The organism is Desulfocicer vacuolatum DSM 3385, assembly GCF_900176365.1.
GTDB lineage: Bacteria > Desulfobacterota > Desulfobacteria > Desulfobacterales > Desulfobacteraceae > Desulfocicer > Desulfocicer vacuolatum.
In genome coordinates, this window is record NZ_FWXY01000027.1 from 1 (window position 1) to 50,717 (window position 50,717).

The following is a 50,717-nucleotide window of genomic DNA, read 5'->3' on the forward strand; positions in this document are numbered from 1 at the left end:
AATCCCATAAAGATTTTGATTTGCTACAGGCTGAGGGAAAACATTTTGTATGCCGAATCAAAATCAAAACTACGCGAACTATCATCAAACAGAACTTTGTGCCGGAGGACACTCATATTTTTTATGATGCAGAAGTCCTACTTGGAACTCCAGGGGTAAATCAATCAGAGACACCAGTCCGAGTCGTTGGATATAAAATTGCAGGCTCAACATTTTACGTGGCAACTGATCGACATGATCTGACTGCCGAGCAAGTGGCAAAAATCTACAAGCTCAGGTGGGACATTGAGTCTTTTTTCAAATGGTGGAAAAAACATCTCAAAGTGTATCACTTAATTGCTCGCAGTGAGTATGGAGTCATGGTACAAATCCTTGGTGGGCTTATTTCATATCTACTCATGGCCATATATTGTCATGATAAATTCAATGAAAAAGTTTCCATCAAAAGAATCCGCCAACTGAGAAATGATATACAAAATGAGCTCAGATACCCTTTATCAGGCGATAGGGCTGTCAAAAAAAGGACCAAAAAAAAGAAAAAGAAGTCTGCAAAAACCTAACCGGACATCACTGTCAAAAAATGGGTCATTGTTGACCAGGAGGAACTTTCATGAAAAAAAATATCATACATTTATTTTTTATTCTTTTTATTTCATGCACTGTTTTTGCGATTTCCACGGTTTCACCCTGCCGGGCCACAGAAAATCTCAACTATCGCCTGAAATGGCTTTTCAATGCCAGCGTCACAGGGGATATCCTGGCCGAAGATCAGGGACTTTTTGCCAAAGAAGGACTCACTGTCAGTGTCAAGGCCGGCGGGCCGGAACGGGATGCCATCAGGGAACTTGAGATGGGTTATGCCGCTTTTGGAGTGGCATCGGCGGACCAGGTGATCCGGGCCCGGGCCAAGGGAGCCCCGGTGGTGGTCATAGCCCAGCTCTTCCAGATAAATCCCCTGCAATGGATCAGTAAAACAAACAAACCCGTCATTAACAAAGTGGAGGATCTCCGGGGCCGCATTGTGGGTATCACCTATGGCGGCAATGATGAAACCATCATGAAAACCTTGCTTGCCCGGGGAGGCATCAAGGAAAATGAGCTCACCCTGGCCAGTGTCAGATACGACTACACCCCTTTTTACATGGATAAAATTGAGGTGTGGCCGGTGTACAAAAATGCCCAGGGCATCATCATCGGTGAAAAACTGAAAAAAGCAGGAGAGGATATCCGTTTTTTCAACCCCGGGGATCACGGGGTACAATTTGTGGCCAACTCCGTGGTAACCTCGGAAAAAATGGTGAAACATCACCCGGACATTGTGGCCCGCTTTAAAAAAGCCTTGTTAAAGGGATGGCAAACGGCCATGGACCCTGCCAACCAGGATCTGGCCCTGGGCATCCTTCAAAAGTATGACAAAGACACCCCCGGAGTTCTCCAGGAAAAACAGCTCATATCCACCCGGAAACTGGTGTGGCCGGACCGCAGCAAAAAAATCGGACACATTAATGTAAAGGCGTGGCAGCAGACGGAACAGATCATGCTGGAGCAAGGGCTGATAAAATCCGGTGTGGATATTAAAACAGCATTGATCCTGCCCTGAATTTCAACCCCGGTGGGATGAATCTTCCATCTCATTCAACCGGGCCAGGGCCTTTTGGGTACAGTCTTTCACCAGGATCATCACACGTTGATCCATTAAGGGAACATGCCGAATCTCGAGATATTTTAATATATTCTTCCCATGGATGCGAAATTCCTTTACCACCGTATATTTACCTTCCAAAGCGTTCCCTTTACTTGAGGTAAGCGCTGCAAGGGTATCACTTGGAAGACGCAACTCACAATGTCGACAAGGTCCCTTACCCTCAAGATGATCTGTAGAACCATTATATTTACACCCAAGGATATGCCCCAGGCACCCGGGCGATGTTCCCCGGTCCATGGGCAGCTGTTTGGTCAACGGCGGATCAAATATTTCCTGGAATCGCGGATTCATGTATTGGACATTAAGGGCATGATCAATGACAACGATCCCCCATGGCAAGCGGTTCACAATCTCCCGGAGGAGAATAAAATCATCTGTGTCTGTTATTTGCTCAATATCCATTTTAAAATCCTGGCATACAATGCCTTTTGTTGAATGGGTTTGGTGGTAAAATCATCCATACCGGCCTGGATGGCTTCCTGCTGAATCTCATCAAAGGCACTGGCAGTAAGGGCGATGATGGGCAAATGGCCACGATACTCTTTTTTTTGTTCCCATTGCCGGATAATTCCGGCAGCTTCAACCCCTCCCATCACCGGCATTTGAATATCCATGAGCACCAGATCATAGACATTGTCAGCCACCATGTCCACAGCCTCCTGACCGGTGTTGGCAATGTCCACGTCAAGTCCCCAGTTTTTTAAAAACTTTGTGGCAACAAACTGATTGATTTTATTGTCTTCGGCCAGCAATATGCGCCGCCCCCGGAGTTGGGCATCCGGCATGATCGCTTTATTATCATGGGTAGTAACCGGAGCACGCCCCCGGCCAAAGGGAAGTTGAAAATAGAAATGCGCCCCCTTATTGCGCTCACTTTCAAGGAAAATACACCCCCCCTGCAACTCAATGAGCCGGCGGGTGATGGCAAGACCTAAACCGGTGCCGCCATATTTTCTCACAGTATCTTTCTCCGACTGGGTAAAACTTTGAAAAATGCGGTCATGGCGGGAGCGGGGGATACCGACACCGGAGTCTTTTACGGAAAATTGCAGCCAAAGCCCTTCAGTGTCTTGGTCTGATTGCGTAACCTGCACCCGGATATGCCCATGGGAGGTGAACTTAAAGGCGTTGCCCACCAGATTAATTAAAATCTGATTTAACTTCACCCGATCCCCCACAATCCACGCCGGTACGTCCGGTGACTTTTCCACAGTAAAAGAAAGATTTTTCTCCTCCCTGCGGAATCGAAAGGTCTGGCGCAGCCCTTCAAGCAGTGTATCAAGGGAAAAATCTATTTTTTCAAAGGTGATTTTACCTGCTTCAATTTTAGAAAAATCCAGGATATCATTGATAATGACAAGCAGATTATCTGCTGAATATTTCATGTTGGCCAGCATCTCTTCCAGACGTTTATCACCGTTGATTTTCATCATCAATTCAGTGATGCCGATGATGCCGTTCAGGGGCGTCCGGATCTCATGGCTCATGGTGGAGAGAAAAAGGGATTTGGCTTTGGTGGCTGCCTCGGCCTCTTCCTTGGCCAGCATCAGATCTTTTCTGGAGGCTTCGATCTCCCGGGTCCTTTCCCGGATACGCTGTTCAAGGCTCTGGTTCAATTGCTTCAATTCCCGGTTGGCCCGGTAAATTTCCAGGGATTTCTGCTCAATGATGCGTTCCGCCTCTTTTCTGGCTTTGCGCTCCCGATCCAGGGCTCTTTTTAAAATGTCAGGGTCCATGTCACACTTTCCTGATGATAAACCGGACGTGGCTTGCATCCTCCAGCATGTTTTCCATCTCAATTTCCATGACTTCACCAAAATAGGCGGCACATCCCTGTATTAATCCATGGGCCAGATGGGCCAATTTTCTGCGGGAACGATACATCAATTCCATGGTGTCATGGGAAATCATATGCGCATCAATGGCAGGTAACCGGGCATCGGGATACAGTTTTTTAACTTCCACGTGGATAAAATTTTCAATGCGCTGTAAAAGGTCAAATGTATCCTTTACATCCGTGAGCAAATGCTCATAAAGCTTGGAAAAACGATGAAATAAATGTTTTCCAAAATAACGCAGCAGCTCTGGAATCGATTGATTTATCTCCATTTGAAGCTGTGTCAACAAAGCCGCCATATCCCGGGAAGGATAGGTGCCCACCCCTGTAAAAACCCCCTTGCTTGAGGTGTCAGCATTTTCAATGATACGATCTGCCACCTCAAATCCAAAATCAGTTTCCACCATTTCTATGAACTCTGTGAACACCAAACCTTTCATATATCCCCCTCATGGAGCAGACATGATCCATGGATTTACATATATTTGGAAATTGCCATCTGACGAGACCTGACCCAGGTTTTTTTCAATCCCCGGAAAACCACCTTTGGCATACCCGTGGGCAAATCCACCAGGGAAAATTCCGGATGAATATCAATGGAACCGATGTATTTACTTTCAAGGCCGGCCTCATTGGCAATGGCCCCCACAATATCCTTGGGCTGGACCCCATGCTGCCGTCCCACCTCAATGCGAAATCGTTCCATTCCTCTTTCCAGGGGTGGCATACGTCTTTTTTCCCGGGATTTTCTTTCCCCTGCATGATCACGGCCCTTTTCCGTTTTTAACAAGGGTTCTTCCCGGACAGTCCTGGAATTTATTTTTCCTTTTTGTGCATTTCTTTCAAAAACCTCTTCTTTTTGGCGGGAGCCCCCCTTACCCGGGCTCAACTCTTGATCCCGGAGAGCTTTACCCCTTTCCCGGTGTCCCCTGCCCCGGCCGGTGGTGTCATTGTCCCGGAACGCTTCCCGGTCGGTGCGTGGTTTCCGCACCGAGGCACTTTTCCGTGCCCCATGGCCCGGTCCTTTTTTCCCATGGGACTCCCGGGCCGGCAGCAAAAAGGCAGCGCTGCCATGGGCACGTTTACCAAGGGCTGCCGCAACCTGCGCCACAGAAACATCATGCTCCAGGGCATAGGCTTCCACCAACTCCTGGAAAACGCTCAAATCTTCCGATGCCAGGGTCTGGGTAATGCCGTCTTTAAAATCCTTGATCCGTTTTTCATTGATATCCCGGTTGGAGGGCAGAAGCATCTGTTTTATTTTCTGTTTGGTGGCCCGTTCAATGTTTCGGATCATCCAGCGCTCATTGCGATTTAAAAACAAGATAGCCTCTCCGGTGCGTCCAGCCCTGCCGGTTCTGCCGATGCGATGGACATAGGGGTCCACCTTGGATGGCATGTCATAATTAATCACATGGGAAATGCGCTCCACATCCAGTCCCCGGGCCGCCACATCCGTTGCCACCAGAATATCGATGTGTCCATTTTTCAACCGGGCAATGGTACGCTCCCTGGCTGTCTGGGCCATATCCCCATTCAGGGCCTCGGCTTTAAAGCCTCTCTCTTCCAGGCTTTTTGCCACCTCCACCGTGGCCACCCTGGTTCTGGCAAAGACAATGACCCCGTCAAAGGTGGTGGCCTCCAGTATCCGGATCAAAGCATTGGATTTTTTTTCTCCCTTTACCAACCAGAATTGTTGATTAATGGTACTGATAACATCCACATCCGAACGCACCAGCACCTCTTTGGGGTCTGTTAAATATTTCTGGGCAATTTTGCGAATGGGCCCTGGCATGGTGGCAGAAAAAAGGGCGGTCTGGGCATTTTTGGGGGTTCGGTCCAATATCCACTGCACATCTTCAATAAACCCCATGTGAAGCATTTCATCTGCTTCATCCAAAACCACACAAAAAAGATCTGAGAAATTAAGGGTTTTTCTCTGGAGGTGATCCATAAGACGACCGGGGGTTCCCACCACCACATGAACACCGCGTTTAAGCGCTGTCAACTGAATGCCATAACTCTGGCCGCCATAGACAGAGAGTACGCTCAACCCCTTCATTCTGGCCCCATAGGTCTTAAAGGATTCAGTCACCTGTATGGCCAGCTCCCGGGTGGGGGCTAACACCAGAATCTGGGGTTTTCTATTGGCAAGATCAATGCGGGAGAGAAGCGGCAGGGCAAAGGCCGCGGTTTTTCCGGTACCGGTTCTTGCCTGGCCCAGCACATCCCGGCCCTGGAGCAAATGGGGAATGGTTAAAGATTGAATAGGGGTGGGGGTTTTATACCCCACATCCTGCAGTGCGTTACATAGCGAGGGGCTCAGGTTCATTTCGTCAAACCCGATCAAGGGTGGATCATTTTGGGACATGGTATTCCTTTTTTATATGAAACACTCTGCAAATTTGTGGAGTGTTTTTATCCTTAGTTGTGGGCAGAGCCGGGCCAGAATACAGTTCCGGGCCGGGACCATTTTCCCTCGGGGGTCGGCGGCACGATAATATTGTAATATTCATTGCGCCCGACAGGGCCTGGTTGTTGATTCATTAAGTAAGTAGAAAAAAAGGCCGGAATGCTCAGTCAATAAAATTTTAATAAGCCAAAAATTATATAATATTATTTTAAACTTTTCAAATAATATTTAAAAAAAAGAAAAAATACGTCTAATTATGGATGATTCACACCCAAAGAGATAAATTCCAGGCATTGCATGTTTATTTTGGTCTTGTCTTGAAACTTTATTTGCTCTATTCTGTCCTATGTATGCGGGGTTAAATGCCGGCTGTAAGGAAATTAGCAGTTTTCAATTTACCGTTTACCGTTTATCCAATGTGCTGGCCACAAAATATGGTGGTCTGAGTTTTGCAAATGGAAAAACAATAAGATCTGGCTCCCTAAGCGTAAATATTCGGGTTGGTTTTGTAAATGTTTGGCCAGTGCCCCATCTTCGCTTAGTTGGGACTGCGTAGCATACTATTGCTATGTGAGCAGGCCCAAATGAGTGAAGATGGGGTGCTGCCCGAATATTTACCCCTAAGCTGTATTTTGATAATGTATATCCATATATTGACAAATATCCAGGAGGGTCAGAACTAAAAAATGATAGGCAACACATGGCCTGCAACGCTAAATTCGCTGACATCCATTCAAGAGTTTGTCCAGAACCATATCACACCGGCAAGCCTTCAAACCGGTAAATTACCGGTCATCCATGTCATAGTTGAAGAAATTATCACAAACATCATCAATCATGCCTACAAAGATACAGATTCAGGAAATATCTCCATCGAATTTCAACAGCTTAATGATAAAGTAATCATTTCTTTTGCAGACACCGGTCCCCCCTTTGATCCGTTGACAGCAGATCCTCCGGATATCACAAAAGAGATTGATGAACGAGACATCGGCGGACTTGGCCTGTTCATGGTAACCCAGATGGCAGATGACATTGAATACAAGCGCAGTAATCACAAAAATATCATAACCGTTACCATCAATATGGCAAAGGAGAACTGACCATGTCCCAGCCCTTCCCACCGGAGACAAAGGCCAGCGTCATCCATAACTCAACTTTCGGGCTTCATTTCAAAGCCGGCATTTTTAAATATACCGATGGGCTCAGTGTGCCGACGGGGTCAGGCTTTTGTTATTGATGTTATCGACCAAGGCCTTTGCCAACGAAAAAAGCCTCGATAATGTCAATAACGAAAGCCTGACCCCACCACGAAATGCGAACACCGAAAGTTGAGATCCATAACAATCCTGACGGACGTAATCATAACACCGGCCACTTTGGGGAGATCATGAACATCATCCCCTAAGGAGAAGCAATGATGCACTCCCTGCAAACCAAAATTCTGCTTTTGATCAGTATTATTTTCATCGCCACCACTGCCAGCATTATCTTCCTTACGCAAACAGATGTGAAAAATGCCATTTTAAACTCGGAACATAAGAATATTGAAAATATTAAGCAAATCATCTTATTAAGCGTTGAAGGAAAATATAAAAACCTTCTTCTTGACAAGGTGGCGTTTATCAAAAGAAGGAAAAAACAATTACAGGGTGAAAGTGCACTCTTAATGAAGTCCATGGATCTATTATATCAGGTCAGCCCAAATGCCCATGAGGCCCTTGCAAAAAAGAACGTACTGGATTGGCTCAGCACACTGGAAATATCCTCGGAAATTTTTCTGGCCGATGCCTCCCATGATATTTTTTTCCACAGTGCCGGCATCCTGGATGGCAAAAACCTGACATCTGTGAAGGACATCAAATCCAAACCCGTTTCCCAGAGCATCAATACCCCAGACTCCCTGTTCCATAAATTTGCCGTTTTTTCATGTCAGAACGAAAAAAATAAAAAAATAGCCTACCTGATCCGTATTCCCCATTGGGAATGGACCCTTGGCATCACCAATGACATTTCTGAAATTGAAGCAGAAACCCGGGAAAAGATCAACGATATTATTGAGGTGTTGGAAGAAAACTTCAAGCAGATAAGAATTGCACAGACAGGTACTATTTTTCTTTTCAACCATGCTGGAGACCTCTTGATTCCTCCAGCTGACACATATCTTTCCACAGTAACAACAAATATAACCCAATCCTTTATGGCGCACGCCGACCAGGACGCACCCACCACTTTTTTTATGGGTAAAAAGAATATAAACGCATACACTTCCCACATCAAGGCCCTGGACTGGTATATCACAGCCCTTGTGCCGGTGGAAGAGATCAGGCAACCGGCCGGCCAGTTGGCTGCAAGATTGTCCACTGTCATTGCCATCATCTTTCTTGTGGGTTTTTTTGTATTAAGCCTGGCAGTGAAACGTTTTTCCAACCCCTTAAAATTATTGACACAAAAAATCAAGCACATTCCCCATGAAAACTTAACGGCCCCGGAATTCACCTTGAACCTGAAAAAAGATTTTTACACTGGCAGAAAAGACGAAGTAGGTGCCCTTGCAAGCTCTTTTTTATATATGTTTCAGGAATTACAGACGAGTATCACCCAGTTAATCGACACCACCACAGCAAAAGAACGCATTGAAAGCGAATTAAATGTTGCAAGGGATATTCAATTGGGGATTCTACCCAAGGTATTCCCTCCCTATCCGGAAAAAAAAGAATTTGATCTTCATGCCTACCTGGAACCTGCCCGGGAGGTCGGTGGTGATCTTTTTGATTTTTTTATGATGGATGATGAACATTTGTGCATTTCCATCGGCGATGTCTCAGACAAAGGAGTACCGGCTGCCCTGTTCATGGTCATCACCAAAACATTAATTAAAACCTATGCAGAAACCACTGATTCAACATCAATAATCATCACAAAAATCAATGAACTCCTGAGTAAAGACAACCCAAATTGTATGTTTGTCACCCTTCTTGTGGGCATTCTAAATATTAAAACCGGCCTATTGAGGTATAGCAATGCCGGGCATAATCCACCGATCATCAAATCTGGAAACAATACTTTTTTTCAAAAAGGATTAAGTGGGCCCATGGCCGGTGCCATGGAAGGTATGGCCTTTAAAGAACTTGCAGTCACATTAAAACCGGGAGATACTCTTTTTTTCTACACAGACGGAGTAACAGAAGCCATGAACTCAAATAAGGCACTGTATTCCGATGCAAAACTCCTTGAACTTATCGACAACACCAACGACTTGGATGCAAAGGCAATTATTGAAAGGGTGAACCACGATCTGAAAAATTTTTCAAAAGAGGCGCCCCAATCCGACGACATCACCATGCTAAGTTTAATTTTCAAAGGAACAAAACCCGGTGATCCCCCTCAACTGCAAAATTAATTTTTCTAAAATCCTAAGTCTGGACAAGGCAGAACCCCAAATTTTTTCTGATTCTCCCGGCAAAATAACACGAAAACAAAAGATAAGAATTTAATTTTTGACATTTAATAGAGAATAACCCATGAACTTTAATCTGAAAATTATTTTTGTAACCCTGACGATTCTCTTTTTCAGCCTGTTACTAAATTCTTTTTTAAGCATTGCTTCTTTTGAAAAAATTTATGTTAAATCATTGATTTCAACAACGGAAATAGCCGGCAGCAACCTGAAGGTAAAAATCGAGCAGTCCTTACGATTCGGAAAACCCCTGGACCGCTTCACAAACATGGATAATCTGATTGAAAAGCTTTTGGAAGATGACAATGAACTTTTATCGGCGGGCATTATCCTGGCTGATGGAAAAATTCTTTACCATTCGAACAAACATTTAATCGGAAAAACCATTGTGTTACCCCCTATCATATCCAATGAACACAAAGACGTGAACACCCAGCTGATCAAGGGAATTTACAATACCTTTGTCCCTCTTTATGGTCGCTCCAAAACGCTTGTGGGTTATATCAAACTTACCTTTCCAAGGGAAATTGTGTATTCCAAATTAAAAGCCATGGCATTTACCACCATCAATACCCTTTGGTTTTTTATCCCCCTGACCTTTGTGGGACTGTTTATGCTGGTTTCCATTTTTATTGCCCGCCCCATAAAAAAAGATTTGATAAAAATCAGCCGGGGACTGACCTGGACAGGGACAAACGGAAACGGCAATGATTTCCCAAATAACCGGAACACTTCAAAATCCAACAAGGACCTGCTCCTGTTGGAAACCCATATCCACCATTTTGTTACAGATACCACCGAAAAAATGAAGGAATTTGAGAAAATAAAAAGAAAACACACAAAAATACTCGAAAATGCACAGCAGTTGAATGCTCTGGAAGTAAAAATAAATAAAATGGTAAAAAATCTGGGCAAGGATCTGGATAAAGATCAAAAACATCTGATCCTTCTCATGCTGGAAAAACAAAAAAACATTCGCTCAATGCTGGATCTGAATGAAAATTTTTTTAATGAAATGCTGGGCACTGCTCCGGAAAATTAACTGACACTTTTTTAATATTGTGGAACTCTGAAAATAAAATGAACCTTCGTATCAAAGTTGCTCTTATATCCATCTGTGTTATTATTGTTTGCCAGATTTTCTATTCCCAGAAAAATATGGCATCTTTCCAGAAAAGCTATCTTGAGTCCATGCAGATCAAATCCATGAAACTGGGTCATTTTCTCAAAAATGATATTGAAGCGGTACTGGGTCTGAACATCCCGTTAACCAAGCTGATAAAACTGGAAAAAACCCTGAAAAAAGTATTGGACGCAGCCACTGAGATGGAATATATCGAAATAACTGATGATCAGGGCTTTGTCTTGTATTATGCCGACCATATGACCATGATAAAAAATAACCCCGGAGAAAAACCATCTGACATTTTCCAGAAAAAAAAAGACGGCTATATACCAGAAATACAGACAGATATCAGTCTACCTTTGTATGACGTAAAAAAAAGGACCAAGGTCGGATACATTAACCTGAGGCTGTCGTTGGACCCCATCAGGACCAAACTGCGGGAGGTCTTGTTTGACATTACCACTGTAATTATCGTATCCATCCTCATGACATTTGAATTTTTGTCCCTTTTTGTTACTTTCAGCATCACCAGTCCCATAGAAACCGTTGAAAAACAAATGAAACGGGCCACGAACAGTTTTTCTCTTCTACCCGGTAGAACCTACCTTTTAATGAATGAACTGAATCAGCTGATCAGCCGGTTTAACGACTTCATGATAAGGTATTTGAAACAAATATCCACATTCCAGCTCATGCAGAAATGGTCCCCCCGGATGAATCAAGATTTTTCAAAGGCCATTACCGATCAATGCGATCATATAGATCGCATCCTTGCTTCGGACCATTCCTGTACCCGGAAAATGCCTTCCAATTTCAAAGGTTCCATTGAGCAACTGAAACAAAACCTGGCCGGGATGAATAATCAGATGAGCAATTTCACAAAAACCCTGTCATTGCCCCATGCCGGGCCGGGGGATGCATCTGAAATGTCATCAGCAAGGCAAGTCTCTTTGTATCCCTATGTGCGCCCTTTGATTTTTTATTTCATCATGGCCCAGAGCTTTTCCATCTCTTTTTTACCCATGTTGGTGGATAGTTTATATGAACCCTTGTTTGGATTGTCAAGGGAACTGGTCCTGGGGCTCCCCATTTCAATTTTCATGTTTTTTTTCGCGATGAGCATGCCTCTGGCAGGTAGCTTTTGTGACTCCAAGGGCTGGTTTAAACCACTGATCACCGGGATAATACTGAATACGGCCGGTCTGATTCTAACCGCCCTGTCCCGGGATATCCTTCAACTGATCATCTTCCGGTCTGTGTCAGGTATTGGATTCGGCATCGTACTGGTTGCAAGCCAGCAGTTCGTTTATGAAAATACCACAACACACAACCGGACCGTCGGCATGGCAGCATTTGTTGCCGCATATTTCAGCGGTGATATTTGCGGAACAGTGATCGGTGGCATGCTGGCAAACCGAATTGGCTATGCCAATGTTTTTTTTGTCAGCGCTGTATTTTCAATCTTTGCATTGATTTACCTTCTGGCCATTTTCAATAAAGACACCATGATGGTCACCAATTGTCAAAAAAAAGAGCCGTTCAGTTTTGAGTATTTTTTTGCTGTTCTGAAGGACAAGGAGTTTGTAACCCTGACATTTTTCCAGGCAATCCCGGCCAAGATCATTTTAATTGGTGTCCTTTTTTATTATGTTCCCCTGTACCTGCGCAGTATCGATGTTGCCCAGGGAACCATCGGCCGGGTCATCATGGGGTACGGCATGGTTCTCATATTAATGGGGCCTGTGATCTCAAAATACAGGAAAAAAATTCAATATAGGAAATACAATATTTTTATCGGCGGGATGTTAACCGGATTATCCATGATATTTTTTTATTTTTATACCGGATTTACCCCGTTGGTGATCATCGTTTTGATGATAGGTCTGTCCCATGCGTTTTCCGTATCCTCCCAAACATCCCTGGTAACAGAACTGGCCATAATAAAGAAAATGGGCGTTGGCAGCGGCATGGGGCTTTTCAGATTCTGGGAACGGGTGGGTAATATTATGGGTCCCCTTTTAATGGGCGTTTTAATCATGAATACCGGCTATGAGCTGTCCCTTGTCATTATGGGGATTATTTCAGCCATATGCAGTCTTGTCTATCTTCTCCTCCATCATAAAAACATCCAGTCTCAGAACAACAGCGAAACAATAAAAAATTAATGTAAATAAGGTGAAATGACACGACCATGACAAAAAAAAATCGTTTCATTGTTCGAAGTGCAGAGGAAAAAGACCTTCAAGACCTATACGAACTGGCACAACAGGCATCTCTTGTCAGCCTGCCTCCGGACAAACCCGTGCTGAATCAGCTGATCCAATCCAGCATCCTTTCCTTTAAAGATCAAATGCCATTTGAAGACGCTGTTTTTGTTTTTGTACTTGAGGATTTGTCCCGTAAAAAAGTCATTGGAGAATCCCTGGTCCACTCAAGCTGTGCGTCTGAAGCACACCCCTACTACTACTTTAAACTCCGGGAAAAGGTCCAAAAATCTTCGGATCTGAAAATCAAAATCAACCATCAGGTATTGAGACTTTCCTCTGAAATCGGAGGCGTCAGCATGTGCGGCGGCCTGATTCTGGACAGAAAATTTCACTCTCACCCCGAAAAGCTGGGCTCGGTTATTGCTTTGACCCGCTTTCTCTATATGGGAATGTTCAAGGAAAAATTCAACCCCAAAGTACTGTCTGAAGTTGTGGCCCCGTTATCAAAAAACGGCCGTAATCCTTTCTGGGATGCTGTTGGTCAACCCTTTACCGGGATTGATTTTAACCGTTTTATGGAATTGAACCGCCAAGGTAATATGAATTTTACAGGCCAGTTGTTTCCCCGGGAGGACATCTATTTATGCCTGATGGATGAATCTGTTCGGCCTTCGGAAGAGCGGCTCCGTGAAACTGTGGGAAAATTAGCCAAACGTATCATAGAGAAAGTGGGATTCAGGTACCTAAACCGGATACACTTTCACGGTGGCCCTATTTTGGGGGTCAATCTGGACGAAATCCGTCTTATCAAAAATGGCAGTTACTTTCAGGCCATTGGGGATGACAATTTCCCTGCCTCAACCCAAATGGCATTTGTCGGCACATTCAAACACGACCGGTTTACAGGGGGGCATTTTCCGGTTATACTCCGGGGAAAAAATGCGTGGTTAGACAGATCGGTGCTAAGGGTATTGAATATTGAAGAAAAAGAATCCATATTTGTTTGCTTGGCGGATGCGTGTGAAAAAAACGACTGATACCATGATGATTATTCAATAATATTAAACAATTAAGGATAACAAAAATTGACATATATCTCCCAGGATTTTAAACACGGCAGTGGCTTGCAGATCGGGGAACAAACCATTATTGAACCGGAAGTGGTTGTCGGAAACAATGTAAAAATAGGTCACCGGGTGACCCTCAAATCCGGCACCATCATTAAAGACAACAGCATCATTGATGATCACTGCATTACAACAGGCGCCTGCATCATCGGCAGCCATGTCAATATCAGAACCGGGGCCATCATATCAAAATCCACCATTATTGAAGATTATTCATTTGTGGGACCGGGTGTGATCACCAACCATACCAAACATGTGAGCCATGGCCGGCATGATAACATAGAAGATATTCAATTACTTACCTATATCGGCTATGGGTCTGTCCTGGGTTCCCAGGCATCCATTGTGGCCGGAATAAAAATAGTTCCCCAGGTAATTCTGGGTGCCGGAACCATCGTAGTAAAAGATCTCCTTGAGCCGGGAATATATATCGGCTTTCCGGCAAAGAAAACTGTCGATCTTCCCCAAGAATACCGGATGGATGAACCGGAAAATTCCGGTTTCATTTACCTTCAAAAAAAAGTATTGAATCATCTAAAAACCTATATCCCCCATTTAAAGGTTGAAGATAAATATAAAATTTTATAATTGTTTTTAAGGTCCTTTAAATTACCCCAAAAGTACTTTACAATTTTTAAACAACCAGTACCGGAAAATGGGCAGGTCCCAGTGAAAGTGTAAATCAAAGGTGCCTTTTTTTAAAAAAACATAAAATATGCGGAGAATTGAAATGAAACGACCTTACAAGCTATATTTGCTGACCGCCATTCTTGTTTTCACCATCATGACACCGATGGCATGGGCCTCCAGCATAAATAAGACCGGTCCAAAAAATAAGGTATACCGGATAGCATACATCGAAGGTGGACCATTCTGGGCCTTTCCTGAAATAATGAAGGCCACCAAAAATGCGCTTGAATCCATGGGGTGGGAGGATAAAATCAGCTTTCTGGAAAAAGATCATTTCAGTCCGGGATGGAATTCACAAAACCGGGCAAAACTCAATGCCTGTGCAAAAAAATTAATGAGCCGCACCGACATTGACATGCTCATCACAGCTGGCACGCCGGCCACCGAAGCTGTGCTGAAGGTAAACAACAACAAAACACCCATTGTCGCCATTGGTGTCTCAGATCCGCTGAAGTCAAAATTTGTCTCAAGCAAAGATGACTCCGGTATTGATAATTTCACGGCAAGAATTGTTCCCGGCAGGTTCGAACGGATGTTTGAAATCTTCCATGATGTGGTTGGATTCAAAAAACTGGGTTTGATTTATACGGATACCGATAACGGCCGTAAATACACCAATTTTACAGATGCACACATCGTTGCAGAGAGAAAAGGATTTGAGATCATCTCCTATTCCAAAATAAAAGACCAATCACAAGCAGAGGACTGCCTCACCGGGTTGAAATGGCTCGTTGAAAACGGTATGGATGCATTTTTTATTCCTGCAACAAACTGCTTTGACTGGTCCCAGAATGACGTAAAGTTACTGATTAACTTTCTGATTGAAAACGAAATTCCAACCTTTGCAAGGGAAGGAACTAAATATGTTAAATCCGGTGCGCTCATGGGATTTTCCAGCATAGACTGGAGTGCAAGGGGAAAATATGTTGCAAATAAAATTGTAAAAATATGCCAGGGAGAATCACCAAGAGCCCTTCCAATGCTTGACCCAGGGATGCCCAAAATCACATTGAACATCTATGTGGCTGAAAAAATCGGGTTTGATCCGCCATTTGATATCATTGCAGCAAGCGATGAAATATTTGATGATATCACATTACCTGAAAAATAATTCACCTGCTTAGAAGTCAAATTTCGGCATCTTTCATTTTCCAATTCACGCTTGTTGGATCAATCGTCCCATTTTTCATCAAGACAAGGCAGCTTCCACGGTATCAAATATAGGAAGAATGGAGCTGAACCCTGAAATTTCGAATACTTCTTTTACGGTATCATGGAGCATGGCCACAGAGAGTTCTCCCTGGCCACTGCGTAATTTCTTGGCCACCACCAGAATACTTCTTAAACCGGCGCTGCTAATGTAATCCACACCGTCAAAATCAAGCAAAAGCATTGTTGCCCCGTCATCTATCAATCCCAGTAAGGCATTTTGAAATTCAGGTGCAGACACGGCATCCAATCTACCATTGATGCTGACAATTGTATTTGTTTCCATTTTTCTGGATGTAATTTCCAACGGCTCTCCTTAAATTATTACAAAAATATGAGTTTAAATGTCAGACGTCCTTCACCACCAGCGTGGCATTACCATCAATGAACTCGAAAGGTTTTGCCCGCAGTTGTCATCTTTTTTGCCAAGTATTGAAGCATAATGAGCAAAGATACCATGAAAAAAGGAGTGAAACCGCCAACACTATTATTGCATCCATGATGATTTTCTTTAATTCGGACAAAAGAACTTTCTTTGAAATAGTGATGGAAATATACCCTGCAATATCGGCGGAGTCCCCAGCCCCCGAGGAGCTATGACCAAGGGTAATACTCTGGTGATATTGTGATTCCTTGGGCCAAGGGGTAGTACGAACAGATTTAAATGCATCTTCCCCATCTTTTTTCACAACAAAAGAACCCTTTTTATCTGCTTTGTACAGTGGAAACAGGTCTGAATCCAACAGGATGATATCACTTAATTCCGGTGAGGCCATTATGATTTCTCCCAATGTTTTTTCCATCATGAAGATTCGATTCAGTGCAATTCCTTTGCTGAGAATAAAGTTAATGTCTTCCCCTAAAAGGCTGCCCACCACGCCGGTTTTTTCCCGGGTGATCTCAAGGTAACAATTTTTAAAGGAGTTGGTATTAAGCAATGCAAATAAAATCTGTGCCAGCACAAGGACCATGAGAATGGCCCCTGAAGCCTCTTTTCTGGAAAATCCTTTCCGGCGGGAACCCCGGGAAATGGGCTTGAAAAAAAAAATAAGCAGCACCGTCAGCCCCCCCAGTAAAATCAGCCCTGCCAATTGCAATTTTTCAATTAAAACGTTATGGATAAAGGTATTGACCTGGGCCTCGGGTAATATAATAATAAGTGTTCCCATCTGGGATTTATTTTTTTCAATGGGCAAGCCAATATAAAATTTACTGTTAAATTTATAATAATTTTTGACCATGTTTTCATCCGCCCCATCAAGGGTGAAAACAGTTTTAAAATAGGTGGACACCTCCGAAGGAAGTTGTTGGTGGATCAAAGAAGGTTCTGTACTGTAATAAATCTGATTATCGGGTAAGGCCAATGAAACAGAGAGATTGGAATAGGCTCTTATAAGCTCTATTTTTTTAAAAAAACTAAAACAATTCTTTTTTGTCAAATGCTCTCTGGTCTCCAGAAGAAGGGAGTTTAAACCAAAATATCTATCAATTGTTTTGCCAAACCTCAGTGATTTTTCAATGTTTCTTTTTAAATCATTTCCAATGGCAGAATATTTGGAAAAAGTAGAACCCACATAAATATCTTCAAGGGAATTTAAATTCAACAGGGTATTAAAGCCCAAGGCCAACATAAGCAAAAGAATGGAAACGACAATTAGTTTTATTTTTATGCCATTCTCATAGGTAGATGATGACATTCTTTCATATATCATACTCATAATAGGGGGAAATATCTCATTTTTCAAACAATGGACTTATCATTATTTTCTGCAATGCGTTTGACAAGCTCTCTGTACTCGGAAGAGGCTGTGGATCCCGGTGCAAACTCAAAGATCGTTTTACCAAAGGAGGGGGCTTCGGAAAGACTGTCGCAGTAACGAATGGGCTGACACATGGCTTCTGGATATAATTTTTTAAGCTCAGAGTAAAGTTTTTCCGGCCCCTTTATGCGGGCATCCATAAACGTGGGGACAATATATTTTAAACGAACATCATTGCGATACTTCTGGATGGAACCCAGACTTCTCATGAACTCGGATAACCCGTGCAGGGACATGACTTCCAAGGCCACCGGGATCAGCACCTCTGTGGCATAAAATAACACATTAACAATAAGCTGATCCCACCCGGGAGCTGTATCAATGATAATAAAATCATACTCAGATTCCAAGGGTTTCAGGGCCTCGGACAAGGCCCATTCTGCACCAAAGCTTTTACGGTCAATCATGCGTTTAATGCCTGCAAGGGATTTTCCCCCACTCAAAAGCCAGAGATTTTTTCTGGCAGAGAGAATACACTCCTTTGGGGGTAATTCTTTGGTGAGAAGTTCGGTGAGGCCTGCCACCGGTTTTTTTCCCAGCATATATGCCGATTGTCCCTGGGTATCTGTGTCCACCAGCAGCACCTTATATCCAGCCAGGGCAAGCCCTGCACTAAGGTTCACCGAAGTTGTGGTTTTCCCCACCCCCCCCTTGCTCAGGGTGACACATATTTTCCGGGTCGTTGTGCCCTCGGTATCATCTTCCGTTACCGGGCCAGGTTGCACAAGTTTATTCAAATGAACCGGAAATTTATATTTGCATACCTTGCAGGTGGCGGAAACATTCCGACCGGAATCAATATATTTTTTCAAGGTGTCTGGATTAACTCGATGTTTCCTGGAACATTTTGGACAAACAATAATCATCACAATGTTTCCTTTTTCAATGTTTCAAGAATCGCATCAACGGCAATGGTCGCAATCCTCTCCATGGAAATTCCAGCGTCTGCCCCCGGAGACGTCTTAATTTTACGGTCCATGATATCTTTTTTATTTGTCATTTTTCATCGTCTTGGGCCAAGTCAATGTGGCGTTCATTATCTTCAAAGGCCATTGCTTTGAGCCGGGCAACGGCCTCATGTATGTTCACAGTCTGCTCTTCAGTCACATCAACCCATTGTATTCCATAAAGCAATTGCCCCGATGGCATGGATGAACAGTGAATCACCCTGCCGGTGAGATTATTCAATTGTATTTTTCCAATATGCACATTCCAGCCGGGCAGTCTTTCGTCGCATTCAACATCAAGGGACTCATCACAAAGTACACTGATGCCCCCATGACTGATATTTACAAGGGAATATTCTTTTTTTCCCAGAGATAAATGTACAGAGGCATTATCAGGCACAGGTACTCGAAAGGCCTTGCGCACCGGTGATTCAGCCTCCTTTTCCCCGGAAATGGATTGAAATAGAATTGACGGTTCCTGCATTGATCACCCTCCCATCAGACAAACGTTTATGTGCCCACTGCAAAAGGCAAAAGCAAGCACCGTCACCATGCCGATGATTCTCAGGCAATGTCTTGGTCTGCCTCTGCCAAGGGGGTCATACTCGCTGGAAACCATATCAAGTATGATTCTCACAGGCAAGCAAAAATCAATGAAACAAACAATTGCCAAAGGGCTTTAATTTCAGTGCCGTCATGCACACTTGCCCATCCGGACAAATGGAAATTTCAATCTTAAAACAAATTCATATCCAAAATAAGGAGAAAGAACTTTGCATTAATCAAGGCATTTACATCCCGGCAATCCAAAATTTCGTTCCATTTTTTTCTTGATCCGCCCCCAAAACAAATAAAATTTAACGAATAAGGCCAATTACTTACACATTCAAATTCCTGTAAAAATGAAATTTTAGTTCCAGACAGCAAAAGTTTTTGAAACATTGGGCTTGATATTATCTGATATTAAATTCAACCTCCAGGTACATTCAATTTCATAATGAATTTTAAAAATTGCAACCACTTTCCAAAACTGCCTGACTCTGTCTTTATTTTACCGGCCCCACCGGCCCCAAAAAATTTTCAACGCGTATTTTAATAGAGCTGAAAAGAAATTTTTTAACAAATTAAAGAGGGAAAAAATGCAGACTCTTTAAAGCAATCCCATGGGAATTTAGATAAAAGTCCGCATTAAAGAAGATGCGATAAACCAAACAAATGAAATGAACCCAATTAACCTTCAACATTAAAACCTTTTTAAACAAAAATGGGGAAACAATGTCTGAAAAATTAGAGATTCTGAAAAAAAGCACTGTTTTCAGCTCCCTTGCACCGGCTGATTTCAAAGTTCTGGAATCGCTCATGGAGAAACACACTATCCAGGAAGGAGAGACCCTTGCAACAGCAAAAGAGAGGGCAACCCGGTTTTTTATCCTGTCATCAGGAACCCTTCTCATCGCCATGGATGAAGGTAACGCTGTTGTTGTGGATCGTCCCGGCGATTTCATCGGCATGGAACTTCTTTCATCAAAGGGAAAATACATTAACACAGTAACTGCCCTGGAAAACGGCGACGTATTTGCCATAAAAAGAGACGATTTTCTTGATCTTATCCAGGAAGATTCATTGCCGGCAGAAACCATCATGCAACACTGGAACTCCTTTCTGGAAGAAAAGTTCCCCTTTGTGGAGCAAAAGGAGACACCTGATATGGCGTATCACTACTAAACGGAGGTAATATTTTGTACGGTGTAGAAGCAATTTCAATTAACAACGGCTGGGCAATATCAGTGGTGGGGGTATCCATTGTTTTCACAGGGCTTATGCTCCTGTCTCTGTCCATCTCCCGGCTCCACAAAATTTTAAACATCTGGGACAACCGGAACGACCTTAAAATTTTCCGGAAAAAAACGCAGGAGGAACCCCAAAACAATCTCCTGCCCTTTACCGAAAAAAATAAAATCTCAGCATATCATTTTCGCCTGCTGATCAAAACCATGGATGATCCCTTCTCCCTTCAACGGCTCCTTTACCTGGCCAAAATCAGCGGCCTTGATCGTCCCCATTCAAACCTGTGCCGTTTAATCAAAGCCGGGATCATCAAATCTGACCATAAGGGGAAGTATTTTTTTAACAGAGAAGCATTTAACAAACTGGCTTCCTAAAAAACAAAACAACCCAAAAAAGGAGCAAATAGAGGCAGATATATGGAAACTCTTTTTTTAGATTTTTTTCACAACACAGGTTTCTTTTTGTGTGACTACCGCAACATCATCATGATTCTTGTGGGAATGCTCTTTATTTATTTGGGCATTGCAAAGGATTACGAGCCATTGCTACTGGTTCCCATCGGTTTTGGAATGCTCATGGGAAACATCCCTGTTTTTAAAGGGCTTGGGCTTGGTATCTACGAAAATAACAGTGTCTTGCACTATCTATATCTGGGCGTTACCCAGGGAATTTATCCCCCTTTGATTTTTCTTGGCATCGGTGCCATGACCGATTTTTCCACCCTGCTTGCCCGGCCGGTTCTCATGTTGTTGGGTGCTGCGGCCCAGGCAGGTATATTCATCACCTTTCTGGGTGCCCTGGCCCTGGGATTTACCCCCCATGAGGCAGCCTCCATCGGTATCATCGGCGGTGCTGACGGCCCCACGGCCATATTTCTTACGGCAAAACTTGCACCCACACTCATAGGCCCCATTGCCGTTGCAGCGTACTCGTACATGGCCCTTGTACCGGTTATTCAGCCCCCCATCATGCGGCTTTTAACCTCAAGAAAAGAACGCCTCATCCGCATGGAAGAGCCCCGGGAAGTAACCAAACGTGAAAAAATGCTATTTCCCATTGTGGCATTCCTGCTCTGCTGCTTTCTGGCTCCGGCGGCCCTGCCCCTTCTTGGTATGCTCTGCTTTGGCAACCTTTTAAAGGAAGCTGTTGTCACAGAAAGACTTGCCGTGGCTGCCAGAACATCCATCATTGACTCGGTGACCATACTCCTTGGGGTTACCGTGGGGGCCAGCACCCAGGGGGATGTGTTCCTCACCACCAAATCAGTGGGTATTTTCTTTCTTGGTGCCCTCTCCTTTTGCATCGCAACGGCCTGCGGGCTTATGTTTGCAAAATTCATGAACCTGTTTCTCAAGGAGAAAATAAATCCCCTTTTAGGTGCTGCAGGTGTATCTGCCGTGCCGGACTCCGCAAGGGTGGTTCAGGTGGTGGGGCAACGGGAAGATCCCACCAATTTTCTTCTCATGCACGCCATGGCACCTAATATATCAGGTGTCATTGGATCGGCCATCGCTGCCGGTGTTCTCTGGAGCTTTATGTCCTGAGCCGGACCTTTATTTGAAATTATCAGTACTGATCTGAAACCCCAAAATTTCTCTTACTCTTTTGCCCCAAAAACGTAGAAGATTAAAGATAAAGATAAAAATCTAAGACTCATATTAAGGATTATTAAAAGATGGAACGCTTTAAAAAGGACGTATTAAACTATCATTGCACCCCTGTAGCCGGCAAAATCCAGGTCATGCCCACCAAACCGTGCCAGACCGCAGATGATCTCTCCATGGCATATACCCCCGGGGTGGCCCTGCCTGTTCAGGAAATCGCGGCAGATCCCAGTACAGCAAGGCTGCATACCAGCCGCCAGAACCTGGTGGCTGTGATATCCAACGGTACGGCCATCCTGGGACTGGGAAATCTTGGTGCCCTGGCCAGTAAACCGGTTATGGAAGGCAAAGGCGTGTTGTTTAAACGATTTGCCGACGTGGATGTGTTTGATATCGAACTTAATACCGAAGACCCCAAAAAACTAATAGACATCGTTAAAATCATGGAGCCCACCTTTGGCGGCGTTAATCTTGAAGATATCAAGGCCCCTGAATGCTTTGAAATCGAAGAAACTTTGATTGATATTTGCAATATCCCTGTTTTCCATGATGATCAGCACGGCACAGCCATCATATGCGCTGCAGGTCTTGTCAATGCCCTGGAAATCACCGGCAAAAAAGCAGAAGAGATCAAAGTGGTGTTCAACGGTGCCGGTGCCGCAGGTATCTCCTGCGCAAAACTTTTCATCTCCCTGGGTGTCAAATATGAAAATCTTGCCATGTGCGATTCCAGGGGCGTCATCTACAAAGGGCGTGCAAAGGGCATGAACAAGTACAAGGAAATTTTTGCCCTGGATACAGATCTTAGAACCCTTGAGGATGCCATGAAAGGTTCGGATGTATTCATCGGAGTTTCACAAAAGGATGTTGTAACCCGGGAAATGTTGCTCTCCATGGCCAAGGACCCCATTGTGTTTGCCATGGCCAACCCAGATCCTGAAATCAGTTATGCCCTTGCCACAGCCACCAGGGACGATGTCATCATGGCCACGGGCCGGTCTGATTTTCCCAACCAGATTAACAATGTCCTGGGTTTTCCCTACATCTTTAGAGGAGCCCTGGATGTGGGGGCCACCAAAATTTCCGAAGGCATGAAACTTGCCGCAGCCAAGGCCCTGGCCGCCCTTGCAAAAGAACCGGTGCCCCAGGTGGTAAAAGATGCCTATAACGGCCGGGAATTTTCCTTTGGCAAAAATTACATTGTACCCAAACCTTTTGATCCAAGGGTGATCGAATGGGAATCTGTTGCAGTGGCCAAAGCAGCCATTGAAGAGGGACTTGCCACCAACCCCATTAAGGATTGGGATGCCTATGCCTCATCCTTGAGAGCCAGAATGGAAAAATTCTGGTGCCGGTCCGAGCTTAACTGATGTTTGAAACAGGATTTTAACAATACGGCCTGTTTGGCTGTTGAGGCAACCGTGCCCACAGGCGGTTTCCGAATTAATTTACTTCCGAGTGATAAAGGTGATTTTATGAAAAAGACAATGCAGACAATTGACGGGAATACTGCGGCAACCCATGTGGCCTATGCCATGAGTGAGATTGCCGGAATTTATCCCATCACCCCTTCAAGTCCCCTTGGCGAAATTGCAGACTCCTGGGCTGCAAAGGGAAGAAAAAATATTTTTGGTCAGGTGCTCAACATCAAACAGATGCAGTCCGAAGCCGGTGCAGCAGGCACCGTACACGGATCTCTTGCCGCAGGTGCGCTCACAACGACCTTTACTGCATCCCAGGGTCTTTTGCTTAAAATTCCAAATATGTACAAGATAGCAGGAGAGCTGCTTCCCTCTGTATTTCATGTCACGGCCAGGGCCGTTTCAGCCCACGCCCTGTCCATCTTTGGAGACCACCAGGATGTCATGGCGGCCCGCCAGACAGGATTTGCCATGCTGGCATCCTCTTCAGTGCAGGAATCCATGGATCTTGCACTGGTTGCACATCTTGCCACCCTTGAGGGACGGGTTCCTTTCATCCATTTCTACGACGGGTTCAGAACCTCCCACGAAATTCAGAAAATAGAGGTTATAGATTATGACGACATGGCCTCACTGATGAACTGGGACGCCTACCGGGAGTTCAAGGAACGGGCCATGAGTCCTGACAATCCCACCACCCGGGGAACGGCCCAAAATCCGGATATTTATTTCCAGGGCCGGGAAGCTGCCAACCTTTTTTATAACCAGATACCCGCCATCGTAAAGCAGTATATGGAAAAGGTGGAAAAACTAACGGGCAGGGCCTACAAATTGTTTGATTATGTGGGAGATCCCGAAGCAGACAGGATCATCGTGAGCATGGGCTCAAGCTGTGAAGCCATTGAGGAAACTGTGAACCGTCTGAACGAGGATGGTGAGCGGGTGGGGCTTGTCAAGGTACGTCTGTACAGACCCTTTGACACCCAGGCAATGATGGAGGCAATTCCAGCCACGGCAGAGACCATCACTGTCCTTGACAGGACCAAGGAACCCGGCAGCATAGGCGATCCCCTTTACATGGACGTATGTACTGCCTTCATGGAAAAAGGAGAAGGTCCCAGAATCATTGGCGGCCGTTACGGATTGGGCTCCAAGGAGTTCAATGCCCCCATGATCAAGGCGATATTTGACAACATGAAGAGTGTTGGTCCAAAGAACCATTTCACTGTGGGTATCAAGGATGATGTCACCGATTCTTCCCTGGAAGTTATTCCAGGGTTTAACCCTGCACCCGAGGGAACCGTTGGTGCAAAATTCTGGGGCCTTGGGTCCGACGGAACAGTTGGTGCCAACCAGAGTGCCATCAAGATCATCGGTGATAACACTGAAAAATATGCCCAGGGTTATTTTGCCTATGACTCCAAAAAATCCGGCGGTATCACCATTTCCCATCTGCGGTTTGGCGATGTTCCCATCCAGTCCACCTACCTTATCAACCGGGCCGATTTTGTGGCCTGCCATAAAGCCAATTATGTTCAGATCTATGACGTTCTTGAGGGACTCAGGGAAGGGGGAACCTTTTTGTTGAATTCTGCCTGGTCCATGGCAGACATGGAGATCAACATTCCCGGTGATGTCAGGCGGACAATTTATGACAAAAAATTAAATTTCTTCAATGTGGATGCCGTGAAAATCGCGGGCGAGGTGGGGCTTGGCAACAGAATCAATATGATCATGCAGACCTGTTTTTTCAAGCTTGCCAATGTGATCCCCTTTGAAAAGGCCATTGAGCTTCTCAAGGCCGATATTAAAAAGACTTACGGCAAAAAAGGCGATAAAATCGTCCAGATGAACATTGATGCCGTTGACAGAACCCTTGATAATCTTATTAAGATAGAGGTACCTGAATCCTGGGGCGCTGCATCGGGAAGCATGGACCCGGAACAGACGGCAAGCAGCTATGTTAACAATGTAATGCGTCCCATCCTTTCCCAGAAAGGTGATACACTTCCGGTGAGTGCCTTTACCCCGGACGGCCTCTTTCCCAACGCCACCAGCAAGTACGAAAAACGCGGGGTTGCCATCAACATTCCCGAGTGGATTGCCGAAAGCTGTATCCAGTGCAACCAGTGCGCCTTTGTTTGTCCCCATGCAGCCATCATTCCCATAGTTGCCACAGAAGAGGAACTCAAAAATGCGCCTGCAACCTTTGGCACTGTTCCCGGCAAAGGTAAAGATCTGAAAGAATATAGTTTCAGAATGCAGGTCAACCCCCTGGACTGCCAGGGATGCGGCAATTGTGCAGACATCTGCCCTGCCAAGGTTCCTGCCCTGGTGATGAAACCGCTGGCCACCCAGACAGCAACCGAAATTCCCAATCATACCTTTTCCCTTACCATTCCGTTCAAGGAATCCCTTGGCAAGCGCCAGACGGTGAAGGGAAGTCAGTTCTTCCAGCCCCTGCTTGAGTTCTCTGGAGCCTGTTCAGGGTGCGGAGAAACCCCCTACGTTAAGGTGTTAACCCAGCTCTTTGGGGAACGGATGACCATTGCCAATGCAACGGGTTGCAGCTCCATCTGGGGCGGTTCTGCCCCCACAGCACCCTATTGCACCAACAGTGATGGACGGGGTCCTGCATGGGCAAGCTCTTTGTTTGAGGATGCCGCCGAATACGGTTACGGCATGATGCTGGCCTTTGACAACCGAAGAAAAACCCTTGCCTCCATGGTGGAAAAGGCCCTTGATTCCGACATCAGCGAAGAGATCAAGGAGAACCTTGAAGGCTGGCTGAACGGCATGAACAATGCCGAAGCATCCCAATTATACAGCGACAAGCTCATGGATCAGCTGACCGGCAACACCGGTAATCAACTCCTTGACACTATTTACCGGGACAAAAATCTTCTTGTTAAAAAATCCCACTGGATTTTTGGCGGAGACGGCTGGGCCTATGATATCGGTTACGGTGGCCTTGACCATGTACTGGCTTCCGGTGATGATATCAATATTCTTGTGATGGATACAGAAGTTTACTCCAATACCGGTGGACAATCTTCCAAGGCAACACCCACCGGAGCCATTGCAAAATATGCGGCATCGGGAAAGAAAATCGGCAAAAAAGATCTGGGCAGAATGATCATGAGCTATGGTTATGTGTATGTGGCATCCATTTCCATGGGAGCCAGCAAACAGCAGACCATGAAGGCGCTTGTGGAGGCAGAAAGTTATCCCGGACCCTCCCTTGTCATCTGCTACGCACCTTGCATTAACCAGGGTATCAGAAAAGGGATGGGGAAAACCCAGCTTGAGTCCAAGTTGGCTGTGGAGTCAGGTTTCTGGCCACTATACAGGTTCAACCCACTGCTTGAACAGGAAGGTAAAAATCCATTTATTTTGGATTCCAAAGAACCCGACGGAACCATTCAGGAGTTCCTGGCCGGAGAAAATCGTTTTGCAGCCCTGGAAAAGAGCTTTCCGGAAGAGTCAAAACGTTTGAGAGCAAAAATTGAAACAGAAGTTAATGCCCGTTATGCAGCATTAAAAAAACTTTAATACAATTACCGGTATCCTTCATTGTCCGATGTTTACACCTTTTAAATCACTAACCTCATGCTTCAGAGTTTTCATTCCCGCCAAGGTGTAAATGATGTGAGGACATACGAAGGATACCCGGTTACCTTTATGTGCAAAACTCCAGTGTTTCATGTTGATATATTGGAGCGGGTTCAGGGGAGGGGTCAGGCTTGGCTTATGGGCATTATCTTTGAAATTCTCGACTTGTATAGACGGGGAATAATGCCCATAAGGCCAGGCCTGACCCCATTTTTTATAACTGCCATGTCTTGGCGGATACAACGAATATTACAATGGTATCATACCGCCGCCCCCCCGATGGGCAATGGGCCCGGACCGGAACTGTAGACAGCTCAATTGTCCGGTTCCTATTGCCCATCGGGGGGGCGGCTCTGCCTTAGGTTGCCTTGGAGGCTGCCTGCCATGGGCAAATCATATTGGGATTTGAGCTGCCCACAACAAAGCATGAAAAACCAATGGTTCACACGAGTTTTTCTTACAAAACAATGAAGGAGGATTCATGATCGTTGCAGAGCGAAAACCCTTTGACGAAATTAAAAATATGGTCTCAGGCTATAAAAGGGTTCTGATTCTCGGATGCGGCACCTGTGTTGCCGTCTGTCTGGCAGGAGGATCAAAAGAGGTTGAAACCTTGAACACAGAACTGAGCCTTGCACTGGGTAAAGATAAAATTAAATTTGGCACAAATACCATAGAACGGCAGTGCGACATGGAATTCCTTGAAGAGCTTGACACAGAAATCGGTGAGTATGACGCTGTTATATCCATGGCCTGCGGGGCCGGTATTCAGTTCCTTGCGCAACGATTTCCTGACAAACCTGTTTTTCCGGCGGTCAACACCTCTTTCATCGGCGTAAATCTGGATGTGGGGTGGTATGAGGAGAAATGTCGGGCCTGCGGTTCTTGCGTGCTTGGGATCACCGGGGGAATCTGCCCTGTTACCATGTGCGCCAAAAGCCTTTTTAACGGTCCCTGCGGCGGCACCAACCAGGGAAGTTGCGAAATAGACAAGGATCAGCCCTGTGCCTGGTATCAGATCTATGATCGTCTGGCTCTCCAGGGCAGGCTGGAACAGATAATTGAAATCTCTCCACCCAATGACTGGCGCAACCAGAAACCCGGAAAAGTGATCCAGCCCGGTTATGAGGAACGTGTCAAAGTCCAGAAATAATGATCCTCTGATTTTAAAAAAACGATTTACTACGTGAAGGAGAGATCCATATGAAATCAGGAAGTAACTTAGAGAAAATTCTTAAAGCCGGACACTTTGCCTTTACAGGGGAAGTGGGTCCGCCACGGGGCGCAAATGTTCAAGCGCTTCGGGAAAAGGTTGCCCATCTCAAGGGAAAAGTGGACATGGCCAATATCACAGACAACCAGACCGCCATGGTTCGAATGTCAAGCTGGGCCGCCGCCATGATCTGCATGCAGGAAGGGGTGGAACCCAATTTTCAAATGGTGTGCCGGGATCGAAACCGACTTGCCATGCAGGCCGATATTCTGGGGGCCTTTGCCCACGGTATCCGGAATATACTCTGTCTTTCAGGGGACCACCAGCAGTTTGGGGATCATCCCCAGTCCAAGGGAGTGTTTGATATCGACTCCATGCAGCTCATCGGCATGGTGAAAAAAATGAGGGATGAGGGCAAGTTTCTGGGCGGTGCAGATATTGACATTCCACCGAGAATGTTCATTGGCGCTGCTGCAAACCCCTTTGCCGAGCCATTTGAGTGGCGGGTCCATCGCCTGGCCAAAAAGGTGGCAGCCGGTGCTGATTTTATCCAGACCCAGTGCGTATTTAACATGGAAAAAATAAGGGAATGGATGCGCCGGGCCAATGATATGGGATTGACTGAAAAGGTGGCCATTCTGCCCGGTATCACTCCCATGAAGAGCATTGGTATGGCAAAATATATGAAAAATAAAGTTCCCGGAATGGACGTTCCTGAAAACATTATCAAACGACTCCAGGGGGTTGACCCCAAAATGGTTGCCGATGAGGGCATCAAAATCGCATGTGAACAGATCCAGGAATTTAAAGAGATGAAAGGTGTTGCAGGGGTTCATCTCATGGCCATTGAGTGGGAACACAAGGTTCCAGAGATTGCAGAACGTGCAGGTGTATTGCCAAGACCTGAAGTTTAAAAAAATGGCTCATGACGAACTTAGCATATCGGAAAGGAGTCAGCCGTGCGTTAGCGGCGTTATCTCCAAAAGCCATTGTGTTCCCACAATAACACTGGATAGCGCCAATAACACAAGCCTGACCCCATGGGCAAACCATGAGCCAAAAAGATAATTCAAGGAGAAGGGTAATGAAAAAAATTGATGTACCCATACTTAAAAACATTGTTGGAGAAGAAAACATATCCACTGATCCGGCAGACCTCTTTATTTACGGTTCAGACTCTTCGGTTCATTCTGCCAGACCCTGGGTGGTGGTAAGACCCGGAGACACACAACAAGTCCAACAAATCATGGCATATGCAAACCAAGAAAAAATTCCCGTGGTCACCCGGGGAGGCGGCTCGGGAATGTGTGGGCAGACCGTTCCGGTCCAGGGCGGTATCACCCTGGACATGAAACGCATGAACAAAATTCTTGAAATCAATGCCCCGGATGTATTTTGCAGGGTTCAACCGGGTGTGGTGGATGACGATCTCAACAAGGCCTTGAGCCCTTTTGGTGTCTTTTATCCCCCCACCCCCGCCTCCAGCCGCATTGCCACCATCGGCGGTGAGATCGGAAACAACGCAAGCGGGGTACGCTCGGTTAAATACGGAGCCACCCGGGACAGTGTCCTTGGACTGAAGGTGGTATTGGCAGACGGAAGCCTTGTCACTCTTGGTGCAAGAACAAGGGTGGAGGCCACAGGCTACCAGGTCCATAAACTGATGGTGGGATCAGAAGGCACTCTTGGGGTGGTGGTGGAAGCCACCTTAAGCTTTGTGCCCATCCCGAAATTCAGGTGTCTTGGCATGGCCAACTTTGACAGGCTTGAAGATGCAGGCACTGCCATTGCCGACATCATGGCAAGCGGGGTGGTCCCTTCCATGCTGGAACTGGTGGACAGCGTTGCCATCAAGGCTGTGAACAAAACCATGGATCTGGGACTGCCCGAGGTTGAGGCCGTGTTACTCTATGAGGCCGACGGTATGGTAAAGGAAGCTGTGGACTATGAGATCAATACCATGCAAGAGGTGTGTAAAAACAACGGCGGCACAGGGCTCACCAGCAGTTATGACGCCAAGGAACGGGCCAAAATATTTCTTGGCAGAAAAAAATTATTCCCGGCCCTGTCAAAATTCAGCGATGCACTTTCAAGCACCTCCCTTGCCGATGACATGGCTGTTCCCTACTCTAAGATGGCTGAAACGGCAAAAATGATCCATGAGATTGCCGCCAGGAACAACATCATCATGACCGCCTACGGCCATTGCGGTTCCGGTTGCATGCACACCAAGATCCTCATGGCCCCCAACCGGCAAGACCAGTGGGAATCGGCAAAAAGAGCGGTGGCTGAAATCTACGAATATGTCCGCTCGGTCAAGGGAACCACGTCGGCGGAACACGGCATCGGTATCTCCAAGGCATCGGCCTTTAAAGCGGAAAAAAATGACAGCCTGAAATTGATGATAAACATGAAAAAAGCCTTTGACCCCAACAATATCCTCAACCCCGGCAAGCTGATGGATGCCCATGAAGACTGGGTAACAGCAACGGATCTGAGATATACGGTTGCTTGACATTGACCTTGAACGTAATAAAGTGCACGGACAAAAATTTATTCCTGTTCTACAGTTAAATACCACCTGTCATCAAATTAAATTATTTGATGTATTAAGGAAAAAAACAATGCCCTGCCACTGAATGGAGCCTCACCCATGGAAATAAGACCGTTTGAAACCAAACACCTTGATAAATGGAAATCCACCTTGGACAGCTGTATCCGCTGCGGTTACTGCTACGAGCACTGTCCTGTTTTTAAAGATACCCGATGGGAATCCAACAGCCCCCGGGGAAAAATGATCATGATCTATGGTTTGCTCTCGGGCAAGCTTGACCCGTCAACCTATATTGCGGACAAAATCTCCTCCTGCTTTTACTGCGGACGATGCAATGCTGCCTGCTCAAGCGGTGTGACCCTCACCGATATCATCACCGATGCAAAACGAGATTTCCAAGGCACCGAGTTTGAAACCCCCGGCAGCACCTCTGTGACCAACACGGATTGCGCCGCCTGCCTTGCCTGTGTCAGAATATGTCCCCATGAAGCAAGGGAATTTATCAACGGCAAAATCGTCACAGACACGGTAAAATGCCAAAGTTGCGGCATCTGTGTGGATGTTTGCCCCAACAAGGCCGTTGCCACCAACCTGAGCTACGGTACTGACCGCTCTTCCCTGAACCGGGAAATCAGAACCTTTCTTGAAAAAGATAATGGTAAGGCCATTATCTTTGGGTGCAACTGGTCCTATTACCCCGATTTTCAATCTTCTGTCATGGACCCTGAAACACCCCCTGAGTACAAAATCCTGATTAACATGTGTGGCGGTCGGCTGGAAAAGCCACTGCTGCTGGAACCGTTTCTCCAAAACGCCTGGGGAGTGCTTGTGGCCTGCTGCCCGGACGGAGATTGTGAACATGACGGTAATGTAAAGGCAAAAACCCATGTGGCAGCCCTTCGGGAATTTCTCAAAGAGATGGATATGGATGAAAATAGAATCCAGCTTGTTCAGATCGCCCATGGCGACAAGGCAGGATTTCAGAGCGCCATTGACAAATTCATGGAAAATTTGAACACACTTGGACCCTTAAACCGGCAATAAGGAGAAACATCATGCAGATAAAGGTGCCCTACGGAAAAAATGGAGAAGAAACGGCAACCATGGGTGAGCATCTTGATACACGCTTTCTCGAAGCCAACGAAGTCGAGATCCTGGAGCCTGAAATGCTCCTGAATCATTCACTGGATATCCCCATTAACAGCCCGAATCTCACCGATTTTCTGGCAGATGCCCGGGATATTCTGGTGATTGTCAATGACGCCACCCGGCCCACCCCCACCAGACAGGTGATGGACGTCATTTACGATAAGATCTCCCATCTTCCGGTGAAGTACATCATTGCCACCGGGGCCCACCGGGGGCCCAGCCATGAAGAATATCTCCAGATTTTCGGGGATCACTATGAAAAAATAAAAGAGGACATTCTTGTCCATGATGCCAAAAAATCCGAAGATATGGTGTTTCTGGGAAAAAGCAGCAACGGTACAGAAATGTATGTGAACAAGGCCGGGGTTGAAGCCCATAAAATCATCATTATCGGGTCTGTGGAACCCCATTACTTTGCCGGGTACACCGGCGGAAGAAAATCCTTTTTACCGGGAATTGCCGGATTCAACACCATTGAGCAGAACCACAAGCTGGCCCTGGTACCCGAAGCCCGGGCCCTGGCCCTTGAGGGCAACCCGGTGCACGAAGACATGGTGGATGCACTTAAGGTTGTGAAAAAGGAGATATTTGCCATCATGACAGTGCTTGATAAAAACCACAGCATCTATGCCGTCACCGCAGGTGATATTCATGATTCCTTTATGGAGGCAACACACAAAGCCAATGAGGTGTTTGCCGCCCCCATAGAGGAGAAGGCGGACATTGTGGTATCAGTGGTGAAATTCCCCGGGGATATTGACCTGTACCAGGCCCAGAAAGGCATAGACAATGCAAAGCTTGCCCTTAAAAAAAGCGGCATCCTGATCCTTGTGGCCAAGTGCCGCTGCGGCATCGGCGGCAAGACCTTTGCAGATCTTCTGGGCAGCTGCGACACCCCCCAGGAGGTGCTGGACACCATTGAAAAGGGCTATAAGCTGGGATATCACAAGGCTGCCAAAATGGCGGAAATCGGCATCTGGGCACAGATGTGGGCCGTGACCAATGTGGCTCCTGAAACCATTGAAAAACTTCTTATCCGCCCCTTTTCCTCACTCCAGGATGCCCTGGATAAGGCAATTGAAATAAAAGGTGATTCAGCAAAAATTTTATTTCTCATGGACGGCGGTCTCACCGTTCCCATGGTTGATTGAAAAAATACATTCCAGGCATAAAATTAAAAGAGCAGACAAGGTCTTTTCGGCCCTGGCTGCTCTTTTTTTACTCAACTTTCGGTGTTCACATTTCGTGGTGGGGTCAGGCTTTCGTTATTGACATTATCGAGGCTTTTTTCGTTGGCAAAGGCGTTGGTCGATAACATCAATAACAAAAGCCTGACCCCGTCGGCACACTGACCCCATCGGTACATTTAAAAATGCCGGCTTTGAAATGAAGCCCGAAAGTTGAATTTTTTACATACCTATCATTGTTTGAACCCGAACCCCACCATCCACTGCATATTTAAAGATAATTTCTCCTGTAAATTTTCTTTTAATTCTTCCCTTTTAAAATATATCCTTTCTTGACAAAGGGTATCATCTTGGCTTACATCTGTCCCTGATCCAATATCAAAGATACATCAATACAAACCTGGGACAAAACAATGAAGACCAAGAAAAATTTCGGAGGCTTGCACCGACTGTCCATTAGATCAAAGCTTTTCTGGAGCTATTTTCTCACCATGCTCCTGACCATTTCCCTGGCCGGGTGGATCATGTCCTCTGTTATTCGCAATGCCATCGAAACCAGCATTGAAAGCGAATTGTCCAATTCCACCACCACCATTTTGAACCTTGTGGAAAGCACCACCAACGCCTCCATAAAAAATCTCCTGCGTGCGGTTGCCGAAAAAAACCTGGACATTGTCCGGGATTTTCATCGCCGGTATAAAAAAGGAGAACTCAGCGAAAAAGCCGCAAAAAAACAGGCCCGCCAGGTGTTACTCAGCCAGACCATCGGCAGCACCGGGTATATCTATTGCCTTGACAGCCGGGGAACCATAAAAGTGCATCCCAACAAGGCATTAATCGGGGAAAATATTTCTCAATATACCTTTGTTAAAGATCAGATGCAGCAAAAAGAGGGTTATATCACATATGAATGGACAAGCCCCGGTGAAGAGATTCCCAAAAATAAGGCTCTGTATATGGTTCATTTTACTCCCTGGGACTGGATCATCTCGGTCTCTTCCTATCGGGAAGAGTTTATCCAGCTCATAAAAACCAGGGACTTTGAACAAAGTGTAAATGATCTGCGTTTCGGAATAACCGGATATGCCTATATTGTAGACGGCAAGGGAAACTTTCTGGTCCACCCCACCCTCCAGGGTACCAATATCAAGGCCCCTGAAAATATTGACGGAAAAGAATTTGTACAGGAGATGATCCGTAAAAAAAACGGACGTATTATCTACAGGTGGCAAAATCCCGGGGAAAAACACCCCAGGGAAAAACTGGTAATCTACAATCATATTCCCGAACTGGACTGGATTGTGGCATCTTCCAGCTATCTTGACGAATTCTATTCGCCCCTGGCGACAATCAACTATACTATTTTTTCGGTTGCTTTTGTAATTTTGATTCTGGCTTTTTTAATCACCTTTTATCTTGGAAAATCCATAATAACCCCCCTTTATCAACTTATCAGCCATTTCAAGGTTGATTCCCAAGGGGACTTTTCCCGGCGAATGACCATTGACAGCGGAGGGGAAATCGGGGAGCTTGCCGGCTGCTACAATAATTTTATGGAACGGCTGGAAGGTTATCACCGGAAACTACAGATTTCAGAAGAAAATTTCAGGGGAATTTTTGAAGGGGCTGTGGAAGGCATATTCAAATCCACTGCCGACGGGGACATTGTCACTCTGAACTCTTCTTTGGCACTTATGCTGGGTTATGAAACGCCGGAAGCGCTCATGGCAGCCACGAACAACCGGGTGGACCCGCTGTTTGTGGAAAAAAAGAGCGCCGTCCACCTTATGTCTGTCCTGAAGAACAAGGGACACCTCACCTTTTATGAAGCCAGGCTGTATAAAAAAGACCGCAGCATCATCTGGGTTTCCCTGTCCATCCGGGGCATCTGGGAACAAGGAGTCCTGACCTTTGTTGAGGGCTTTGTGAATGACATTTCAGATCAGAAGCGATTCAGAAAAGAGCTGATAAAACGGCAAACGGAAATTGAAGAAAAAAATATCATCCTGGAAGGACAAACCGCGGAATTAAGACGATTGAGTGCCATTAAAGATGATTTTCTGGCCATGACCACCCATGAACTGCGAACCCCGCTCCATGGAATGATCGGCATTGCAGATTCCTTGATTAATGATTCAAAAAACCCCTTGTCACCCGGAATTAAATCAGACCTTGAAATCATTGTGTCCAGCGGCATGCGCCTGTCCAACCTGGTGAACGATCTGTTGGTGGCTTCCAAACTTAAACAAAAGGAGATTAAACTTCATCTTCGCCCCCTTGATCTTGGTAAAACAGTGAATCTTGTCATGGGCATTCATCGCCCACTGCTCCAAAACGCCCACTTAACCCTTGAAAACCTCATCCCGGACAACACATTTGTGATGGCCGACGAAGAGCGCCTACAACAAATCCTCCACAACCTCATTGGCAATGCCGTTAAATTTTCCGATGGAGGGAAAATTGTTGTGTCAACCAAAATCGGAAGCCGGGTGGAAATCCATGTTTCAGACACCGGCATCGGCATTGAAAAAGAAAAGATTGAAACGATTTTCCTGCCCTTTGAACAGGGAGATTATTCAGCAACCCGCCAATACCCGGGAACGGGCCTTGGGCTATCCATTGCCCGGCAGCTGGTGGTGCTCCACGGCGGAGAATTACATGTGAAAAGTGAACCGGACAGGGGATCTGTTTTTACCTTTACCCTCACCCCGTCACCGGAGCCCCCTGTCCGGGAAAGACAACCGGTGGCAAAAATAGTGGAAGTGGGCCCAATGCCTGTGGATCTACCGGCTTTGGAAAATAAAGCAAAAAGTGTCCATGAAATCGTTGTGGTGGATGATGATCCGGTGAACCTTCATATTGTATCCCGCCAGTTAACCATGTCCGGATACCGGGCCATGACCTTTACCACAGGCAGTACAGCCGTGGATTATATACTTAACAACAATCCCTGTATGGTTCTGTTGGATTTGATGATGCCGGGAATGGACGGCTTCCGGGTGTGCGAAATTCTCCGGGAACGCCATGGCATGGACGAACTGCCCATTATTCTGCTCACGGCCAGAAATCAGGTCACAGATCTGCTCCAGGGTTTTGCCAAAGGTGCCAATGATTATCTAACCAAACCCTTTTCAAAAAAAGAACTCATTGCCAGGGTTGAAACCCAGCTACGTCTGCTGGCAGCCAAGGACCGCCTGGTTAACCTTCGCAGATTCATGAACCGCATCGCAAGCTATGTGGATACGGATCATCTATTCAAGGAGGTCTTTAATACCATCACCGGGGAATCGCCGTTTCAACATGCCGTACTGTTATCCAACGAAAAAATCATGGCCACAGCAGGTAACGGAGACTCCTTTGACCGGAGTTTTCCTGCCCCTGTTCCGTCCATGGGTGAGTCGGAAATGAAAAAACGAGACAGCAAAATTTCGGTTATCAATGATAATGACACCCAATGGATTTCCATCCAGGCCAGGGGCATGGAACGCTACCGGATTATTGTGCAGCCGGATACCCCTCCCACCCGGGAAAACATGGAATATATTCGCAACTTGATCACCCAGGTGCGCATCATCCGTAATGGAATCACCCGGTTCGCATTTGATCCCAACCTCTCAAAGGAGATCTATACCATCGGTTCCATGCTGCAAAAAATTTTATATATTCAGGCTGCCAGACAATACTGCATCGTACACACTGAAAACAAAAAAGTTGAGCTGAGGCTTTCTCTTAAAGAGATTACCTTGAGATTCAACGATGAGCAATTACTCCAGGTTCATAGATCATATCTTGTCAACCCCACCCATGTTGTTTCCATAAAACTTTCCAAAAAAAAGGGGATGGAAATCTGTCTTCTCCGGGGCCGGGTGCCTGTGGGGGGAAGCTACAAATCAACGATTCTGGATGCCTTTCCCGGCCGGGTTCCGCTCCCGGATTAATTTACTTCCGGGCAATCCGGAATTTCGTTCCAAATTCCGTCCCCCCGGCCCCATCTATGCAAATTTTTTTATCCTTTAATAACAGGCTGTTAAGCACAATAAATTCTCAAAATACCTCCAATTTAGTTCCAAACATCCAAAGGTTTGGCAACATTGAACTTGATATAGTCTGAAATTGAATTCAACCTCTATAATTGTAGATTGTCACACGTTCGTTATCGGTTAGAGGAATTTCAATCAACATATCATAATTGGGGATACAGCTTATGTTATGGACGGGATTATCACCGGATGAAGCAAGGACATATCTGGAAGAAAAAGACAAATCCAAACGCGACAAAAGAATGACAATGACAGAGGCTGTGAAGCGCTTTGTCAAGGACGGCGACAACATCGGTGTGGGTGGTTTTGTAAACAGCCGCCAGCCGGTGGCCATTGCCCATGAAATTATCCGGCAGGGGAGAAAAGATCTTATCCTTTCCTTTCAATCAGCAGGTCTTGTGCCGGATTATCTGCTCGGCGCAATGGCCCTTAAACCGGATCATTTATCGGTGCAACGCATGGAGTTCGCCTACAACGGGCATGAATATGCCGGTACCTCATCCATGCTGAGGTACATGACGGAAAATGAAAAAATATTCATTGAAGACTGGACCAATTTCAGCATGTCCGCTCGATTTAAAACAGCTTCCATGGGTCTTCCCTTTATGCCCATCCGCAGCGGCCAGGGCGGCGATATTGAAAAGTGTAACCGTTCCCAGGTCATTGAATGCCCTTTTTCCAAACGGGATATCCTGTTGATACCGGCCTGCCACCCGGATGTGGGTATTCTCCATGTTCAAGAGGCTGATATTTATGGAAACTGCCGGATTAAAGGACAGACCTTTACCTGCCCTGAAATCGCCATGGCTTCAAAAAATGTGATTGTAACCTGTGAAAAACTGGTGGATCATCAAATCATCGCCATGGATCCCACCCGTACATCCATTCCGTTCTTTGCCGTGGATGCGGTTGTTGAGATACCCTTTGGATGCTATCCCACAGTGTGTCATGATGTCCATTATTATGACAAAATCCATCTGGAGCATTTCAAAGGCCTGACAGATGCATTTCGCAAAGGAGACAGAGAAAGCCTGGCCGCCTATTACGACACCTATATCTTTGACGTTGCAGACACCGATGAATTCATTGGTAAGATCCCGTATAAACAACTGAAATATGCCCGGCAAACCGAATCGCGGAGTCTGGAACTGCAGACCCGGTTAACACCGCCTGCTGCCTGATATTTTATGAAACAAATCCCTTTTCCAGGGAAATTTTTCTTAAAGATTGCAAGGTGTTTTCGGGCACAGATGAAAAATGCCGTTCATTTAACTCAAGAGTCATAAATTATCATAACCGCCATGGGTGGACTGTATTCTGATCTTGTTCTGCCCACAACAAAGCATGAAAGAGACTGCGATTCTCAAGGATTTTCCATAATACAAAAAATTTATGACCAAACGAGATTTAACATTAAATTCATAGCTTTTCAGGAGATATCATGACGGATTACGCAACAGATTTTTCCCCCGGCGAAATGATCGTAACGGCCGGTGCCAGACAACTTGAAAACAACAAAGTTATTTTTGCGGGAACCGGACTGCCCATGGTGGGGATAACCCTGGCCCAGTTAACAAGCGGACCGGGAATCATTCCGGTATTTGAAGCAGGGGCCGTGGGCCCCACATTGGATCGGGGTCTGCCTCTGTCTGTGGGAGATTCTCGAACCACAAGCCGGGCAAATTATATCCAGGGACTAAATTCCGCCTTTGAACTGACCCAGAGGGGCTTCATTGATATCGGGTTCATCGGAGGGGCCGAGGTTGATCCCTACGGCAATTTAAATTCAACCATGATTGGAGATTTTCCACAAAACTATATGAAACCGGTTGTAAGGCTGCCCGGCAGCGGCGGGGCCGGGGATATGTCCTGCTCTTGTACCTATACAATCCTCATTGTTCAGCACGAGCCCAGACGATTTGTGGAAAAACTTCAGTATTGCACCAGCATGGGTCATATGGACGGATCAAAGGATGCCAGAAAAAAGGCCGGATTACAGGGAAAAGGTCCAAAACGAGTAATCACAACCAAGGCCCTGATGGGATTTGACGACGAAACCAAACGAATGAAAATCCTGGCAACCATGCCCGGAGAAACCGTGCAAAGTGTTCAGGATGCCACGGGATTTGAACTCATGGTGGATAAGGATGTGTATGAATTTGCCCCACCCACCCAAACAGAGATCAAACTGATCCGGGAGGTCATTGATCCCACCCAGATTTTTTGCAAACGATGATAACCGGGTGCTAAGGGACCGCAAAAATAAAAAATAGATGCCCGGACGTTGGAATCATTGAAATCCAGCGCCATACAAATAAAATCAACAAAAAAAGGACAGGTTGTTATTATGGGAATAATAGCAGACAAAATCAAGGATCTTGCCAAGCGGGAAAAAAAGATTCTTGGCATGGGGGGCGAAAAAGCCCTTGAAAAACGACGTGAAAAGGGAAAACTCAATGCCAGGGAGAGACTGAACCTTTTGTTTGACCCGGGCACATTCCGGGAAGTGGACATGTTTGTCACCCACAGATGTACCAATTTTGGAATGGAAGAAAAAGAAATTCCTGCCGACGGCGTTGTCACCGGCCACGGCAAAGTGGACGGCAGAATCGTATTTGCCTATTCCCAGGATTTTACCTCAAGGGCCGGAAGCATGGGGGAAATGCAGGCAAAGAAGATTTGTAAAGTCATGGACATGGCCATGAAGGCCGGTGCTCCTGTGGTGGGTATCAACGATTCCGGCGGTGCCAGGATACAGGAAGGTGTGGATGCCCTGTCCGGATACGGCGAAATTTTCTTTAGAAATGCCTCAGCCTCCGGTGTGATTCCCCAAATTTCCGCCATCATGGGACCCACGGCAGGCGGGGCTGTTTATTCTCCTGCCATGACCGACTGGATCTTCATGGTCAAGGATACCAGCTACATGTTCATCACAGGTCCCCAGGTTATCATGTCTGTAACAGGGGAAGAGATCACCCAGGAAGACCTGGGCGGCGCCATGACCCACAACGAAAAGAGCGGAGTGGCCCAGTTTGCCTGTGACTCAGACCAGGATGCCCTGGAAAGAATCCGCCAACTGCTCTCCTATCTTCCCTCCAACAACATGGAGGAACCTCCTTTCAAGGAGACAGGGGACGATCCCCACCGCATGGCTGAGGCGCTTGACACCCTGATTCCAGACAATCCCAACCAGGGCTACGATATCAAGGATGTCATCACCGCCATCGTGGACAACGGAGAGTTCTTTGAACCCCACGAATATTTTGCCAAAAATATCATCATTTGTTTTGCAAGGATCAACGGACGGGTCATCGGTATCATAGCCAACCAGCCCAATTTTCTTGCAGGGTGTCTTGATATCAACGCCTCTGATAAAGCAACAAGGTTCATCCGGTTCTGCGACGCCTTTAACATTCCCATGCTCACCATTGCCGACGTACCCGGTTATCTTCCCGGAAGCGACCAGGAGTGGAGTGGTATCATCCGCCACGGAGCCAAGCTGCTCTGGTGTTACTCCGAGGCCACAGTGCCAAAACTCCTGCTCATCACCCGCAAGGATTACGGTGGATCATACCTTGCCATGTGCTCCAAGCACCTTGGTGCGGACATGGCCTTTGCATGGCCAAGCGCCCAGATCGCAGTAATGGGGGCAGCCGGGGCTGCCAATATCATCCATGCAAGGGAAATAAAGGGTTCTGATGATCCTGTTTCCAAGCGGGCAGAAAAAATCGAAGAGTATGAAGAGCTGTTTTCAAATCCTTATTGCGCAGCAAACCGGGGGTATGTGGATGCGGTGATCCGCCCTGCCGAGACCAGGGCGCGCCTGGCAGATGCCCTGGAAGCCCTGGGCACCAAGCGCGAGATGAGACCTGCCAAAAAACATGGAAACATACCGGTCTAATGGCCACGGGCGGACCCTATTTTGACCCGGTTCTGCCCACAACGAAACTTAAAATACGCCCTTGGTTTGCGGAGTATTTCATATAAACGGGCATCTCCCGGCGGACACAACAAATATTACAATGCTATTATGCCGCCCCCCCGAGGGGTAATGGTTCCGGCCCGGAACTGTAGACAGCTCGATTGGCCGGTTCCTATTACCCCTCGGGGGGGCTCTGCTGAGGTAAACTTGGAGGCTGCATCGTATATAAACTGCCATGGGCAGACCGCATATAACCCACATGGCTGTAACCTCCAGCCACAACGAACAATGAAAAAGTAGTTGCTGTGAACATCCGGCACCTGCTTTTTCATATCAAAAAAAGGCGAGGAAAAATGGACAGAAAAAAAATGGCCGCTGCAAGCGCTGCGGTTATGACCTACATAAAGACCCAGGAGGAGGCAGCCTGTTTTGCTTCATCCCTGGATCAGACTTCAGGTTCGGCATCGGAATTGTTAACCCCGCTTCCGGCTGCATGTATCAACACCTGGGGCATGGCAGGCAGAAATGATCAAATGCAGAGCAGAAGCCTGATGCAAATGGGTATTTTCAAATAACTTATAACGGGCATTTCCTGTCGGACACAACAAATATAGGGTCGTAGACGCGGAGCCAAATGGTATTATACCGCCGCCCCCCGACGGGCAATGGGCCCGGAATTTTCCATGCCGCAATATGATTAATAAACGCCAATGGCTTAGCATATATTGATGAGGAGAGTGAAATGAGTGAACACGGAAGAATAAACATGTGTGAAATTAATTGTGAAAAAGAAAGGCCCAAAGCCCAAAACCCCCTGATGATCGAAGATCTTTCATTAAGGGACGGGCATCAATCCCTGTTTGCCACAAGGGGAAGAACCGAGGACATGATCCCCGTGGCCGAAAGAATGGATGAAGTTGGCTTCTGGGCCATGGAAGTGTGGGGCGGTGCCACCTTTGACACCATGCACCGTTTTCTCAACGAAGATCCCTGGGAGCGAATCAGAACCCTTAAACGCTACATCAAAAAGACCCCATTCTCCATGCTGCTCCGGGGCCAGAACCTTGTGGGATACAGAAATTATGCCGACGATGTTGCCAAGGCCTTTGTGAACCGGGCTGCTGAAAACGGCATGGATGTTTTCCGCACCTTTGACGCTCTGAACGACTACCGGAATTTTGAAGCAGTGGCTCCGGTTATAAAGAGCTGCGGCAAACACTTCCAGGGCTGTATCTGCTACTCCCTGACAGAACCGAGAATGGGCGGCACCGTTTATACCCTGGACTATTATGTGAAAAAAGCCAAAGATCTTGAGAGCATGGGGGCAGACAGTATCTGTATCAAGGACATGGCCGGCCTCATGGCTCCCTACGATGCCTTTGATCTTGTCAAGGCCCTTAAAGCCAACGTGGATATTCCCATCAATCTTCACTCCCATTTTACCTCGGGCATGGCAGCCATGACCCATCTAAAGGCGGCAGAAGCCGGCGTGGATATCCTTGATACCTGCCTGACCCCCTATGCCTACCGAACCAGCCATCCGGCCCTGGAACCCCTGGTGATGTCTTTAATAGGCACAGACCGGGATACGGGATTTGACATCGAAACCCTGGCCTCCATCAACGAAACCCTGGAAAAAGACATTCTTCCCAAATATCGCCATCTGCTGGATGACACCAAGGTGTCGGTGATCGACATTAATGTGCTGCTCCATCAGACACCCGGAGGCATGCTTTCAAACCTGGTAAATCAGCTCAGGGACATGGATGCCCTTGACAGAATCGGCGAAGTGTATGAAGAGCTTCCCAGGGTAAGAAAAGAGCTGGGCCAGATTCCCCTGGTGACCCCCACAAGCCAAATCGTGGGAACCCAGACCGTGAATAACGTATTATTCGATACAAAAGAAGAGCGCTATAAAATGATCACAGCCCAGGTTAAAGATCTTTGCTATGGTCTATATGGCAAAACAGCGGCCCCCATTGATCCTGAAGTCCAGAAAAAAGCGCTCAAGGGCTATGACAGGGGAGAAAACCCCATCACCTGCAGGCCTGCCGAAGTACTTAAACCGGAACTTGAGGATTCCAAGGCCCAGATAAAGGATCTTGCCGTGGATGAAGATGACCTCATCCTCTACACCCTGTTTCCTGTCACCGGGAAAAAATTCCTCCAGCAAAAATATGGAAAAGAGGCTGTTCCGGAAAGTATGAAGGCCATCAGTCTGGAAGATGTACAGCGCCAGGCGGAAATGATCAAAAAAGCAAAAGCCGGAGAACTTGTGGAAAGAAAAGTTAACGGCGAATTACCGGAAAAGACAGACTGCCTGAGAACCTTTAACGTCTTTGTGGATGAAGAATGTTTTGAGGTGGGAGTGGACGAAGTGGGGGGGACACCGGTCATGGCCTATGCCCAGCCGGCCCAGGGCACCCAGGTTCCGACACCACCGCCGGCTGCGGCACCGGCACCGGCACCTGCTGCCCCCGAAGTCAAACCGGCCCCGGCTCCCAAAGCGCCTAAACCTGCCGCGCCCCCTGCTGCACAACCGGCAGCTGCCACCGGCGGAGGGGCCCAGGTAACAGCTCCCATGCCCGGGATGATCATCAAATATGAAAAAAATGTTGGCGATTTCGTAAAAAAGGGTGACACCGTTGTGGTGCTCGAGGCCATGAAAATGGAAAACGCCCTGCCTGCTCCGGCAGACGGGGAGGTTACAGCCGTTAATTTCGGTCCGGGCGATTCCGTATCCAAGGGAGAAATACTTGCCGTCATAGGGTAAGATTCAGCCCCACAATGGTAGCATGCCGCCCCTTCGATGGGCAATGGGTCCGGCCCGGAACCGTATACGGCCCATTTGTCCGGTTCTTATTGCCCATCAGGGGGGCAGCTCTGCTGAGGTTGCCCGGAAGTTTTATTTTCTAATAAAAAAAGAGTTTAAAGCGGTTAATCGGTTAGTTAACAATTAAATCATAGGAGAAAATAATGTCTGAACAGCAAACATTAGGTAATCCAGCAGTCGTTGGTTTGGCAGGGTTTGGTTTAACAACAATGATTCTTCAAATCCACAATCTTGGTTTTTGCGGCATTGGGCCGGTTCTTGCTCTTGCCTTTGTGTTTGGCGGTGCTGCCCAATTAATAGCAGGTTACCAGGAGTTTAAAGTAGGCAATAATTTCGGCTATAGTGCCTTTTGCTCCTATGGTGCCTTTTGGATTGCATTGGGCATTATCTGGCTTCTTAATCATTTTGGCATTTATAGACTCAGTGGCACCGACGTGGGATGGTTTCTTGTGGTCTGGACCCTTTACACCGCCATTATGTGGATACCTGCCATGAAAATTCACGGGATGATGGCAGTGACCTTTACCCTTCTGCTCATCGGTTTTATTCTCCTGGATCTGGCGCATTTCGGCTTTCCATGGCTGACCAAGGTGGCAGGTGTTGAGCTGATCTTCTGCGCGTTAAGTGCCTGGTACATGATGGCCCATGTGATTTATGCCCAGGTTTTTGGCAGGGATGTTCTTCCTGTGGGAAAACCCTGGATTAAATAAAAAAAACATGCCTGGGCGGCACCGCTCGGGCACCATAAAACACCCATAAGTCCCGGGTTTTCATAACGGTTACTCCAAATTTTTATCAAATAAGGGATGAGAAGAGGCACCGGACCACCTTTGACTTATGGGCTAAACAACTCACTAACCGTTTTGCATAAAAATGCAACAGGAGGAGAAATGGAAATATTAAAAATTGATCATCTGGGAATTGCTGTAAAAAGCATTGAAAACGGTAAGACCTTCTGGTCAGAAGTTTTGGGAATGGAATTTGCCGGGACAGAAACCGTGGAGGCCCAAAAGGTGACAACGGCCTTTCTACCCGTTGGAGAAAGCGAGGTGGAACTGCTTGAATCCACTTCTGATGACGGCCCTGTTGCAAAATACATTGAAAAAAAAGGGGAAGGAATCCAGCATGTTGCATTCAGGGTGGCAAACATTGAAGAAGCCCTTGATGAGCTCAAGGCCAAAGGCATTCAGCTCATTGACCAGACGCCGCGAAAAGGAGCCGGAGGAGCAAAAATCGCATTTCTTCATCCCAAGGCAACAGCCGGTGTGTTGGTGGAACTCTGCCAGAGAGATTAAGGGCATTTCTCCCAAAGAATATACCGTTCTGTTTATCCCGGTATATTCCCTTCTGGAAATCGCCTGACCCAGAATAGTTTGTTTTATTTAAAGCCTTTGTCGTATTAGAAATTTTCCATTAATCATGGGGATGAGAAATCATCCCCAATGCATAAGGCTATTTCTGCCAAAGCATATACCGGCCTGCTTGCCCTTTGTTCGTCTTTCGGTTTGGACTCTTCCGCAAAGAAAACCTCCACGGAAAAGCCCGCCTTGAATATGAATAAAAATTCAGGAATCCCGGTATATTCTTTTCCGGCAATAGCCTGAGGAATTTTACATGTCACAAACTCCTGATTTAAACGCCTGGAAAGAACTTGCAACAAAAGAACTGAGGGGAAAACCCCTGGAGTCCCTGAACAAAGCCACCCCCGAAGGGATCACCGTTAATCCCCTTTACACGGCCAAAGACCTGGAAAATGTTGAATTCATTGACAACCTACCGGGCTTTGAACCCTTTGTGAGGGGTCCCAAGGCCACCATGTATGCGGGTCGTCCCTGGACCATCCGTCAATATGCCGGATTTTCCACAGCCAAAGAGTCCAACGCCTTTTATCGTAAAAACCTTGCCGCAGGCCAGAAAGGCCTTTCCGTTGCCTTTGACCTTGCCACCCACCGGGGTTATGATTCCGATCATCCCCGGGTATTTGGCGATGTGGGAAAGGCAGGCGTGGCCGTGGATTCCGTTGAGGACATGAAGATTCTTTTTGACCAGATTCCCCTGGACAAAATGTCTGTGTCCATGACCATGAACGGAGCTGTTCTGCCCATACTTGCCGGGTACATTGTGGCAGCCGAGGAGCAGGGGGTGAAGCAAGAGCAACTTTCGGGCACCATCCAGAATGATATTTTAAAGGAGTACCTCACCCGGAACACCTATATCTATCCTCCGGGGCCCTCCATGCGTATCATTGCCGACATCATCGGGTATTGTTCCGAAAATATGCCCAAATTCAACACCGTAAGTATCAGCGGGTACCACATGATGGAGGCCGGAGCCGATTCCGTGCTCCAGACCGCCTTTACCCTGGCCGACGGCCTGGAGTATGCCAAGGCAGCCATGGCCGCAGGTCTTGACATTGATGCCTTTGCCCCGAGACTCTCCTTTTTCTTTGGCATTGGCATGAACTTTTTCATGGACATTGCCATGCTCAGGGCGGCCCGGTTTCTCTGGGCTGAACTCATGGGACAGTTCAACCCCCAAAATCCCAAATCCAGGATGCTTCGAACCCATTGCCAGACCTCGGGCTGGAGCCTGACCCAGCAGGACCCATATAACAACATCATCCGCACCACATTGGAATGCATGTCTGCAGTGCTTGGAGGCACCCAGTCTTTGCACACCAACTCCTTTGATGAAGCTGTGGGCCTTCCCACAGAAACCTCTGCCAGGATTGCCAGGAATACCCAGATCATTGTCCAGGAAGAGTCCAAGGTCACTTCCGTGGTTGATCCGTTGGGAGGTTCTTATTATGTGGAATCCCTGACCCAGAACATTGTGGATGAAGTCAGAAAAATTCTAAAAGAGATTGAAGAACTCGGCGGCATGGCAAAGGCCATTGAGACCGGCATGCCCAAACGCCGCATTGAAGAGGTGGCAGCCCGGCGTCAGGCCAGGATTGACGGAGGCGCAGATGTCATTGTGGGTGTAAACAAATACATCATTGCCGATGAAAAACCCATTGAAGTACTTGAAATCAGTGATGAGGTAAGAACCGAACAGGTGGCCCGCCTGGAACAGATAAAAAAAGAAAGGGATGCCAATGCCGTTGAAAAGGCATTGGAAAATGTAAAACAGGCAGCCCAGACAGAGGGCAATCTTCTGGCAGCCGCCATTGAAGCGGTGCGGGCCAGGGCCACAGTGGGAGAAATATCAGACGCCATGGAAACGGTATTTGGACGATTTGTTGCCACCACCCAGTGTATTTCCGGGGTATATGCCTCTGAATTCCAGGATTCTGAAGTGATTGCAGGCATTAGAAAACGCACGGACAATTTTAAAGAAACCACCGGCCGCAGACCCCGTATTCTGGTGACAAAAATGGGACAGGACGGTCATGACAGAGGAGTGAAGGTCATTGCCACAGCCTATGCTGATTTTGGGTTTGACGTGGACATCAGTCCCATGTTCCAGACCCCTGAAGAGGCGGCCCGTATGGCCGTGGAAAACGATGTCCATGTGGTGGGGGTTTCAAGCCTTGCCGCCGGACATAAAACCCTGGTACCGGCACTGGTTGAAGCCTTGAAAAAAGAAGGGGCCGAGGACATCAAAGTGGTGGTGGGCGGCATTATCCCCCCCAAAGACTATGACATGTTAAAGGCTGCCGGAGCCGTTGAAGTTTTTGGTCCCGGCAGTGTTGTCACGGACTGTGCCAATAAAACCCTCAATGCCCTGGGAGCCTGATGAACTGTTCCGGCTTTTACCGGATCAAAATTCCAGATACAGGTTGAAAACAAACAGATGTCTTTAACAGCAGCAAAGGCAAAACCGCTAAAACTGCTTTTTTATATTTAATAATGCCCACAGGTGAGCCAAGGCCTGCCTGCAGGGCATGATAAAACCATCTAACAATAGTTTTAAGGATCATCATCATGAAGATACATGAATACCAGGCAAAGGAGCTTTTTAGAAAGTATGATGTGCCTGTTCCCCAGGGTCAGGTTGCTTTTTCCCGGGAAGAGGCCCTGAATGTTGCAGATCTTCTGGGCGGATACCCCGTGGTTGTCAAGGCCCAGATACATGCCGGCGGACGTGGTAAAGGCGGTGGAGTAAAACTTGCCCCATCCCGGCAAGAGGCAGGAAATATTGCCGATGAAATCCTTGGCATGACACTTGTAACCCACCAGACAGGTCCCGAGGGCAGACTGGTGCAAAAACTTCTGGTGGAAGCAGGTCAGGACATTGCCAAAGAGCTCTATCTGAGTATGCTGGTGGACCGGGAAACAGCCAAGGTGGTTATCATGGCAAGCCGGGAAGGCGGCATGGACATTGAAGAAGTGGCTGCCAACACCCCGGAAAAAATCATTAAAATCTATGTGGACCCCCTCATGGGTATCCAGAATTATCAGCTGGGAGAGCTGGGATTCGGTCTTGCCATTCCCAAACCTGCCAGAAAGCAGTTCGCCGGTCTGGTCAGGCAGCTGTACACCCTTTTTGTTGCCAATGACTGTTCCCTTGTGGAGATCAATCCTTTGATTCTCACGGCAGATGATCAGGTTCTGGCCCTGGACGCCAAGGTGGACATTGATTCCAATGCCATGTTCCGCCACAAGGATCTTCTGGAGTACAGGGATCTTGATGAGGAAGATCCCCAGGAAGTGGAAGCCTCAAAATTCAACCTCAACTATGTGAACCTGGACGGTAATGTGGGCAATATCGTCAATGGGGCCGGCCTTGCCATGGCCACCATGGACATCATTAAGCTTGCCGGAGCCGAACCTGCCAATTTCATGGATGTCGGGGGCGGCGCTTCTGCCGATCAAGTGGAGAACGCCCTTCGTATCATCCTCATGGACGAAAAAGTAAAAGCCGTATTGATCAATATATTTGGCGGTATTTTGCGCTGTGATATCTTTGCCGAAGGCGTTGTCCAGGCTGCCAAAAAAACAGGTATTAATATTCCCGTTGTGGTTCGCATGGAAGGTACCAATGTGGATGAAGGCAAAAAAATCCTTGCCGATTCCGGTCTTGATCTCACAAGCGCTGTGGATCTTAAGGATGCAGCAGCAAAAATAGCAGCGGCAATATAACTGCCATGGGCAGATCATATTGGGATTTGACCTGCCCACAACAAAACTTGAAATACGCCTCTGATCTGCGGAGTATTTCATATAAAAAACGCAAAACAAATAACGAAGGTTTGTTTATTAAGGCACATGCTCATGGTGGTGATTGCAAAAATATTGTTTCCATGGTTTTTCATGGAAATCTCAACCCTTTTTTAATGCAAGAACATCATGCCAATTAACTGTCTCTTTTGAATGACCGCCATGGGCGGACCGTATTTTGATCCGGTGCTGCCCACAACAAAGGTAGAAATACGCCTCTGATTTGCGGAGTATTTCATATAAAACGGACAGACAAAACAACGGTGTCATTGATAAAAGAACCATTGGGAGAATGCTGTGAGTATATTTGTAAATAAAGATACAAAACTTCTTGTGCAGGGAATCACCGGCAAAGAAGGTAAATTCCACGCAAGGCAATGTGTTGAATATGGTACCAATGTGGTTGCCGGGGTTACACCGGGTAAAGGTGGCCAGGACATGGACGGCATCCCGGTTTTTGATACGGTGAGAGGCGCTGTGGAGGCCACCGGGGCCAATGCCAGTCTTATATTTGTACCACCGCCGTTTGGAGCCGATGCCATAATGGAAGCAGCCGATGCCGGTGTGGATCTCATTGTGGCCATCACCGAAGGTATTCCTGTGATGGACATGGTACGGGTGAAAAATTTCATGGCCACCAAAAAATGCCGTCTCATCGGCCCCAACTGCCCCGGAATTATCACACCGGGTGAATGCAAAATAGGTATTATGCCGGGTAAAATCCACATGGCAGGCGGCCCTGTGGGGGTTGTGTCCCGGTCCGGTACCCTCACCTACGAGGTGGTGGATCAGCTCACCAAACTTGGCATGGGACAGACCACCTGCATCGGTATTGGCGGTGATCCTGTGAATGGTACCAACTTCATTGATGTACTGGAAGCCTTTGAAAACGACCCTGACACAAAGTCCATTGTCATGGTGGGCGAGATCGGCGGTAATGCCGAAGAAGAAGCCGCAGAATACATTAAAAATCATGTGACCAAGCCGGTGGTGGGATTCATAGCCGGATTAACAGCCCCTCCAGGCAGGCGCATGGGCCATGCCGGTGCCATCATCAGCGGCAGCAGCGGCACAGGCCAGGCCAAGGTGGAGGCCTTTAAAAAGAACGGCATCCATGTGTGTGAGAATCTTGGAGAAATCGGAGATGTATGCAAAAAGGCATTTTAAGAGTAGATAAACCGAACACTCTTTCATGCTTCGTTGTGGGCAGAGCCGGATCAAAATAAGGTCTGCCCATGGCAGTTACGTGAATGCTGATTCATAATTCTTGGGATTGAAATGGGCCGGAAGGGTTCATTTCAATCCTTTGCTCAATCATTTTTTTTTGTAATTGGTCATCAAGGAGGCAAAATGGAACGCTTGATAAAGAATGATAATGTTAAAAAAAGCCGGATACCGGCCCGGCTGGATCTTGCCCAAAGCGGCACCGGTCTGGTGCTGGGGCTTTTCATGTGGGTACACATGATGCTTGTGGGCAGCATCCTGCTGGGAAAGGGCTCGTTTAATTTTGTGGCAAAATTCATGGAACTCTCTTTTCTTTCCGGCACAGGAGAGGGATTTCCTTCAGCGGTATTTCTTGCCGTACTGGTTATATTCACCCTTTTTATTATCCATGCCCTTTTGGGCGTAAGAAAATTTCCCATTTCCTGGAAGCAGCACGCCATTATCCGTCAGCAGATGGGCATGATGAA

42 protein-coding genes and 1 pseudogene are annotated in these 50,717 nt (G+C 46.7%); 31 read left to right on the forward strand and 12 right to left on the reverse strand.

The window, feature by feature from the left end; translation table 11 throughout:
• Together B9A32_RS18125 and B9A32_RS18130 are read left to right on the forward strand one after the other, a co-directional pair.
• A partial coding sequence (locus tag B9A32_RS18125; RefSeq protein WP_232367020.1) for a transposase occupies window positions 1–560 on the forward strand: 560 nt, incomplete at its 5' end.
• A 50-nt stretch (window positions 561–610) separates the two neighbouring features.
• Complete coding sequence (locus B9A32_RS18130) at window positions 611–1,600, forward strand: ABC transporter substrate-binding protein (protein ID WP_084071377.1); 990 nt, start codon at window positions 611–613, stop codon at window positions 1,598–1,600.
• A 3-nt stretch (window positions 1,601–1,603) separates the two neighbouring features.
• Here B9A32_RS18130 and B9A32_RS18135 read toward each other — a convergent pair whose 3' ends face one another.
• Genes B9A32_RS18135 through B9A32_RS18150 form a run of 4 tightly spaced genes read right to left on the reverse strand, consistent with a single transcriptional unit; the run spans window position 1,604 to window position 5,913 of the window.
• Window positions 1,604–2,107: a hypothetical protein gene (locus tag B9A32_RS18135; protein ID WP_084071378.1), complete on the reverse strand. Its 504-nt coding sequence runs from the start codon at window positions 2,105–2,107 to the stop codon at window positions 1,604–1,606.
• On the reverse strand, window positions 2,089–3,441 hold the full coding sequence (locus tag B9A32_RS18140; RefSeq protein WP_170923897.1) for an ATP-binding protein: 1,353 nt from the start codon (window positions 3,439–3,441) through the stop codon (window positions 2,089–2,091). The genes B9A32_RS18135 and B9A32_RS18140 overlap by 19 nt, the downstream gene beginning before the upstream one ends.
• A gap of 1 nt (window position 3,442) precedes the next feature.
• Window positions 3,443–3,982 carry a heme NO-binding domain-containing protein gene (locus B9A32_RS18145; protein ID WP_084071380.1) on the reverse strand — a complete coding sequence of 180 codons (540 nt, stop codon included), beginning with the start codon at window positions 3,980–3,982 and terminating at the stop codon, window positions 3,443–3,445.
• Window positions 3,983–4,017: 35 nt separating this feature from the next.
• Window positions 4,018–5,913, reverse strand: coding sequence for a DEAD/DEAH box helicase (locus tag B9A32_RS18150; RefSeq protein ID WP_084071381.1), 1,896 nt, complete (start codon window positions 5,911–5,913; stop codon window positions 4,018–4,020).
• A 728-nt stretch (window positions 5,914–6,641) separates the two neighbouring features.
• Here B9A32_RS18150 and B9A32_RS18155 point away from each other — a divergent pair.
• The 7 genes from B9A32_RS18155 to B9A32_RS18185 all read left to right on the forward strand — a co-directional run bounded on the left by B9A32_RS18155 (window position 6,642) and on the right by B9A32_RS18185 (window position 15,676).
• Window positions 6,642–7,058 (forward strand): ATP-binding protein, encoded by a 417-nt coding sequence (locus tag B9A32_RS18155; RefSeq protein ID WP_084071382.1) that lies wholly within the window; start codon window positions 6,642–6,644, stop codon window positions 7,056–7,058.
• Window positions 7,059–7,372: 314 nt separating this feature from the next.
• Entirely contained in the window at window positions 7,373–9,358 is a 1,986-nt protein-coding gene (locus B9A32_RS18160; RefSeq protein WP_084071383.1) for a SpoIIE family protein phosphatase, read from the forward strand.
• 121 nt (window positions 9,359–9,479) lie between these two features.
• The gene (locus B9A32_RS18165) at window positions 9,480–10,457 is read left to right on the forward strand and encodes a hypothetical protein (protein WP_084071384.1); all 978 of its coding nucleotides are present in this window, start codon (window positions 9,480–9,482) and stop codon (window positions 10,455–10,457) included.
• A gap of 38 nt (window positions 10,458–10,495) precedes the next feature.
• The gene (locus B9A32_RS18170) at window positions 10,496–12,706 is read left to right on the forward strand and encodes an MFS transporter (RefSeq protein WP_084071385.1); all 2,211 of its coding nucleotides are present in this window, start codon (window positions 10,496–10,498) and stop codon (window positions 12,704–12,706) included.
• Between the two features lie 26 nt (window positions 12,707–12,732).
• Window positions 12,733–13,785 carry an arginine N-succinyltransferase gene (locus tag B9A32_RS18175; RefSeq protein ID WP_084071386.1) on the forward strand — a complete coding sequence of 351 codons (1,053 nt, stop codon included), beginning with the start codon at window positions 12,733–12,735 and terminating at the stop codon, window positions 13,783–13,785.
• Window positions 13,786–13,833: 48 nt separating this feature from the next.
• Window positions 13,834–14,463: an LbetaH domain-containing protein gene (locus B9A32_RS18180; RefSeq protein ID WP_084071387.1), complete on the forward strand. Its 630-nt coding sequence runs from the start codon at window positions 13,834–13,836 to the stop codon at window positions 14,461–14,463.
• A gap of 142 nt (window positions 14,464–14,605) precedes the next feature.
• A complete protein-coding gene (locus B9A32_RS18185; protein ID WP_170923898.1) occupies window positions 14,606–15,676 on the forward strand; it encodes an ABC transporter substrate binding protein in 1,071 nt (356 codons plus the stop codon).
• A gap of 78 nt (window positions 15,677–15,754) precedes the next feature.
• Here the strand turns inward: B9A32_RS18185 and B9A32_RS18190 are convergent, their stop codons facing one another.
• The 6 genes from B9A32_RS18190 to B9A32_RS21945 all read right to left on the reverse strand — a co-directional run bounded on the left by B9A32_RS18190 (window position 15,755) and on the right by B9A32_RS21945 (window position 19,178).
• Complete coding sequence (locus B9A32_RS18190) at window positions 15,755–16,081, reverse strand: STAS domain-containing protein (protein ID WP_269749042.1); 327 nt, start codon at window positions 16,079–16,081, stop codon at window positions 15,755–15,757.
• 106 nt (window positions 16,082–16,187) lie between these two features.
• Window positions 16,188–17,492, reverse strand: a complete 1,305-nt coding sequence (locus B9A32_RS18195; RefSeq protein ID WP_084071389.1) for a hypothetical protein — start codon at window positions 17,490–17,492, stop codon at window positions 16,188–16,190.
• 23 nt (window positions 17,493–17,515) lie between these two features.
• Window positions 17,516–18,460: an AAA family ATPase gene (locus tag B9A32_RS18200; RefSeq protein ID WP_084071390.1), complete on the reverse strand. Its 945-nt coding sequence runs from the start codon at window positions 18,458–18,460 to the stop codon at window positions 17,516–17,518.
• Window positions 18,460–18,594 (reverse strand): hypothetical protein, encoded by a 135-nt coding sequence (locus B9A32_RS22415; RefSeq protein WP_269749043.1) that lies wholly within the window; start codon window positions 18,592–18,594, stop codon window positions 18,460–18,462. The genes B9A32_RS18200 and B9A32_RS22415 overlap by 1 nt, the downstream gene beginning before the upstream one ends.
• Window positions 18,591–19,025, reverse strand: a complete 435-nt coding sequence (locus B9A32_RS18205; RefSeq protein ID WP_084071391.1) for a PilZ domain-containing protein — start codon at window positions 19,023–19,025, stop codon at window positions 18,591–18,593. Before B9A32_RS18205 ends, B9A32_RS22415 begins: the two co-directional genes overlap by 4 nt.
• Before the next feature lie 3 nt (window positions 19,026–19,028).
• Complete coding sequence (locus B9A32_RS21945; protein ID WP_212638008.1) at window positions 19,029–19,178, reverse strand: hypothetical protein; 150 nt, start codon at window positions 19,176–19,178, stop codon at window positions 19,029–19,031.
• A gap of 638 nt (window positions 19,179–19,816) precedes the next feature.
• Here B9A32_RS21945 and B9A32_RS18215 point away from each other — a divergent pair.
• The 18 genes from B9A32_RS18215 (at window position 19,817) to mce (ending at window position 45,159) form a co-directional block, all read left to right on the forward strand.
• Window positions 19,817–20,266 carry a Crp/Fnr family transcriptional regulator gene (locus tag B9A32_RS18215; protein ID WP_084071393.1) on the forward strand — a complete coding sequence of 150 codons (450 nt, stop codon included), beginning with the start codon at window positions 19,817–19,819 and terminating at the stop codon, window positions 20,264–20,266.
• A gap of 14 nt (window positions 20,267–20,280) precedes the next feature.
• Window positions 20,281–20,703, forward strand: a complete 423-nt coding sequence (locus B9A32_RS18220; protein ID WP_170923899.1) for an OadG family protein — start codon at window positions 20,281–20,283, stop codon at window positions 20,701–20,703.
• 42 nt (window positions 20,704–20,745) lie between these two features.
• The gene (locus tag B9A32_RS18225; protein WP_084071395.1) at window positions 20,746–21,873 is read left to right on the forward strand and encodes a sodium ion-translocating decarboxylase subunit beta; all 1,128 of its coding nucleotides are present in this window, start codon (window positions 20,746–20,748) and stop codon (window positions 21,871–21,873) included.
• Window positions 21,874–22,004: 131 nt separating this feature from the next.
• Window positions 22,005–23,303: a malic enzyme-like NAD(P)-binding protein gene (locus B9A32_RS18230; RefSeq protein WP_084071396.1), complete on the forward strand. Its 1,299-nt coding sequence runs from the start codon at window positions 22,005–22,007 to the stop codon at window positions 23,301–23,303.
• Window positions 23,304–23,408: 105 nt separating this feature from the next.
• Window positions 23,409–26,906, forward strand: coding sequence for a pyruvate:ferredoxin (flavodoxin) oxidoreductase (nifJ, locus tag B9A32_RS18235; protein WP_084071415.1), 3,498 nt, complete (start codon window positions 23,409–23,411; stop codon window positions 26,904–26,906).
• A gap of 541 nt (window positions 26,907–27,447) precedes the next feature.
• Entirely contained in the window at window positions 27,448–28,119 is a 672-nt protein-coding gene (locus tag B9A32_RS18245) for a methylenetetrahydrofolate reductase C-terminal domain-containing protein (protein ID WP_084071398.1), read from the forward strand.
• A gap of 50 nt (window positions 28,120–28,169) precedes the next feature.
• A complete protein-coding gene (locus B9A32_RS18250; protein WP_084071399.1) occupies window positions 28,170–29,093 on the forward strand; it encodes a methylenetetrahydrofolate reductase in 924 nt (307 codons plus the stop codon).
• 170 nt (window positions 29,094–29,263) lie between these two features.
• Window positions 29,264–30,694 carry an FAD-binding oxidoreductase gene (locus B9A32_RS18255; RefSeq protein ID WP_084071400.1) on the forward strand — a complete coding sequence of 477 codons (1,431 nt, stop codon included), beginning with the start codon at window positions 29,264–29,266 and terminating at the stop codon, window positions 30,692–30,694.
• A gap of 138 nt (window positions 30,695–30,832) precedes the next feature.
• The gene (locus B9A32_RS18260) at window positions 30,833–31,777 is read left to right on the forward strand and encodes a hydrogenase iron-sulfur subunit (protein WP_084071401.1); all 945 of its coding nucleotides are present in this window, start codon (window positions 30,833–30,835) and stop codon (window positions 31,775–31,777) included.
• An 11-nt stretch (window positions 31,778–31,788) separates the two neighbouring features.
• Complete coding sequence (locus tag B9A32_RS18265) at window positions 31,789–33,033, forward strand: nickel-dependent lactate racemase family protein (RefSeq protein WP_084071402.1); 1,245 nt, start codon at window positions 31,789–31,791, stop codon at window positions 33,031–33,033.
• Window positions 33,034–33,482: 449 nt separating this feature from the next.
• Window positions 33,483–37,007, forward strand: coding sequence for a cache domain-containing protein (locus tag B9A32_RS18270; RefSeq protein WP_084071403.1), 3,525 nt, complete (start codon window positions 33,483–33,485; stop codon window positions 37,005–37,007).
• Window positions 37,008–37,351: 344 nt separating this feature from the next.
• Window positions 37,352–38,290, forward strand: a complete 939-nt coding sequence (locus B9A32_RS18275; RefSeq protein ID WP_232367228.1) for a CoA transferase subunit A — start codon at window positions 37,352–37,354, stop codon at window positions 38,288–38,290.
• 260 nt (window positions 38,291–38,550) lie between these two features.
• Window positions 38,551–39,345, forward strand: a complete 795-nt coding sequence (locus tag B9A32_RS18280; protein ID WP_084071405.1) for a CoA-transferase subunit beta — start codon at window positions 38,551–38,553, stop codon at window positions 39,343–39,345.
• A 111-nt stretch (window positions 39,346–39,456) separates the two neighbouring features.
• Window positions 39,457–41,010 (forward strand): acyl-CoA carboxylase subunit beta, encoded by a 1,554-nt coding sequence (locus B9A32_RS18285; protein WP_084071416.1) that lies wholly within the window; start codon window positions 39,457–39,459, stop codon window positions 41,008–41,010.
• 374 nt (window positions 41,011–41,384) lie between these two features.
• Window positions 41,385–41,606 carry a hypothetical protein gene (locus B9A32_RS18290; RefSeq protein WP_139795885.1) on the forward strand — a complete coding sequence of 74 codons (222 nt, stop codon included), beginning with the start codon at window positions 41,385–41,387 and terminating at the stop codon, window positions 41,604–41,606.
• 167 nt (window positions 41,607–41,773) lie between these two features.
• Window positions 41,774–43,804 (forward strand): pyruvate carboxylase subunit B, encoded by a 2,031-nt coding sequence (locus B9A32_RS18295; protein ID WP_084071407.1) that lies wholly within the window; start codon window positions 41,774–41,776, stop codon window positions 43,802–43,804.
• Window positions 43,805–44,007: 203 nt separating this feature from the next.
• Window positions 44,008–44,574: an acetate uptake transporter gene (locus tag B9A32_RS18300; protein ID WP_084071408.1), complete on the forward strand. Its 567-nt coding sequence runs from the start codon at window positions 44,008–44,010 to the stop codon at window positions 44,572–44,574.
• 180 nt (window positions 44,575–44,754) lie between these two features.
• A complete protein-coding gene (gene mce, locus B9A32_RS18305; RefSeq protein ID WP_084071409.1) occupies window positions 44,755–45,159 on the forward strand; it encodes a methylmalonyl-CoA epimerase in 405 nt (134 codons plus the stop codon).
• 122 nt (window positions 45,160–45,281) lie between these two features.
• Here the strand turns inward: mce and B9A32_RS18310 are convergent, their stop codons facing one another.
• Window positions 45,282–45,485 (reverse strand): hypothetical protein, encoded by a 204-nt coding sequence (locus B9A32_RS18310; protein ID WP_084071410.1) that lies wholly within the window; start codon window positions 45,483–45,485, stop codon window positions 45,282–45,284.
• On the opposite strand from B9A32_RS18310, the gene scpA reads away from it, so the two are divergent.
• Complete coding sequence (scpA, locus tag B9A32_RS18315) at window positions 45,479–47,602, forward strand: methylmalonyl-CoA mutase (protein ID WP_084071411.1); 2,124 nt, start codon at window positions 45,479–45,481, stop codon at window positions 47,600–47,602. The genes B9A32_RS18310 and scpA overlap by 7 nt on opposite strands.
• 188 nt (window positions 47,603–47,790) lie before the next feature.
• Window positions 47,791–48,948, forward strand: a complete 1,158-nt coding sequence (sucC, locus tag B9A32_RS18320; RefSeq protein ID WP_084071412.1) for an ADP-forming succinate--CoA ligase subunit beta — start codon at window positions 47,791–47,793, stop codon at window positions 48,946–48,948.
• Window positions 48,949–49,139: 191 nt separating this feature from the next.
• On the opposite strand, the gene B9A32_RS22420 is transcribed toward sucC, so the two are convergent.
• On the reverse strand, window positions 49,140–49,265 hold the full coding sequence (locus tag B9A32_RS22420; RefSeq protein WP_269749044.1) for a hypothetical protein: 126 nt from the start codon (window positions 49,263–49,265) through the stop codon (window positions 49,140–49,142).
• A gap of 58 nt (window positions 49,266–49,323) precedes the next feature.
• Here B9A32_RS22420 and sucD point away from each other — a divergent pair, with 58 nt between their 5' ends.
• Together sucD and B9A32_RS18330 are read left to right on the forward strand one after the other, a co-directional pair.
• Window positions 49,324–50,193 (forward strand): succinate--CoA ligase subunit alpha, encoded by an 870-nt coding sequence (gene sucD, locus B9A32_RS18325; RefSeq protein ID WP_084071413.1) that lies wholly within the window; start codon window positions 49,324–49,326, stop codon window positions 50,191–50,193.
• A 183-nt stretch (window positions 50,194–50,376) separates the two neighbouring features.
• Window positions 50,377–50,717 (forward strand): annotated as a pseudogene (locus B9A32_RS18330) (fumarate reductase cytochrome b subunit); the annotation flags it as partial.

Coding starts and splice junctions, on each gene's coding strand:
- B9A32_RS18205 (WP_084071391.1), bottom strand. CDS start 19,025: ATGCAGGAACCGTCAATTCTATTTCAATCCATTTCCGGGGAAAAGGAG.
- B9A32_RS18135 (WP_084071378.1), bottom strand. CDS start 2,107: ATGGATATTGAGCAAATAACAGACACAGATGATTTTATTCTCCTCCGG.
- B9A32_RS18160 (WP_084071383.1), top strand. CDS start 7,373: ATGATGCACTCCCTGCAAACCAAAATTCTGCTTTTGATCAGTATTATT.
- B9A32_RS18290 (WP_139795885.1), top strand. CDS start 41,385: ATGGACAGAAAAAAAATGGCCGCTGCAAGCGCTGCGGTTATGACCTAC.
- B9A32_RS18200 (WP_084071390.1), bottom strand. CDS start 18,460: ATGATTATTGTTTGTCCAAAATGTTCCAGGAAACATCGAGTTAATCCA.
- B9A32_RS18175 (WP_084071386.1), top strand. CDS start 12,733: ATGACAAAAAAAAATCGTTTCATTGTTCGAAGTGCAGAGGAAAAAGAC.
- B9A32_RS18260 (WP_084071401.1), top strand. CDS start 30,833: ATGGAAATAAGACCGTTTGAAACCAAACACCTTGATAAATGGAAATCC.
- B9A32_RS18255 (WP_084071400.1), top strand. CDS start 29,264: ATGAAAAAAATTGATGTACCCATACTTAAAAACATTGTTGGAGAAGAA.
- scpA (WP_084071411.1), top strand. CDS start 45,479: ATGTCACAAACTCCTGATTTAAACGCCTGGAAAGAACTTGCAACAAAA.
- B9A32_RS18265 (WP_084071402.1), top strand. CDS start 31,789: ATGCAGATAAAGGTGCCCTACGGAAAAAATGGAGAAGAAACGGCAACC.
- B9A32_RS22420 (WP_269749044.1), bottom strand. CDS start 49,265: ATGAAATACTCCGCAAATCAGAGGCGTATTTCTACCTTTGTTGTGGGC.
- B9A32_RS18295 (WP_084071407.1), top strand. CDS start 41,774: ATGAGTGAACACGGAAGAATAAACATGTGTGAAATTAATTGTGAAAAA.
- B9A32_RS18165 (WP_084071384.1), top strand. CDS start 9,480: ATGAACTTTAATCTGAAAATTATTTTTGTAACCCTGACGATTCTCTTT.
- B9A32_RS18275 (WP_232367228.1), top strand. CDS start 37,352: ATGACAATGACAGAGGCTGTGAAGCGCTTTGTCAAGGACGGCGACAAC.
- B9A32_RS22415 (WP_269749043.1), bottom strand. CDS start 18,594: ATGACAAATAAAAAAGATATCATGGACCGTAAAATTAAGACGTCTCCG.
- B9A32_RS18185 (WP_170923898.1), top strand. CDS start 14,606: ATGAAACGACCTTACAAGCTATATTTGCTGACCGCCATTCTTGTTTTC.
- B9A32_RS18300 (WP_084071408.1), top strand. CDS start 44,008: ATGTCTGAACAGCAAACATTAGGTAATCCAGCAGTCGTTGGTTTGGCA.
- B9A32_RS18225 (WP_084071395.1), top strand. CDS start 20,746: ATGGAAACTCTTTTTTTAGATTTTTTTCACAACACAGGTTTCTTTTTG.
- sucC (WP_084071412.1), top strand. CDS start 47,791: ATGAAGATACATGAATACCAGGCAAAGGAGCTTTTTAGAAAGTATGAT.
- B9A32_RS18270 (WP_084071403.1), top strand. CDS start 33,483: ATGAAGACCAAGAAAAATTTCGGAGGCTTGCACCGACTGTCCATTAGA.
- B9A32_RS18280 (WP_084071405.1), top strand. CDS start 38,551: ATGACGGATTACGCAACAGATTTTTCCCCCGGCGAAATGATCGTAACG.
- nifJ (WP_084071415.1), top strand. CDS start 23,409: ATGAAAAAGACAATGCAGACAATTGACGGGAATACTGCGGCAACCCAT.
- B9A32_RS18195 (WP_084071389.1), bottom strand. CDS start 17,492: ATGAGTATGATATATGAAAGAATGTCATCATCTACCTATGAGAATGGC.
- B9A32_RS18145 (WP_084071380.1), bottom strand. CDS start 3,982: ATGAAAGGTTTGGTGTTCACAGAGTTCATAGAAATGGTGGAAACTGAT.
- B9A32_RS18285 (WP_084071416.1), top strand. CDS start 39,457: ATGGGAATAATAGCAGACAAAATCAAGGATCTTGCCAAGCGGGAAAAA.
- B9A32_RS18170 (WP_084071385.1), top strand. CDS start 10,496: ATGAACCTTCGTATCAAAGTTGCTCTTATATCCATCTGTGTTATTATT.
- B9A32_RS18230 (WP_084071396.1), top strand. CDS start 22,005: ATGGAACGCTTTAAAAAGGACGTATTAAACTATCATTGCACCCCTGTA.
- mce (WP_084071409.1), top strand. CDS start 44,755: ATGGAAATATTAAAAATTGATCATCTGGGAATTGCTGTAAAAAGCATT.
- B9A32_RS18245 (WP_084071398.1), top strand. CDS start 27,448: ATGATCGTTGCAGAGCGAAAACCCTTTGACGAAATTAAAAATATGGTC.
- B9A32_RS18130 (WP_084071377.1), top strand. CDS start 611: ATGAAAAAAAATATCATACATTTATTTTTTATTCTTTTTATTTCATGC.
- B9A32_RS18250 (WP_084071399.1), top strand. CDS start 28,170: ATGAAATCAGGAAGTAACTTAGAGAAAATTCTTAAAGCCGGACACTTT.
- B9A32_RS18140 (WP_170923897.1), bottom strand. CDS start 3,441: ATGGACCCTGACATTTTAAAAAGAGCCCTGGATCGGGAGCGCAAAGCC.
- B9A32_RS18150 (WP_084071381.1), bottom strand. CDS start 5,913: ATGTCCCAAAATGATCCACCCTTGATCGGGTTTGACGAAATGAACCTG.
- B9A32_RS18215 (WP_084071393.1), top strand. CDS start 19,817: ATGTCTGAAAAATTAGAGATTCTGAAAAAAAGCACTGTTTTCAGCTCC.
- B9A32_RS18155 (WP_084071382.1), top strand. CDS start 6,642: ATGATAGGCAACACATGGCCTGCAACGCTAAATTCGCTGACATCCATT.